Below are 57,532 nucleotides of genomic sequence, written 5' to 3'. Positions count from 1 at the left end.
GCGGAATTCGCGAAGGCGCCGACCGGCACGAAGTCCTTGACGGCTTCGTAGGGCACCTTGTCCATGGCCCAGGGGTTGCTGTAGTGCACCGCGTAGGTGGCCAGCAGCGTGTAGCCATCGGGCGCCGATTTGGCGACGACGTCGGTGCCGATCACGCCGCTCGCGCCGACGCGGTTGTCCACGACGGTGGTGGTGCGCCACAGCGTCTGCAGGCCGTTGGCGAGAAAGCGGACGATGAGGTCGGTGCCGGTGCCGGCGGAGACGGGCACGACGAACTTGATGGGCTTGCTGGGATATTCCTGCGCGAAGCCGAGGGTGGGCAGCGTGGTGGCGGAAACGGAGGCGGCGGCGAGCATCAGCCGGCGGCGGGTCAGCGTGGGGGTTGCAGTTTTCATGTGGGGCGAGCATAGGTTTGGGGCTCGCGATCCACAACCGGGGCGGGGTGGGGATGATCCGCATGGTGGATCGGCGGCCCGTCGCGCCACGGCGTCTGCCGAGGGGCGCGCGAAGGCCGCGCCCCTCGAAAACGATCTACTTCCTGAACTTGCGGACGAGGTCGTCCACGGTCGGCCCGCCGGCCTGTGCGCCGCCCGACACCTTGATGATGCTCAGCGTGCGTTGAGCGCCGGCTTCGAGCGTCGCCTGGTGGATGGCCTGCAGCAGCGGCCAGATTCTTTCGGCCGGGCCTTCGACGACCGTGCCCAGGCCATGGACCTCGTAGCGCAGGCCGGAGGCCTGGATGATGGCGATGGCGGCGTCGACATGCTTGTAGCGGTTGTCGGCGGTGCCCGCGGGTGTCGGGATGACCTGGATTTCCGCGATCGTGTGTCCGGGGGGTGTGGCTGCGGCGCGCGGCGGCTGCGAGGGTTGCTGCGCGAAGCTCGCGCCGCCGGCCAGCAGAGCCAGCGACACCAGCGCGATCCGCAGGCGACGGAAGGATCGGAAAGCGGAGGAACCGGAAGGACCGGAAGACTTGGAGAAATCGCGCAAGCGCGAACTGGACGAATGTTCCGACGAATGTTCCATGTGCAACTCATGCAGGTTGCAGTTCGGCGAACGTTCCGGTGCCTCCGATGCCGGCGCGAGAAGAGAATGCCGGCAGGCTCCGGAACGTGCTTCCCTGCGCGAGGATTACCTCGATCAGGTTCGAAGGGACTCTCTCAGCCGGCGCTTCCTCGCGGACGCGCCAGCACCCCTAGCGTGACCGTGCCGGCAAGCCGATGGCTGCCGGCGCGGCGAGTCGGATTGTAGGGCCGCGCCATTGCGCGGCGGACTTTCGGTGCCGGCGTGCGCGAAGGCCGCCGTCACTTTGCGTAGAAGCGCTTGCAGTTCGGGGCCATCTCGGCCCACGCCACGGCACGGGGCCGGCTCTGCAGCGTGCCGGTGACTTCGGTCCTCGACCCGTCCAGGGTCGTCAGATCGCCCGCCAGCCGTTTCCCCGTGATCTTGCCGGTGAAATTGCGGGTCACGCCATCGGCGTCCTGGATCGCGAATCGAAGCTCGTCCCCGTGCAGCCGCGCGCCGATCAGCGGGCGGCGCGCATCGCCCTGGCGCAGTTCGCCGCCGATCATCTGGAAGTCCTGTGCCAGCTCGAGACGCGCGGTGCCCGTTCCGAAGCCCCGCACCGACCAGGAGCCACCCGCGCGGGCCGGCACGATCCACAGGTGGGCCATGCGATGCTCGACGTGGCTCGTCTCGTCGGGCGTCCACTCGCCCATGTTGAACTGGTGCGCCGTCACGCGCGTGCCGGGACGCATGGCGAGGATGCGGTGCCGCACGCAGAGGTTGAGCTCCGGCAGGAGGTACATGGTGAGGACCGAGGCATGGCTGAAGTCCTCCTTGAAGATGTCGCCCTGGACGATGCGGGTCTTGCCCCGGGCGCCTTCGACCTGCACCAGGCAGTCCGCCAGCTTCGCCATGTCGGCGTTGTATTCGATGCCAACCGCATTGGCGCCCAGCTTGCCGGCCGCGATCGCGATCTTGCCGTCCCCCGCGCCGAGGTCCACCACCGTGTCCTGCGGCGTGACCTTCGCCATCTCGAACATGCGGGTCACCAGGGCGTCGGGCGTGGGCACCCAGATGACGTCCTTGCCGGACTGGCCGACGGAGGGTTTGTAGTTTCGTTCGCAGTCCTCGCGCGAGGCGGGCTGCTGCGCCGCGGCGAGGCCCGCGGAAGACACCAGCAGGAGCTGGAGGCCGAGGCGGGCCAAGGTGCGCCGCCACCCCGGACCCGCGGGCCGGCCGGGAACATGGGCTGCGTGCGATGCGGAGTCTTGCGAGGTCATTCTGTTCATCGGAGTTTCTCGAATGGACGGGGCCGGGGGATTCTGCCGGAAGCGACGCGAATGCGCAGCGACAATTCCCCGATGACACTCGGCCAACCCGGAATCCTCCGCACGCTTGCGAACGGCGCCCGACTTCTTGCAATTCCCATGCCCCACGTCCACAGCGTCAGCGTCGGCGTGTTCCTGCGCGTCGGTTCGCGCGACGAGACGCCCGCCACCAACGGCATCGGCCACGTGCTGGAGCACATGGCGTTCAAGGGAACCGCAACGCGCGACGTGCAGGCCATCAACCTCGACGCGGAGCGCCTGGGCGCGGACGTCAATGCGTTCACGGGCAAGGACTGCACCGGCTATTTCATGAACGGCCTGGGCCGCCATGCGGAGCAGCTACTGCGCATGACGGCGGACATCGTCCTGAACGGGACCTTCCCCGAAGTCGAACTGCAGCGCGAGCTGGAAGTGATCCGGCAGGAAGCCATCGAGTACGAGGAGGACCCGGAGGACGGCTGCGGCGACCTGCTCGATCGCGCCCTGTGGGGCGACGGCCCGATGGGGATGCCGGTGATCGGGACGGTGACCAACATCGAAGGCTTCGGGCGGCAGGACCTGGTGCGCCATGTGCAGCGCCACTACACGGCGGACCGGACCGTCGTGGCCGCCGCGGGCAACTTCGATGCCGATGCCTGGCTCGCGTGCGCGGGCAGGCTTTTCGCGGCGATGCCCGGCTCGCCGGACGGCGCCGCGTCGCACGCGCCGGCCCCGGCGACGTACGCCGCGCGGGCGCTGGCCCGGCGCTACGCGCAGGTGTCGCAGGTCTTCGTGAACCTGGCCTATCCGATCGCCCCCGTGCGGCAGGACGAAATGGCGCAGCAACGCTGGCGGCTCGCCGCCGCGCTGGCTGCGAACGTCTTCGGCGAAGGGATGTCGTCGCCGCTGGTCGACACGGTGCGCGAGCGGCTCGGCCTTGCCTACACGACCTATGCGATGGTGGACGGCGGCGATGCATGGGCGAACTTCGTGGTGCATGCGGTGACGACGCCCGACAAGCTCGACGCGCTGATGGCGGCCACGGGCGACCTGCTGCGCGCCCATGCCGCGGCCATCGATCCGGTGCATCTGGAGCGTGCGAAGAACCAGCTGATCGTGTCGCGCGTGCGCGCCGGGGAGCGGACCTACGCGACCATGGAGCAGGCGGTCGAAGAGCTCTTCGCGAGCGGAACCGTCACGCCCCCGCACGAGGCGATCGCGACCATCGAGAGCATCGGCGCGGAGGAAGTGCGGGGCGTGTTCGAGCGCATGCTGGCGCGCGCGCCGGCGCTGGCGATCACGGGCAAGGGCGCGAGCGCGCGGGCGGCGGGGCGAGTGGCGGATTCGCTGGCCGGCTTGCGCAGTGTGCAGTCCCGCTGATGGGCTCAGCGCCCGGCGAAGGCGGCTTGCACCGCTGAGAACACGGCCTCCAGGTTGCGGCTATCGGCATCCGCATTGCGGCGCACCATGGCGATCTGACGCGCTGGCGCATTGCGTCCGAGCGGCAGCTCGGCCACCCCATGCGCTTCGAGCAACGGCCTGCGTGGCTGCGGGACGATGGACACGCCCAGCCCCGCCGACACCATCGCGACGATCGCGTCGATGGAACGCAGTTCCATCGCAGGGCGCGCCCGCGGGAAGATGCGCCGCACGTACTGATCGGCGATCCTTCCCCCTGTGAGGGTCGTGTCGTAGCGGATCAGGCCAAAGCGCTGCAACATGGCTTGCGGTGTGCCCGCCGCCACGCCCGGTGGCAGCAGCATGACGAACGGCTGGCGCACCACGTTCTGCCAGACCAGCCGCGAGGAACCTCCGGCCTGCGGCCGCACCAGTATGGCGGCGTCGATGCGCCCCGCCTTGAGTTCGGACAGCAGCACGTCGGAGTCATTCAGTGACACGTGGACGCTGAGCGCTGGATGGCGGTCCTGCAAGGTGCGCAGGACTTGCGGCATGGCGTCGGTCTGCACGGTGGCGATCGCGCCCAGCCGCACGCGGCCGGCCACGGCCACGGCCGGCCGCGCTCGCAACGCCTCGAAGCGGGCCGCGAATTCGCGCGCCACCGCCCCCGCTTCCAGTGCGAAATCGGTGGGTTTGACGGTGCGGGCCGACCGGTCGAAGAGCGGCTGGCCGAAATAGACCTCCATCTGCTTGACCTGCAGGCTGACCGCGCTGGGCGTGCAGCCGACCTCTTGCGCCGCCTGCGCGAAGCTGCCCCGGTCGAGGATCGCCACCAAGGTCGACAACATGGCGAGATTCATAAGTAATCCTCAACTCACGTCTGATAAGAAATCGCTTTTTCTGATTCTAGGGGAGGCCTACGATGAGCTCGCTCGAGAGGCTGATCCGCCGCTTTCCTTTTCTCCTCGTCCATGACCACTCACGATTTCAGAAGCGACACCGTCACGCTGCCCACGCCCGCGATGATGGCCGCGATCGCCAGCGCCAGGCTGGGCGACGCCGCGCGCGGCGACGACCCCACCGTCAACGAGCTGGAGGCACTGAGCCGCGAGCTCACAGGCAAGGAGGACGCGCTGTTCGTGCCCTCGGGCGCCATGGCCAACCTGTCCGCCGTCATGGCGCACGGCTGCCGGGGCGGCGAGGTGATCCTCGAGGAGCAGGCCCACATCTACAACTCCGAAGGCGGCGGCCTGTCGGTGCTGGCCGGCGCCATCGCCCGGCCCGTCAAGGGCAGCTACGGCGTGATGAACCCGGAGGACGTGAGAGCGTCCATCCGCGCTTCGAGCGACCTCGCGCTGGCGCCCACACGCCTCATCTGCCTGGAGAACACGCACAACGCCTCGGGCGGATCCGTGGCGCCATTGGAGAACATGGAGGCCATCCACGCAGTGGCCCGCGAGGCCGGGCTGCCGGTGCATCTGGACGGCGCGCGCCTGTTCAACGCGGCCACGTACCTCAACGTGCCGATCAGCCAGATCTGCCGCCATGTGGATTCGGTCTGGTTTGCGGTGTGCAAGGGTCTGGGCTCGCCGGTGGGCGCCGTGCTCGCCGGCCCGCGCGACTTCATGCGCGACGCCCGCCGCGCGGCCAAGATGCTGGGCGGCGGCATGCGCCAGGCCGGCCTGATCGCCGCGCCCGCGATCGTGGCCCTGCAGGACCCTTACACGCAGCACCGCCGCGACCATGAGCTGGCCCGCCAGCTGGCCGTCGGGCTCGCCGCCATCGACGCCAGCCTGGTCGACGTGCCGCGCGTGCAGACCAACATCGTCAATTGCTTTGTCGACCGTTTCGCCGATGACGCCCTGGAGATCAACAAGGCCTTGGCCGCGCGCGGCGTGCTGACCAACGCGAGGCGGACCAAGATCCGCTTCGTCACCCATTCGCAGGTGGACGAGGCCGCCGTGAAGGCGGCCATCGACGCCTTTGCCCGGATCATTTTTTCAATTCCCAGGAAAGGCTGCTTGTCATGAACAAGGCCCAGGCCATGCCGGCCGGCTTCGAAAAACAGGACCCGGTGTTCTACGCCGGCGACGAACTGCACCGCTTCAAGCAGCAGAAGGTCCAGCAGGCGCTGGAAAGGTCGGAGTTCGACGCCTTCATGTTCTTCAAGGCGGAAGCGGTGCGCTACGTCACCGACTTCTACGTGAAGGGCTTCCGGCCTTTCATGGAGCCCGAATACGTGGTCTTGGTGGTCAAGGGCAAGCCGCCGGTGGTGGGCTACATCTCGGGCAGCGACGACCTGCGCATCCGCTTCAAGTCCGACATCGAGGACGCGCGCCGCCTGCCACCGGTGACCAGCTGGCACACCGTCATCGCCGGCATGATCGCCGACTATGGGCTGGCGAACGCCCGTATCGGCACCGACCTCATGCCCTTCATGGTGCACGAGGGTCTGAAGGCCCAATTCCCGGCGCTGCGGATCGGCAACCTGGGCAAGGTCTGGGCTCAGCTCACTGCGGTAAAGCACCCGATCGAAGTGCAGCTGATCCGCAATTCGGTCAGGGTGGCCGACATGGGCGCCGATGCCGCCATCGCCGCCATCAAGCCCGGCGTCAGCGAGCATTCCGTGGTGGCCGAAGCCGTGTACGTGATGCGCAAGCAAGGCTCCGAGTTCGAGCCCTTCATCCCGCTCGTCGCTTCGGGCTACAACACCTCGATGTTCGAGCGCGTGGCCACCGAGAAGATCATGCGCGCCGGCGAAATGGTGATCCTGGACCTGGGCGCCGTGGTCAAAGGGTACACCGCGGATCTGGGGCGCACCGTCATCTGCGGGGGCGATCCCACGCCGGAGCAGAAGGCCATTTACCAAGCCACGCATCTGGCGCTGCACGAAGCCAAGAAGATCATCAAGCCCGGCGTGACTTGCCAGCAGATCGATGCGCGCGCGCGTGAAGTGATCAGGGATGCCGGTTGGGGCGACTACCTCTACACCGGCAACACCGGCCACCAGCTGGGCTACGGCCTGCATGGCGATCCGCTGGTGGACAAGAACATCGACTTCGAAGTGGTCGAGAACATGGTCATGTGCCTGGAGCCGCGCATCGTGCTGCCGGACCGGCCCGACATCGGCGGGGCGCATCTGGAGGACGTCGTGCTGGTGACCAAGGACGGTCACGAGCAGATCAACACCACGCCTTACGACCAGCGCCTGCTGAAGTAAATCCACTTCAAGGAGACATCACGATGAACGCAACTACCGCCAACCTCTGCCGCCGACGTTTCATGGGCTCAGGCGCCGCACTTGCCTTGTCGGGCCGAGCCGCCTGGGGCCAGGGCAGCAGCAAGCCGCTGGAGATCATCGTGGGCTACGGCCCCGGCGGCGGCACCGACCTGCTGGCGCGCCTGATCGGCATCCCGCTGGCGAAAACCGCAGGTCGCCCGGTCGTGGTCAAGAACGTGCCCGGCGCTGGCGGCCAGATCGCCGCCAGCGCCCTGCTGCGCGAAGGGGGCGATGGCCTGTCCGTCATGGCCATGAACCACCCCGACCTGTACATGGCGGTCGAGCGCGGCAACGCGGGATTCAAGATCTCGGACTTTCAGGTGATCATGGTGGACATGGTCGACCCGCGCGTCTTCCTGGTGAAGAACGGCTCCGACATGGCGAGCTTCGCCGACTTCGTGGCCCGGGCCAAGGCCCAGCCGGGCCAGCTCGCCGTGTCGGTGGCGGCCGGCAGCGCGCAGGAGGCGTACGCCAAATGGCTGTTCAGCAGCCTGCTGGGCCTGGACGTGACCGTGGTGGGCTACAAAGGCGGCGCCGAAGCTTCCAACGCGCTGCTGGCCGGCGACGTGGCGGCCACGATCGGCGACGACTTCGCGCGCTTCAACCTGCGCCAGCAGGTGAAGGCTTTGTTCATCGGCGCGGCCAGGAAAAGTCCGCGCTGGCCCGAAGCCCCCACGCTGGCCAGCATCCTCGGGCCCATGCGCGTGAGCATGCCATCGCCGGATTTCATGGCCCGTTACGGCATTTACGTGGTGCCCTCCGCATTCAAGGCCAGGAACCCGGCCGGCTATGCAGCGCTGCAGAAGGCGCTGCTGCAAGCCCGCGCCAGCGCCGAGTTCCAGGACTACTTCAACAAGAACAACCTGCAGGACCTTTCCATCGGCAAGCCCGGCGAGGGGTTCGACGCCGTGTTCGCCGCCGACATGGTGGAGATACGCAAGGTCAAGTAGCGGCTGCGGCCTCAACATTGCGCTGCCCGCGCCAGCTGCTGGCTTGCCCCTCGTCCTTGACGTAGCGGGTGAAGCCTTTGCTGGAGCATCTGACGGATCGGCTGTGGCGGACGCGCGGCCATCGCCGAAGCCATTCGGCTACCCTCCTTCAAAGCGCAAGGAGCGACCGCTTGAACTTCTCACTCTCCCGATTCCTGCTGGCCGCCGCGATTGCGACCGGCGCACTGCAAGCCCACGCGTTGCAGATCGCGAGCCTGACGCCGCAAGGCGAAGTCTCGCGCGTGCGGCAGATCGTCGCCAGGTTCGATGCACCGGCCGTGAACTTCGGCGACGCGAAGGCGGCGGCGCCGCTCGCACTCGCTTGCAGCGATGCGCAGGCAACGCAGGGCACCGGCCGCTGGAACAGCGAACGGGAATGGGTGTTCGTGTTCCAGGCCGACCTGCCGCCGGGCGTGAGCTGCGCGATCCGCTCGCGTGCCGGGTTTCGTTCGCCGAAGGGCGACGCGCTCGCGGCGGTCGATTTCCGGTTCACGACCGGCGGCCCGTTCGTCCAGGACATCCGTCCTTCGGCCGGCAGCCGCATCGACGAGGCGCAGTTCTTCATGCTGCGCCTCAATGGCGCGGCCGCGATGCAGAGCATCGCCGACAACGTGTGGTGCGCCGTCGAAGGGCTGGGCGAGCGCGTCCCCGTGCGGACGCTGGCGCCGCCCGAACGCGCGTCCCTGCTCAAGGCCATGAACGCCGACAAGGCCGCGGCCCGGGACCCGCTGCGCTTCGTCACCCTGGCGTGCAACCGCAGGCTGGCGCCGAATGCCAAGGTGCAGCTCGTGTACGGCAAGGGCGTCGCCACGCCCGGCGGCGTTGCGAACTCGGTCGAGCGGCGCTTCAACTTCAAGGTGCGCGAGCCCTTCGCCGCGACCTTCGGCTGCGAACGCGAGAACGCACAGGCGGCCTGCCTTCCCTTGCGGCCGATCACCCTCGCGTTCAACGCGCCCGTCTCCCGCCAGCTGGCGGCGCAGATCCGGCTGAAGTCCGCGCGGGAAGCGTTGACGCCTTCGATGGAAGGGACGGCCGACGCCGAAGCCGTCGTCGAGGAAATCACCTTCAAGCCGCCGCTGGCCGAAAGCGCGCAGTTCACCCTCGAGCTGCCGAAGGATTTCAAGGACGCATCCGGCCGCGCGCTGCACAACGCGGACCGCTTCCCGTTGAAGGTCGCCACCGCCGCGATGCCCCCGCTCGCGAAATTCCCCGCGGCGTCCTTCGGGATCGTCGAGCGCTTCGCCGAGCCCGGCAGCCCGCCGTTGCTGCCGGTGACGCTGCGCAGCGTGGAGGCGTCGCCGCAGGCGAGCATGCTCGCCCCCGGCAAGGTGAGCGATCTGCAACCGAAGGGCGACGCGGAGATCATCCAGTGGTTTCGCAAGGTTCGGCGCTACAACGACTTCACGGTGACGCGCGAGATGGCGCGCAGGGACGTCAAGGCGCCGCTGCCCAAGGTCGTCGACCCCTCGCACAAGGACACGGTGCAGACGCGCATGGTGTCCCTGCTCGGCGGGCAAGCGGGTGCGAAGACGCTGAACCTTCCCGCGCCCGCCGCGGGAGCCCCGCGACCTTTCGAAGTGGTCGGCATCCCGCTTGCGCCCGGCTTTCACGTGCTGGAGATCGCATCGCAGGTGCTCGGCAAGTCGCTCCTCGACGGGCGTCATGGCGAGCCGCGCACGATGTACGTCCGTACGTCGGCGCTCGTCACCAACCTGGGCGTTCACTTCAAGCTGGGGCGCGAGAACTCGATGGCGTGGGTGACGACGCTGGACAAGGGACAGGTCGTGCCGAATGCGGCCGTGCGCGTGTCGGACTGCGACGGCAGGGAGCTCGCGTCCGGCACGACCGATGCGCAGGGAATCGTGCAGCTCAAGGGCCTGAAGCCGGAGCCGCCCCGCTGTCCCGAGGTCGACGGCTGGCACGAGGCCTACTTCGTCAGCGCGCGTGCCGCGGACGACATGAGCTTCACCTGGAGCGACTGGGCCCAGGGCATCGAGCCGTGGCGCTTCAACGTGCCCACCAGCACGGACACGCAGCCCGACGCGCGCCTCCACACGGTGATGGACCGCACGCTCCTGCGCGCCGGCGAAACGCTGTCGATGAAGCACATCGCGCGCGTGCAGACGCGCACCGGCTTCGGCCTGCCGGAGAACGCGCCGGCCGAGATGGTCATCACCCACCGGGGCAGCGGCCAGCAATTCACGCAGAAGATCGCGTGGCGCAAGACGGCGACCGGCGGGCTGAGCGCGGAGAGTACCTGGCAGGCGCCGCCGGGTGCGAAGCTGGGCCAGTACGAGGTGACGCTGAAGGGGCCCGCGGAGCAGGCCACGGCCTCCGGCTACTTCCGCGTCGAGGAATTCCGCTTGCCGGTGTTCGAAGGCCGGGTGAGCGTGGCGGGCAACGAGCCGCTGGTGAACTCCGGCGCCGTGCCCGCCGAAGTGCAGGTGAACTACGTGTCCGGCGGTCCGGCCGCCCACCTGCCCGTGCGCGTGACGGCGGCGGTGCGGCCGCGCTCGACGAGCTTCCCCGACTACGACGAGTTCAGTTTCAATCCGCCGCGCCCCGTGCAGGCGGGCTCGGGCACGGGTTCCGATGAAGAGGAGGCCGCCGCATCCACCGACCAGCGCGTCATCGCCGACAAGCTGCCGGTCACGCTCGACCGCAACGGCGCCGGCAAGGTCGCCATTCCCAACGTGCCCGTTGCGAAGCGCGCTCAGGACCTCGTGCTGGAGGCGAGCTACGCCGACCCCAACGGCGAAGTACAGACGCTGCGCAGCGTGCAGCCTTTGTGGCCCGCCGCCGTGGTCGCGGCGATCAAGACCGAGGGCTGGGTATCGGCCGCGCAGCGGATGCGGCTGCAGGCGCTGGCGCTTCGACTCGACGGCAAGCCGGCGGCCGGCGTGCCGCTCGACGTGCGGGCCACGGCGCGCATCGTCACCACGAGCCGCAAGCGCATGGTGGGGGGCTTCTACACCTATGACAACAGGACCGAGGTCAAGGACCTCGGGAGCGTGTGCAGCGGCAAGAGCGATGCGCGCGGCATGCTGCTGTGCGAGGTGAAGCTGGAGCAGGCGGGCGAAGTGGAACTCGTGGCGACTGCAAAGGACGCTCGGGGCGCGACGTCGGAAGCGGCAAGCGCGGTGTGGGTGACGAAGCGCGGCGAGGTGTGGTTCGGCGGCGAAAACCACGACCGCATGGACGTGCTGCCCGAGAAGAAGGCCTACCAGCCCGGCGAAACCGCACGGCTGCAGGTCCGCATGCCGTTCCGCTTCGCAACGGCGCTGGTGGCGGTGGAGCGCGAGGGCATCGTCGACACGAAGGTGGTGCAGCTCAACGGTCGCGACCCGACCGTGACGCTGCAGGTGAAGGAAGGCTGGGGACCCAACGTCTACGTCAGCGTGCTCGCGCTTCGCGGCCGATTGCGCGAGGTGCCCTGGTACAGCTTCTTCACCTGGGGCCTGCGCGCGCCGCGCGAATGGTGGACGGCCTTCTGGTTCGAGGGCCGCGAATACACCGCACCGACGGCGCTGGTCGACCTGAGCAAGCCCGCGTTTCGATTGGGCCTTGCGGAACTCCGCGTCGGCACGCGCGCGCACGAACTGGCGGTGGCCGTGAAACCGGACAAGGAGGCCTACCCGGTGCGCGGCAAGGCACGCGTGACGGTCAGCGCGAAGCTGCCCAACGGCCAGCCGGCCGCGAACGCGGAGGTGGCGCTCGCGGCCGTGGACCAGGCGCTGCTGGAGCTGATGCCCAACGACAGCTGGAACCTGCTTTCGGCCATGTTGCAGCGGCGCGCCTGGGGCGTGCAGACATCGACGGCGCAGGGCGAAATCATCGGGCGGCGTCACTATGGCCGCAAGGCGGTGCCCGCGGGCGGCGGCGGCGGCAAGGGCCAGACACGCGAGTTGCTCGACACGCTGCTGCTGTGGAATCCGCGCGTGGTGCTCGACGCGGCCGGGCAGGCGGTCGTCGAGGTGCCGATCAACGACGCGCTGACAACGTTCCGCATCGCGGCGGTGGCCGATTCGGGCACCGGCCTGTTCGGCACGGGGCAGGCGACGATCCGCTCGACACAGGATCTGCAGATCATCAGCGGCCTGCCGCCGCTGGTGCGCGAGGACGACAGCTTCCGCGCGCAGCTGACGCTCAGGAACACGACGGCGAAGGCGATGAAGGTCGAGGTCGCGCCGCGCGCGACGCTGCTCGCGCTGGCGCCGCAGACCATCGACATCCCGCCGAACGAAGCGCGCGAAGTGGCGTGGAACGTGAAGGCGCCGCCCCAGCTCGCGGCGACGCGCGCGGAGGCATTGCTGTGGGAGATCGAGGCGAAGGACACGCTGGGCGGCGCGCGCGACGCGCTGAAGGCGCGCCAGCGGCTGCTGCCTGCCGTGCCCCTCACGGTGCAGCAGGCCACGCTGGTGCAGCTCGACCCCGCGCTGTCGCTCGACGTGCAGCCGCCCGCCGATGCGATCGCAGGCCGGGGCGGCCTGAAGGTGAATCTGGTGCCGAAGCTGGCGGACGGCTTGCCGGGTGTGCGCGACTGGTTCGTCGACTACCCCTTCACCTGCCTGGAGCAGAAGGCCAGCAAGTCCATCGGGCTGCGCGATCCGAAGCTTTGGCAGGGCGTCGTCGCGCAATTGCCGACATATCTCGACCGCGATGGCCTCGCGAGCTATTTCCCCCCGCGCGACGGCGAGACAAACCGCGGCAGCGACGTGCTCACCGCCTACCTGCTCGCGACCGCGCACGAGGCGTCCGGCATCGACGGTGCCTACGCGCTGCCGGACGACGTGCGCGCACCGATGGAGCGCGGCCTCATCGCCTTCGTCGAGGGTCGCATCCAGCGCGAGTCGTGGAACGGCAAGGACCTGGACGTGCGCAAGCTCGCCGCGCTCGAGGCGCTTTCGCGCCACGGGAAGGCGCAGGGCCGCATGGTGGGCAGCATCGCCATTGCGCCGAACCAGTGGCCCACGCACGCGGTGATCGACTGGGTGGGCATCCTGCGCCGCGTGGGCGACGTGCCGCAACGCGAGCAGCGGCTGGCGCAGGCGATGCAGGTGCTCAAGGCCCGCCTGTCCTTCCAGGGGACCAAGGCCACCTTCAGCACCGAGCGCGAGGACTACTGGTGGTGGCTCATGCAGAACGGCGACGTGAACACCGCGCGCCTGCTGCTCACGGTGATGGATGATCCCGCGTGGAAGGACGACATGGGCCGCCTGGCGGCGGGATTCATCGCCCGCCAGCAACGCGGCGCGTGGCTCACGACCACGGCCAATGTATGGGGTGGGCTCGCGCTCGAGAAGTTCTCGGCGAAGTTCGAATCCGCGCCGGTGGGCGGCAGCACGCGCGCCAGCACGGCGTCCGCGACCGCATCCGCCGACTGGCGCCAGCCCCGGCCCGCGATGTTCATTCCGTGGGCGCCGCGGATGGGCAAGGAGACGCTGGCCGTCACGCACCAGGGCACCGGCAAGCCGTGGCTCACGTTGCAGTCCGTCGCTGCCGTGGACCTGAAGGCGCCGTTCGACGCGGGCTATTCGGTGAAGAAGACCATCACCCCGGTGGAGCAGGCGGTGCCCGGAAAGTATTCGCGCGGCGACGTGCTGCGCGTGGCCATCGAGATCGCCGCGTCGGCCGACATGGCGTGGGTGGTGGTGACGGACCCGATCCCCGGCGGCTCGACGCTGCTCGGCGGCGGACTGGCCCGCGATTCGCAGGTGGCGACTTCGGCGGAGAAGCGAGCGGCTGGCGTGTGGCCCGCGTACGAGGAACGCAGCTTCGAATCATGGCGCGGCTATTACGAACGCGTGCCCAAGGGCACGTTCACCGTCCAGTACACGCTGCGCCTGAACAACGTGGGCGAGTTCGCCCTGCCGCCGACGCGCGCGGAGGCGATGTACGCGCCGGAGATGTTCGGCGAAGCGCCGAATGCGCGCATGAAAGTGGAGCCGGGGCGGTGACCGAGTTGCGCTGGTTTGCGTCTTTGCTCTTCTGCGCCTGCGTGGCGGGGCCGGCCGCCGCGCTGCCGTCGTTCGAGGAAGTGAAGCGCGCGCACCGATCGTCGGAGAGTGTGCTGCTGGACCGCCAGGGCGAAGTGCTCCACCGGCTGCGCACCGATGCGAGCGTGCGACGCGGTGCGTGGGTGACGCTGGACGCCGTCTCGCCCGCGCTGCGCACGGCGATCCTGCTGTCGGAAGACAAGCGCTTCTACGAGCACAGCGGCGTCGACTGGCGCGCCGTGTCGTCCGCGGCGTGGGGCAATTTGTGGAACACGCGAACGCGCGGCGCATCCACCCTCACGATGCAGCTGGCGGGCCTGCTCGACGACGACCTGAAGCAGGAGGCTGGCGGTCGCGGCGTCGTCCAGAAGGTGGGGCAGGCCATTGCGGCGCAGGTGCTGGACCGTCGCTGGCGCAAGGACCAGATTTTGGAGGCCTATCTCAACCTCGTGCCGTTCCGCGGCGAGCTCGCGGGTGTCGATGCGCTGTCGCGCACGCTGTTCGGCAAGGCCGCGCACGGACTCGACGATCAGGAGTCGGCCGTGGCAGCTGCGCTCGTGCGCGCGCCGAACGCGCGGCCGCCGCAGATCGCGGCCCGGGCGTGCGGTGTGCTCAAGGCGATGCAGCCGGGCGCCTCGTGCCTCATGCTGGACGCATTCACTCACGCGGCGCTGCAGCACAAGGGACTCCCCGCGGACGAAGGCATCGCCCCGCATCTCGCGCGGCGTCTGCTGCCCGCGGGCGCGCCGCCGCGGGTGAGCTCGACGCTGCGCGCGCCGGTGCAGCGCGTCGCCGTCCAGGCCTTGCACCGCCAGCTGGCCGAACTTCGCGGCCGCAACGTCCACGACGGCGCGGTCGTCGTTCTGGACAACGCGAGCGGCGAAGTGCTGGCCTGGGTGGGCTCCTCGGGCGTCTTCAGCGATGCAGCCGAAGTGGACGGGGTCACCGCGCCGCGGCAGCCGGGCTCGACGCTCAAGCCTTTCCTGTATGCCCAGGCGATTTCGCAGAGGCGGCTCACCGCGGCATCGTTGCTCGAGGATTCGCCGACGCACATCCCCACCGCGTCGGGGCTCTACATCCCGCAGAACTACGACCGCGGATTCAAGGGCTGGGTGACGGTGCGCACCGCACTGGCGGCGTCGTTGAACGTGCCTGCCGTGCGCACGCTGGTCATGGTGTCGCCGGAAGACTTCGCGCGGCAATTGCGGGCAGTCGGCCTGCCGTTGAAGGAAGGCGGGGACTACTACGGCTACAGCCTCGCGCTGGGCAGTGCGGAGGTGTCGCTGCTGAATCTGACGAATGCCTATCGCACGCTGGCGAACGGGGGGAAGTTCGGGGAGGTGGCATATTCGCTTTCTCCCTCGCTCTCGCCTTCGCGCCCGCGCGCGGGGATGCGAGTCTCGCCCCAGGCCATCGATTCAGGTGCGGCTTTCATCGTGGGCGACATCCTGTCCGACCCGAATGCGCGGTCCCGGACGTTCGGGACCGACAGCCTGCTGGGCACCCGGTTCTGGACGGCCGTGAAGACCGGCACGAGCAAGGACATGCGGGACAACTGGGCCGTGGGCTGGTCGCAGCGCTACACGGTGGGCGTGTGGGTCGGCAACGCGGACGGCGCGGCGATGCACGACGTGAGCGGCACGAGCGGCGCGGCGCCCGTCTGGGCCGATGTGATGCGGCATCTGCACCGCGACGAACCCCGCCGGGCGCCGGTGCCGCCGACTTCGGTGGTTTCGACGAGCGTCGTCTTCGGCGATGCGCTGGAAGCGCCGCGCTCGGAATGGTTCCTTCCAGGCACGCAGCAGCCGCTGTTCGCCGTAGCGCGCGATGCCGCGAGTTCACGCGCGACGGACGGCGCGGCGTTCATCCGGCAGCCAGCCGCGGGCGCGATCATCGCGCTGGACCCCGACATTCCGCCGGATCGGCAGCGCCTGCACTTCGCGGCGGGCGGCGTCGGCCCTCGCAGTGCCTTGCGGTGGCGCATCGATGGAAAGGAATTCGCGCGCGGCAACGCCGCGGCGTGGTTGCCGTGGCCGGGGCGGCATCGCGTGCAGCTTGTCGACGCCGCGGGTGCCGTGCTCGACGAGGTCAGGATCGAGGTCCGGGGGGCGGGGGTTCGGTAGGGTTCGAGTCGCACGTCAAGCAGTTGACGCCCATACGAAGTGTATATACAATTTGCGCATGGAGTTCACATGGTCCGAGGCCAAGCGCGCCGCGAACCTCAACAGCCACGACCTCGACTTTGTTGATGCTCCACTGGTCTTTGAGGGCGTGACGTTCACGTTCGAAGACGCCAGGTTCGCCTATGGCGAGCAGCGCTTCGTGACGCTTGGCCTCTTGGCCGGCATTCCCGTTTCAGTAGTTCACACGGAGAGTGACCATGAAATCCGCATCATCTCGTTCCGCAAAGCCACAAAGCGCGAAGCGCAAATCTACTTCGATGAAATCCAGAACTGATTGGGCGCGTCTGAAGGAGGACAAGGGCGCTTCTTCGGACGACCACCCGGAAGCCGACATCAGGCACATCGTTCGTGGAGTCGTTCGGCGTGGACTGCAGCAGCTCCCATCCAAGGCGAGCATTTCGCTGAGAGTCGACCAGGATGTGCTCGAGTGGTTCAAGGCGCAAGGACCGGGCTACCAGACTCGCATCAACAGCGTGCTGCGCGCGTTCCGGGACGCGTCGGTCTAGGAGTTCACGCGAAGCAGGTGCGCCGTCGGCAGGCTCCGCGGCTCCTGCGACCTTTCAACTCGGATCGATTGCTCTTACATTCGTAGCTTTCCGGCGTGCGCGCCGGGGGCACGGATCAGGAGCAGTCATGGATCCCCAGGAAAAGCAGCAATACCAGTCCATCGTCCACAAGATGCTCGGCGCCATGGTGCAGGCGAAGGGGTCGGACCTGTTCCTCACCGCCGGCTTCCCGGCCTCGATCAAGTTGAACGGGAAGCTCACCAAGCTGAACGAACAACCGCTGACGGCGGAGCACACGAGCAAGATGGCGCGCGCCATCGCTTCCGAGAAGCAGTGGCAAAGCTACATCGACACCAAGGGCCAGAACTTCGCGATCTCGCTCGAGGGCATCGGCCGGTTTCGCATCAACATCTTCACGCAGCAGCAGCGAACCGGCATGGTGATCCGCGTCATCACCACCGAGATCCCCGATTTCGACAAGATGAACCTGCCGCCGATCCTGAAGTCGGTCGTGCAGGAAAAGCGCGGGCTCGTGCTGCTGGTGGGCGGCACCGGATCGGGCAAGTCGACGACGCTCGCCGCCATGCTCGGCGTGCGCAACCGGGAGACGCACGGCCACATCATCACCATCGAGGACCCGGTGGAGTACGTGCATCCGCACGGCAACTGCATCGTCACGCACCGCGAAGTCGGTATCGACACGGTGGGCTGGTTCGACGCGCTGAAGGACACGCTGCGCCAGGCGCCCGACGTGATCCTGATCGGCGAGATCCGCGATCACGAGACGATGGAGTACGCGCTCAATTTCGCCGAGACCGGCCACCTGTGCATGGCCACACTGCACGCGAACAGCGCCAACCAGGCCATCGACCGCATCGTCAACTTCTTCCCGATCGAGAAGCACGAGCAGGTGCGCAACGACATCGCGCTGAACATGCGCGCCATCATTTCGCAGCGCTTGGTGCGCAAGATCTCCGGCGGTCGCGCCGCGGCCATCGAGATTCTGCTCAGCACGTCCACCTCGCGCGACGCCATCGCCAAAGGCGAGATCGGCCAGCTCAAGGAGATCATGAAGAAGTCGGTCGAGCTCGGCATGAAGACCTTCGACCAGTGCCTGTACGAGCTTTACGACGCGGGCGACATCTCGCTGCAGGAGCTGCAGGTGAATTCGGATTCGAAGAGCGAGCTGATGCTGCGGCTGAAGTTGAACAGCAAGCGCTTCATCCGCGAGGAATTGCCCACCGGGGAGGCGGCAACCGGCGGGCTGTCGCTGCAGAAGGAGCCGGAGCCCGAGGAGGATGACGACACCCCGAAGCCGGGTCAGCTCGTGGTGAAGATCAGGAAGCCGGAGCCTGCGCAGGCCGCTGCCGCGCCGCCGCCAGCCGCGGCAACGCCAGCGGCGCCCACCACGAAACCGGCGGCGCTGGAGCTGTCCCTGGAGGAGAAGCCAGCGCCTCCGGCGCCCCCGTCCAAGGTCTGAATTTCGAGGAGAACACATGGACGAATTCGACAGCATCGACGACCAATTCGCCCGTCATGCGAGGCAGCTGACGGAGGACCCGTCGGCCCGCCTCGATGCGTTGCGAAAGTGCTCGTTCTTCCAGCCGGTTTCCGACGAGTGGCTGCAGCGCCTCTCTGCGATGGCGGAAATCAGGACCTTCCGCTCCGACGTGAGCATCATGTCGCAGGGCGAGGACCTGAAGGCCTTCTACGTCATCCTGTACGGCGCGGCGGAGGCCTATCGCAACGGCAAGGTGGTCGGCACCATCGAGACCGGCGACTGTTTCGGGGAGGCGATCTTCTTCGGCGACGGCACCATGACCGCATCCGCCACCGTCATCGCCGACGACAAGATCGTCGCGGCCGAGTTCAGCAAGACCGCGATCGAGGCGCTGCAGGCCGATCCGCACGCGATGGTCAGCATGGACAAGGCGCTGCTGCTCGCGCTGTTCAAGAAGCTCAATGGGGCGAACCGGAAGATCGAACGCCTGATGATGGGGTAGGGGCGGAAGGCGTGCGTTACAGAGGGGCTGCGGGCGCATCGGTCATGTTGTCCGGGTCGCCGACGGACGTCCGCCCTAGAATGCGCCCCTCATGTTCAAGAACGCCTGCTACTTCCGCATCGCGGACGGCTTCGAGCTGCCGCCGCTTCCCGCCTTGGAAAAGGCGCTGCAAAAGACCCGCTTCGTGCCCTGCGGCCCGACCCAGCCCGAGTCGAGCGGCTGGGTGCCGCCGCGCGGCGCCAGGCACACCCAGCTCGCGGAACTCGTGGGCGGCCAGCTGATCCTGAAGCTCTGCACGGAAAAGCGTGCCGTGCCCGCGTCGGCCATCAAGGCGGGGGTCGAGGAAAAGATCGAAAGGTACAAGAAGGAAACGGGACAGGAGCGCATCGGCGCCAAGGCGAAGAAGGAGTTCAAGGAGGAGGTGCTCCTGGACCTGCTGCCGCGCGCCTTCACCAAGCGGAGCCACACATTGCTCTGGCTCGCACCGGAGCAGCAAATGCTGGTGATCGACAGCGGCACGCTGGCGGGTGCGGACCGGATCGTGTCGGCCCTGCTCGCGGCGCTGATCGACATCCCGGGTGCCGGACCGGCGCTGGATCTGCAGCTCACGCAGACAGAGCTGTCGCCCTCCGCGGCCATGGCGCACTGGCTCGTCACGCGCGAGGCGCCGTTCAACTTCACGATCGACCGCGACTGCGAACTGAAGACGCCGGACGATCAGAAATCGAGCGTGCGCTACTCACGCCACACGCTCGACATCGACGAGGTCGCGCAGCACATCTCGGCCGGCAAGGTGCCGACCCAGCTGGCAATGACATGGAACGAGCGGGTGTCCTTCGTCCTGAGCGACACGGGGCTGGTGCGCCGCATGAAGATGCTGGACGTGGTGATGGAGGGCGTGGACAAGCCGGGCAAGGACGAGGACGGATTCGATGCGGACGCGGCCATCCTCACGGGCGAGCTGGCCGGGCTTCTGCCCGACCTGCTCGACGCCCTGGGCAGCGAAACCCGGGCGCCGAGCGAGACCTGACGGAGCGCACCGGGGGTGCGCTCGTCATTCGCGATCAGCGATAGCGCGGATCGTTCGGGTAGCGGTCGTACCGGTTGGACACGCCGTCGCGGTCGTTGTCGTACGAAGGTGCCACGGCGTAGGTGCCGGGGGCGCTGCCGTAGGGGACCACCTGCCCATACTGGTCGACGTAGCCGGGCTGCGTGATCACGGTGTGCCGGCCGGCGGCATCGACCTGCACTTGGCGACCGTAGGCATCGGTGTAGACATGCGTGATGGTGCCGGAGGGCCGCGCATCGTACGGCACGCCGAAGATGCTGGACAGCGTGGTTCCCACGCTGTCGATCAGATCGGCCCGCGCCGCGCCGCCGAATGCACACGCAGCCACCGCGGCCGCCGTCAAGATGTACTTCTTCATGAGTTGCTCCTTTGCGGTCAATCCGCTTTGTGTCATTGGAGCGCGATGGGCGGCGCAGAGGGAGCGGCGCGGAGGCCGTGAGGATGTGGGGGGAGTCCTGCGCGGCTGTAGGTTGGGGTAGCTGAACGGTGCTGCACCGGGATTCGAGACGGGAGAGTTTGGAACGATCCCGACCGACACGGGCTCAGCTCGTATCCGACGAGCCAGCGCCAGCCAACGCCCGCCCCAGTCGGATCGGCCCCCGCAACGGTTGATCGGGGTCGAGGGTGAGCCCACCTTGCCGGATCTCGACCGCCCCCGATTTCGCGAGTGCGATCGCCGCTGCGCGGACCTCCGGCATCAGAGGGCGCCATCGTTGCGGATCGATCGCACGTGCCACTTCCGAGGGGCAGATCGTCGCCGACAGAGCGCGGCTGCACAGCAATTCTTCGATGACATCCCGAATACGATCTTCGCTCGCATGCACGTCGGAATGGTGACACGAATTGCGAGACACTGGGGCAACGCAAGTGCGCTCGCTTCGACGCGAAGGGACGGGGTGACGGATTTTTCTCGCCTTCGGTGAGGCAAGCGCGCCCTGCGTGGGTCTTTCTGGACGGGTTGGGTATGCTTTGGCTCTTGGGAGAAACGGTCCATGGCACGCAGGCGAAATAGCGGGGCGGAAGCGCTTCTGAACTTGGTGGCCATGCTACCGTGGTGGGTGGGGCTCTTGTTGGCCATCGCGAGTTACTTCGTCCTCGAGCGACTTTCTCGCCTGACTTCTGGTGTTCCCGTGCAGGGCCAATTGGCTGCGTCCATCCAGGTCACGATGTTGGCGGCTTTTGGTTCCATAGGGAAGGTGGTCGTTCCCGCGCTCTGCGTCGTCGCAGCGGCGGTTTCGTTCGCCAGACGTCGAAGGCGCGCCCAGCTCATGGTCGACGCCACCGGTGGCGGTACGCATGCGATTTCGACAATGTCATGGCGGGAATTCGAAGCTTTCGTCAGCGAAGTCTTTCGAGAGCGCGGTTATTCGGTCGCCGAGAATTTCGATGGCGGCGCCGATGGCGGCTACGACCTGAAAATGCGCAAGAACGGCGAACTTGCGCTCGTACAGTGCAAGCAGTGGAAGGCGTTCAAGGTCGGCGTGACGGTCGTGCGCGAGCTTTACGGCGTGATGGCTGCGAGCGGCGCCAGCGAGGGCTACGTTGTGACCTCGGGCGCATTCACGTCGGATGCCGTTGCCTTCGCGGAAGGACGGAACATCCAGCTATGGGACGGAAAGACCCTGTCGGGGCTACTTTCCCAGCAGCCTGAGGCGCCTATGTCGCCGCCGCCGACGGTCAGTGTTTCGCCGATGTGCCCGAAGTGCGGATCGGGGATGAAGAAGCGCGCTGCCAAGGCGGGCGCGAATGCAGGGAAGATGTTCTGGGGGTGTTCACGTTTTCCTGCTTGCAGGGGGACTCGGGAGGGTTAGCTTCGCAGCATCACGAAGCCGCAGATGTCGACAAGTTGCAGCAATCGACGCATTGCCTCATCGGCGTGTTCGATCAGTTCGTCCAGGGCTACGCGCAGCATGTGGCGAGTCTGCAATCGCGGCAGAGAGATTTGTACCTATCAACTTTCCCGCTGTTCGGGAGGGCGGGCTCTGGTAGACATCCAGCGAGCCTCCCCTCAACCCCAGAGCCACTTCACTCTCGGCTCGGGAATCCCCCGAACGTCCAGATCCAGCGAGAAAATTCCACCGGCGAGACGTTCCGCTGCCGCTTCCTTCGAGCCGCGATCATGGGCCGCCGTCGTGACGAACAGAGTCCGGTAGTCGTGCCCTCCGAACGTGATCATGGTCGGCTGCAGTGTCGGCGCCTCGAGGATTCGATCCAGTTCCCCGGCGGGACTGAATCGCAGGATCTTGCCGGCATCCATCAACGCGATCCAGTAGAAGCCCTCGCTGTCGACCACGGCACCATCCGGAATCTCGCCGACGTTCAGGCCGGCGAATCGTCGTCGGTTGCTCGGCACCCCGCTTGCCGGGTCGTAGTCGAATGCGAGCATCTGCCAGTTCGGCCGATCGGCAAGATACATCGTTCGTCCATCCGGACTCCAGGCGATGCCGTTCGCGATCGTGACGCCCTCGATCAGCCTGACCGGCCCTTGTGCGTCCAGTCGATAGAACGAAGCGCCACCGTCCGGCTGCGTCGAGTCCCGCAGTCGCGCGGTGCCCACCCAGAACCGGCCTTGACGGTCGCACCGCCCGTCGTTGAACCGGTAGTTGGCGACGTCGTACGGTGCAGCGAAGAGCATGGATGAAGCGCCGGTGCGCAGATCCAGCTTGAAATATCCCTCCTGCAATGCCACCAGGGCGAATGCTTCGTCGGCATCCAGCGCGTAGCTCCCGATGGGCGACGTGAAACGCCACGTCTGCGTTGCACCGGTCAGCGGATCGGTCCGATTCAGCGACGGGGCATAGATATCGATCCAGTAGAGGCGCTGGGACCGCGCAGACCAGATCGGCACTTCGCCGACGTTCGCCTTCGCATCGAGCACGCATGACCACTCGGGCGTGATTGCTATCGGCATCGCTCTCGATCCCATGTTCGTTTCTCCGGCCGGGTCCCTGTCGGCACGACCCTCACCGCCGCCGGGCCACCTCCGCCATCGACGGCGTCTCGCAAGCCGCCACATACTCGTCGCGCAATCGATCCACCAGCGCCGCAACGGTGGGAATGTCGCGGATCAATCCGACCCCCTGCCCGGCACTCCACACGTTCTGCCAGGGCTTCATGCCCTCGGGCAGATGCGCGGTCCCCTTCGACGCCGGCACGGCCGCCGTCTTCGGATCGAACCCGTGCGACTGCAGCGAGGGCATCAGCCAGTTCGCCGGCACGCCATTGACCGTGGGCGTGTAGCAAAGGTCCGTGATCTCCGCTTCCGCGATCATCTGCTTGTACGCATCCGGCGCATCCGCCTCCTGCGTCGCGATGAAACGCGTGCCGAGGTAGGCGAGGTCGGCGCCGAGGACTTCCGCCGCACGGATCGCGGCGCCGTTCGACACCGCGCCGGCCATCACGATCGTGCCATCGAACATCGCGCGGATCTGCGGTATCAGCGTGAGGTGCGTGACCGTCCCCGAGTGGCCGCCGCCGCCGGCTCCGATCGCGATGATCCCGTCGGCCCCCGCGCGGATCGCCTTCTCCGCGAACCGGATCGACGTCGCGTCGTGCCACACCACGCCGCCGCTCTCGTGGACCTGCTCGATCAGGCTCGTCGGGTCGCCCGAGACCGAGACGATGATGTCCACGCGCGCGGCCTTGCAGATGCGGATGTGGTTTTCCACCTCCTCGCGGCTCGAGCGCAGGTTGATGTTCGTGGCCAGCGGCCCGATGCGCGCGCCGGGGTTCGCGGCCTGGTACTCGTCGAGCTCGCGGCGAATGGCGAGCATGTCCGCCTCGTAGGACTTCACGTCGCGCCAGTTCGCGGGATTGGTGCCGCAGATGATGCCGGCCTTGCATGCGGCGACGAGCAGGCGCGGGCCGCTCACGAGGAACATGGGCGCGCAGAATGCGGGCAGGACAAGGCGGTCGCGCAGGCGGGCGTCGAGGGTCATCCTGCGAGGATGGCGTGTAACGCAGCGCCCGCCCAGCACCTGTAGCGAAATCGATCCACGATGCGGAACGCCGTCGATAGCGCCTTCACCGGGACCGCGCCTTGACGCAAGGCGCCTGCTGCCGATGATGGCCTGGCGCAGGGTCCGACGGTCGAGCCGACATCGCAGAAACTTCGTTCAGAGCATGGTGCGTCGCAGGTCGGACAGATGGGCGCCGAGCGCAGTAAGAAAGCGTGCAGCCGCGGCCCCATCGATCACGCGATGATCCCATGACAAAGACAGCGGCAGCATCAACCTTGCCTGGACCTGCTTGCCGTCCCACACCGCCTGCATCCTGCTTCTGCCCACACCCAGGATGGCAACCTCCGGCGCGTTGATGATGGGCGTGAAGTAAGTCCCACCGATGCCGCCCAAAGATGAGATCGTGAAGCAGGCTCCAGTCATGGCCTCTGCGCCGAGCTTGCCATCCCGCGCCTTCTCGGCCAGTTCGACCATCTCTTTGCCGATCTGAAAAAGCCCCTTTCTGTCGGCATCCCTGACCACGGGCACGATCAGACCATTCGGCGTATCCGCGGCGAAGCCGATATGGAAATACTGCTTGAGCACCAGCTGTTCTTCGTCCAGCGAACTGTTGAACTCCGGCAGCGTCTTCAGCGCAGCAACGCTGGCCATGACGAGGAACGGCAGGATCGAGATCTTCACGCTGGACTTCTCGAATTCCTTGTTTAACCGAACGCGGAACGCCTCGAGCTCCGTGATGTCGGCATCGTCATGACTGGTGACGTGCGGAATCGTCATCCAGTTGCGATGGAGATTTGCGCCACTGATCTTCTTGATGCGCGAGAGTTCTCTGCGCTGCACAGGGCCGAACTTGGCGAATTCCACCTTCGGCCGGTCTGGCGGGCCGGGTACGTCGCTATCGACCGGCGCCCGGGGTTCCCGATCTGGCAGCGCGGGCGGCGCGGGTGGCATCGGGAGAGCCGCAGCCGGCAACGCGACATTTGCGCTGCCGCCGATTTCTAAGATCGCGAGCACGTCACCAACGTTCACTTTGTCGCCCTTGCGGACTTTGAGCTCCCTGAGCACGCCAGCCAACGATGACGGGATCTCGATGGATGCCTTCTCGGACTCTACGATGACCAACGCCTGTCCTACCGAGACGCTGTCGCCCGGTTGAGCGAGGATCTCGATAACGGCAACGTCCTGCACGTCCCCTATGTCGGGTACTCTCACCTCTGTCAAAACATGTGCCTTGTCTTGGGAATTGGAAGTTCTCGCCGCTTCTGCGTTTCGCGGAAGATCGGAAGATGGCCGGTTAGAAGGCGTTCCAGTCGAGTACGGAAGGCATCTTCTGGATCCGTGTGAGCGACCAGACGAGACCGATCACGGATTGCATTTCGGTGGGGTTGGCTCCCTTGCGGTACCCCGCCAGGCAGGTCGCCTTTTGCTCGAGTTCGGCGCGACTGAGCGTGTTGCCGGGATCTCCTTTCGGCACGTCGACGCGCCCGGAGAATCGACGTCCATCGTGTGTCGTGATCACGACCTTGCCGATCCACCGGCCTGGATATGCGCGATCGACTTCTTCGTCCAGCTCCATTTCTACCTTCGCGCTGAAATCGACGACCGCGTCGTCCTTGTAGTGTTCGTCGAATTCCGGGAGGCCAGCTCGGCCATGCACGGCGACCAGACCCAGGACGGTTCCCATCGAGAATTTGGATTGATGCACGGTCTGCGGCGCGGTGACGGCACCCAGCACATCGATCGCGGCTTGATGAACCCTGGCAGTGACGGCCTTGACGTCGCGTGGCGTCAAGTCGTGTTCAATAAGTGTCTGTTGCAGGGCGTCCGCCGCTGGATGCGTGTGGCGACATGACGCATGGAACTTGAACGAGGTCTCCGACAACGCCCATCGCTCGCCGAGCCGATCGGCAAGCCGGGAGATGTCGGAGTCCTTCGACATCCCGGCTGCCATGCCCTGAGCGCCGGACAGTATTCGCCTGGCACCCGTGAACCCCTCTTTGGCCAGAAATGCCGCCATGATGCCGGCGCCAGCCGCATGGGCCGTGTGGAGTTGCTTCGAGTCGGCCGCGTCCCGCAGGAATTCCCACAAGCCGGAAGCTTGCGTACCCGCGGACCCCATGGCGTGGAGCATTTCTTCCGGATCGAGGCAAAGCAGCCGCCCTGCGGTGACTGCGGCGGCGATTGCCCCGGCGGTTCCCGTCGTATGGAAGATCCTGTAGTGGGATCGCCCGAGAAACTCACCGACACGTATCCCGACCTCGTAGCCCGCCACCGCTGCAACGAGCATGTCCGCACCGCTCGCGCCGTTCGCCTGTGCGACCGCGAGAGCCACGGGAAACACCACCGCGGCCGGGTGGAAGACCGACCCATTGTGCACGTCGTCCTGTTCGGCGAAGTGCGAAGCGGCGGCGTTCACCATGGCCGCCAGCAACGGACTGGAGCGACTGCGATCGATCAGTATTTCGCTGGGGCCATCGCCCGGGCCCATCGCCTTCGCGAAGCGCCGGATGGTCTCGACCGGACGGGCGCCCTTGCCGGCGAGCGCGGAGCCGATCCAGTCGAGCAGCAGGTCCTCGCCGCGGCGCTGCACGGCCGCTGGAATGTCCGCCATGTCCAGCGTCGCCGCGAAGCGGGCGAGTACGGATTCCGGTGCCTGTCCGTCGCTCATGGATTCAGCGCGCCGTCTCTTGCACTCGAATTTTTCGACTGCGAACCAGATGCCCCCACGTCGCACTATCCTTCAACATCATCGCGTTCAGTTCGGCGGCGGTGCCTCCGGTTTTCTCATATCCCATGGGCCGGAATGTCGGCGCGGCGTCCGGCGCCTGAAGCAGGGCGTTGATCTCGGTCTCGATGAATTGCCTTGTCTTCGGTGGCGACCCCGTAGGCAGGTAGAACCCCAGCCACTGCTGCCAGTTGTATTCGGGAAAGCCCTGTTCCGCGATGGTGGGGTACTGAGGGAAGAGTGCCGACCGCCTGCCAGAGGTGATGCCGAGAATCTTGATCTTGCCGCTCTTCTGGAGCAGGTCGGCCTGGAACAAGGGCAGGATGAGCAAGTCGATCTGATTTGCAAGGAGCGCCGCGACGGACGGAGATCCTCCGTTGTACGGCACATGCAGAAGCTCGATCCCTGCCATCTGCTCGAGCAGCACGAATCCCAGTTGCCCGCTGGTTCCGGTACCTTGCGATCCGAAAGTCAGCTTGCCGGGGTCGGCCTTGGCCATCCTGACCGCGTCGGCAATCGTGTTTCCCTGAAACCCGGAGCGCGCTGCCACGGCCATGGGATAGCTGCCCAGCGGAGCGACGGGTTCGAAACTTTTCTCCGGGTCGTACTTGACGGAAAGGACGTGGGGATTGATCGAGAACGCGTCGATGTTGCCGACCATGATCGTGTAGCCATCCGGCGCCGAACGTGCGCCGTATTCGGTGCCGATGACTCCACTCGCACCGGGTCTGTTCTCGACAACCACGGGTTGGCCGATCCGCTTCGCGAGTCCCTGCGCAACGGCACGGGTGCCGGAGTCGATGCCGCCCCCCGCAGGCCAGGCGACGATCATCCGCAAGGGTTTCGAGGGGAATTTATCGTCGGCCTGCGCCCATGCAGGCGAGTGGGGTGCGCCGCAGACAATCAAGACCGAAAAAAGGACACTGAGCAATCGCCGGTTCATTGGGATCTCCATGGGTTGACACATCAATTCGAAAGGCCGGGTTGGGTTGGCCACGTTGCCAACCTTCTTACTGCCTGCACGACGGCTCCGCTGTCGGGTACGACCGCGGACTGAAGGGCAGGGGAAGACGGGACTCTCACGTCGGGCATGCCAACGCGGACGATGGGCGCCTTGAGTTCGGCGAAACACAGGTTGGAAATGCGGGCGGCAATCTCCCCGCCAAAACCTCCCGTGACGTTCGCTTCGTGGACGACGACCATCTTCCCCAGTTGCCTGACCAGAGCCACGATGGACTCCTCGTCCAAGGGGCAGAGCCAGCGCAGGTCCAGTACGGCGGCGCTGATTCCTTCGTCCGCCAACTGTTGCGCGGCCGACAACGCGACCTCGACCATCCGGCCCCAGGTGACGACCAAGACCTGCGAGCCCCGGCGCCTCAAGCGACTACCGCCTACGCTCTCGGTCGCGCGTTCGACATCGACGGGTGCGCTCATCTGGTAGAGGGCGCGGGATTCGATGAGAATGACCGGATCGGGATCGGCGACCGCCGCACGCAGCATGGCGTATGCGTCGTGCGGATTGGAGGGCAACCCTACCTTGATGCCCGGTATGTGGGCAAGCACGGCTTCCAGGCACTGGGAGTGCTGGGCACAGGATCCGGGCGTGGCGCCCTGCTGCATGCGTACGACGAGGGGGGCATTGACCGCGCCTCGGGAAAGATAGCGGACATTCGCCATCTGGTTCGCGACTTGATCCAGCGCCACGAGCAGGAAATCCGTCCACATGATCTCCACCACCGGGGTCAGGCCCTCCAGGCTCGCTCCCAATGCAGCGCCCAGGATGGCGGACTCGGAAATGGGCGTATCGAAGATCCTTTCGCCGAAGTCCCTGCGAAGGTCCCTGGTGACACCGAACGTGCCCCCCGGTACGCCGATGTCTTCGCCGAACGAGACGAGTCCTGGACGCACCTCGAATTCCTTGCGCAGCGCCCGGTTGAGTGCCTGGCTGTAAGTGAGGCTGGCGCCTTCCGCGGGCAGCGGCGCGATCGCCATCTGCGGCGAAACCGCCGCGACATGGCGGGTCGCGGTAAGAGGATCGGGTTGACGCGCCTCGATCGCCTCCGCCGTGAGCGCACCCACGTCATCCGCCACCGACTGCTGCAAGCCGGCCCAGTCCCGTTCGCTCAGCGCGCCCTCCGAGAGCAGCGCATGGGACAACAGGGCGAGCGGGTCCCGACCCAGGTGTTCGGAGCGATCCGCAGCCGTGCGATAGTGCTGGATGTCCGAGTTGTAATGGCCCAGGATGCGGGGAACATCCACCTCGACGAAAGCCGGTCCGCCGCCGGCGCGGACCTTTTGCACGACTTCGGACAGCGCCGCCTGCAGCCCTCTGACGTCCGAGCCGTTGAGCGGCAGAGCCGGCAATCCATATGCTGCGGCGCGCGCCGAAAGCGTCGTTTTCGGAACCGTATTGGAGATCGGCGTCATCTCCGACCACCGGTTGTTCTCGCAAACGAAAATGACGGGCAACTGCCTGGCGATCGCGAAGACGATGGCCTCGTGAACGGCGCCTTGATTGGTCGCTCCGTCGCCCATCGAGACGACCGAAACGCCGCCGCGCCCCTCGGCCAGCAGTCCCATTGCTATGCCATTGGCGATCGGTGCGCTTGCGCCCACGATACTGTTCTCTCCGATGAACCCGTGCTCCGGGGCGCTTAGATAGGCCGATCCCGCGCGGCCCCCGTTCGTTCCGGTCTCGCGGCCCAGAATCTCCGCCAGCACGGCTGCAGGCGGGGCGCCGCATGCGAGCGCCCAACCGTGTCCGCGATACGTGGAAAGCACCCGATCACGCGAGTCGAGATTGGCGAGCATCGCCACGGGCACCGACTCCTGACCCACGCACAGGTGGACGGACCCGCTGAAATGGTTCTCGCGTCGAAGCCGCAAGACCGCCTCCTCGAATCGGCGGGTAAAGAGGATCTGATGAAGCATCTCGACCGGGTCGGCCGATCTGGACTCGAATCGAGGGGCGACACTGCATTTCACTTGATCTCTCCTTCGTGTGCTGTGCAGCCCGTGGGATGCGCTCGCGTCGATGTCGGGCGGCGGCTCGGTGGGTGGGCAACCCGGCTGCTGAGATTCGTCAGACGGTCGATCGCTGCCTTCGAGATGTTGGCCTTCGACGTGGTGACCGTCCCGACGTCGGGAATTCCACGGATGGCGGGCAACACCCGGCTGTAGAAAGTTGCCGCGGCTGCCGGACAACTCTCGCAGGCACCGAGGAACTCGAGGTGGATGTCGCCGTTCGCCGCGATCCTTCCAACTCTCACGGCGCCGCCGTGGGAGTCCAGGAACCTGGCGACGGAATCGTCGAGGGTTCGCTGAACCTCGAGCCTCAAAGCGTCGGTATCGACCGGAGGGGTCGATACCGCAGTGACGGCTTCAGTCGTGGCGAGTGTCATGTCCGTACTTCTTCTCGAGAAACGCGGCAACATCCACGCCCATCAGCCGCGCGAAGTTTTCGCCGAAGATCTTCCGCTTCGTTTCGCGCGTGATCGCCGGGAATCCGTAGCCATCCATCAGGTCCTCGGGCATCTCCAATTCCGCGAACAGATCGATGTACCCTTGTACGGCGGGCCATACGAATGCTTCGCTGCCATACAGCAACCGGTCGGGTCCTACATACATCAACGCCTTGCCCAGTCGCATCAGGGCCTCGCGCGGCATGATCGGGTAGACGTTGATCCAGGCCGAAAGCGACAGCCAGACGTTCGGCGTCCTCGCCGCGATGCTGATCGTCTCGTCGATGTACGGGTCGCCAAGGTGATGGATGACGAAGTTGAGTTCCGGAAAGTCGTTGGCGGCTTGCTGGATGTCGTTCGGCCGCATCGCCTCCATGCACTCGCTGCCGAACGGAACACCCTTGTGGAACTGCACGGTCTTGACGCCGAGGCTCAGTGCGCGTTCCCACATCGGGTAGGCGATCGCCCGGTCGTCGACTCGCCAATTCAGAGAATTGGCGTGCGCCTGGTAGAACTTGAAGCTGACTGCGCCCCATTCTTCGGCCTGCCGCGTCATCTCGTTGCAGGCGCCCTCGACGCCCTGGAACAAGGGGTCGACGCCTCCGCAGAACAGCACCTTGTCCGGGTAGGCCTTCTTGAGGTCGTACTGCCGGCGCGCAGGCGAAAATCCGTCCTTCCACCAACCGAACAGCGGCACGGTCTGTGCCATCGCCATGTCGGTGTCGGAGTCGACGAAGAGGATCCGATGCGCCTCCTCGACGCTGATCTCCGAGCCGAGGAAGTCCGGATTTGCAGGGAGCTTCGGACTCGAGAAGATCTTTGCCATCCCGAGGATGTTCTGGGCGATCTGTACTCCGGTCGGTGTCGTGTTCTTCATGGTGTTGTCGAACATGTGCACCACGTTGTCGAAGACGAACATTCCATCTTTCATTTTCGATCCTTTCCGGGCGTTCCGCCTCAGGCCGGGAGGGACGTGGAATCCACTCCCCCCACGATCAGCATGGGCTGGTTCGCCCAGCCTTTCAGTAGTTCGAACGCAGCGAGATACGTAACCTTGACGTGCGAGATCTTCCAGCCTTCGCGCTCCTTTCGATACTTGCATTCGTAGACGCCGTACTGCCAGGCGGAGACCGGTTGTCCCGGAACCCTTTCCAGGGTGCAGGGATTCATCCAGTTCCAGCGGCCGGTGGCGTGTGTTCCATCGACCTCGATGACGGGGCTCACCGTGACGTGGAACGTGGAGGTGAGCAGCGGGTGTACCCCTTTCACTCCTCGCGCGAATTCCGAGATCTCGCTGCGCTTGTTGAAGCTCTTCGTGAATGGCGAGTACTCGCCGACGCAGTCTTCGGTGAAGCAGGCGACGAAGTCGTCGATGCGGTCCTCGTCGAACGCGTACCCGTATTCGTACATGAGGTTCTTGATCTTCTCGAGGTCTTCGACTGCCTCCACTTTCCGCTCGAGACGGATCAGCCTTTGCTCTAGTTCATCTGACACTGATTACTCCAGTCGTGGGTGAGAAACGAAATGCGTTGCGCAATGGGATGTGCAAAGCGTAATTCCGCTACGCTCCCAACGGCTTCACATTTCATTAAGGCCGTGTTTTGCGCCGGACCGGACCAGCGGCTTCGGCGAGACGCTCGCGATGTACAGTCGCTCGGCAACGTGTAGGAGAACCCCATGCACTTCGATCTGATCGATCTGCGCTTGATGGTGAACATCGCCATGACGAGCAGCATGACGAAGGGAGCCGATCTCTCGAACATTTCGCTGCCGGCCGCCAGCGTGCGGGTACGAAGTCTGGAGGAGGCGGTGGGTTCGAAGCTGCTGTATCGCACCAGTCACGGCGTGACCCTGACGCCTGCGGGTCAGGCGCTAGTGCATCACGGCAAGATCGTTCAAGGGCAGGTGGATCTGCTGAAGGGCGATTTGCAGGAGTACGCGCGAGGTGCGAAGGGGCACCTGCGGGTCGCGGCAAATACCACCGCACTCGGCGAATTCCTGCCCGCTGTTCTGCGCACGTACCTGCAGACCCACCGCGATGTCAATATCGACCTGCGCGAGCGTTCCTCCTTCGACATCGTCAAATCGGTGGAAGACGGGCACATGGATATCGGAATCGTGGCGGGTGAAGTCAGCACGGGATCTCTGCAAGCCCTCCCGTATCGGACCGACCGGCTCGTTCTCGTCGTGCCGCAGGACCATGAACTTGCCGCAACGGAGGTGATCGAGTTCAAGCAAAGCCTGCCGTACGACCAGGTGGGTCTCCACGAAGGGACGGTCTTTCACGCTTTCTTGCGAGGCATTTGCGACCAACTCCACATGCAGTGGCGGCTGCGGATCCAGGTGAGCAATTTCGACACTGCGTGCCGCATGACGGAGGCCGGAGTCGGAATCAGCGTCGTTCCCGGAGCCGCCGCGCGACGGCATGCGCGTAGCCTCAGCGTTTCGCTCCTGCGGCTGTCCGACGCCTGGGCCATCCGAGTGATGCAGATTTGTGTACGCGACCTGCAGGCGCTCCCCGCATTTGCACGCGACTTCGTCGAATTGCTGGCGGAAGATGCCGATACCGCAGAGGAGTAAGGGATCGAGGTGACCCTTGCCGAAGCCACGTTGTGGGACCGTATCGTGGCGCGCGGATGATGACTGTGTCACAATCGATCCACCATGCGGAACACCGTCGATACCGCTTCCACCGAGGCCGCGCGCACGGGCACCCAGAGCATCGAACGCGCCGTGCTCCTGCTGCGCGAGATCGCCTCGCGCGGCCGCACGGGCTGGGGCTTGCGCGACCTCGCGCAGCACACCGGCATGGGGCCGGGCACCGTCCACCGCATCCTGAAGTGCCTCGTGGACCAGCGCCTCGTCCACCGGCGCAGCACCGACAGCCGCTACCTCATCGGCCCGCTGAACTTCGAACTGGGCCTGAGCGTTCCCAGCCGCATGGAACTGCTCGAAAACGTGCATGCGGTGCTGAGAAAGCTCTCACGGGCGATGCCCCGGATCAACGCCGTGTGCTTCCTGCGCAGCGGCGACGACTGCGTGTGCTTCGCGCGCGAGGGCCTCACCGCCTACACGAGCGCCGCGACGGCGACCAAGACCGGCCAGCGCATGCCGCTGATCGGCGTGACCTCCGGCGTGGCGATGATCGCGGCCATGCCGGCGGCGGAAGGCAGGGCCGTGTACGAGCGCAACCGCCAGCGCGAAGCGCACCTCGGCGAGGCGCACCTCAAGCGCGTCGACGACCTGCTCAAGGGCTGCCAGCGCGACGGCTACGGGCTGAGCGAAGGCGATTTGTGGCACGGCGTGAACTCCATCGCGCTCGCCTTCGGCCCGCACCACGACCCCATCGGCGCGGTGGCCGTGTCCGCCTGGTCCGGCAACCATGCGGCGAGCAAGCTGCGGGCGGTGCTGCCCGAGCTGCGCGAGGCGGCGCAGGCGCTGGCGGACGCGGTCGACGAGCCCTGAACGTCATTCCCGCGAAGGCGGGAATCCAGGGCTCCCCCCAAGCGGCGCCGCACCCCCACCTCTCCCCGGCTGTACCACAGTGTGGATCGGCTGCTCCCCGCCCCGATTGCGCCCGCGGGGGGCAGCGCCTATTCTGGCCCCGCCATGCCGCTCAAACCCGACGTCCTCCAAGCCCTCGACTTCCCCGAAGTCGTCCAGTCCTATTCGGCCGACGATTCGATTCGCTATGCCCTGTCCATCGGCATCGGCCTCGACCCGGTCGACCCGGCGCAGTTGCGCTATGTATACGAGAAGGACTTGAAGGCCTTCCCGACGATGGCGGCGGTGCTCGGCTGCACGCCGCGGCCGTGGTCGACGATGCCCGAGACCGGCGTGACGCGCACCAAGCTCGTCCACGGCGAGCAGCGCATCGTGTTCCACGCGCCCTTCCCGCCCGAGGGCGAGGTGCGCTCCAAGGACCGCATCGCCGGCGTCTACGACAAGGGCGCCGAGAAGGGCGCCATCGTCGCGACCGAGCGGCAGGTGTTCGATGCGAAGACGGGCACGCTGCTCGCCACCCTGCAGGCCAAGATCTTCTGCCGCGCCGACGGCGGTTTCGGCGGCGGCAACGTGCCGGCCGAGCCGGTGCGCGCCTTCCCCGACACGCCGCCCACGCACGTGATCGAGCTGCCCACCTTCATCCAGCAGGCGCTGCTGTACCGCCTCAACTACGACCGCAACCCGCTGCACGTGGACCCCGAGGTCGCGAAGATCGGCGGCTTCCCGCGGCCCATCCTGCACGGCCTCGCGACCTGGGCCGTGGCCGCCTACGGCATCGTGCGCGACGTGCTGGGCGGCGACGCCGACCGCCTGCGCGAATTCGAAGTGCGCTTCTCGCAGCCGGTGCTGCCCGGCGAAACCGTCACGCTCGAAGCGTGGGTGCAGGGCGAGGACGTGCTGTTCCGCGGCTTCGTGCGCGAACGCGATGCGAAGGTGCTGGACCGCGGCTACGCGCGCATTGCCGCCTGAACGAAATCAACGGAAGCAAGACATGACCTACGAATGGATCCGCTTCGAGATCGTCGACAAGATCGCGACGCTCACCTTCAACAACCCCACCGCGAAGAACGCGCTGAGCACGCCGATGCGGCTGGAAGTCGCGGACGCGATCCGGCGCCTGCGAGCCGGCGAGGACACCAAGGACCTCGACGTGCGCGCGCTCATCCTGCAGGGCGCGGGCGACGCGTTCTGCGCGGGCGGCGACGTCAAGGCGATGACCAAGATCCGCTCGGCCGCCGAGATCCGCAACCGCATCATCGACGCGCACACCTGGTATGACGACCTGCTGAACCTCGAGATGCCGGTGATCGCCGCCGTGCGCGGCCCCGCGTTCGGCGCCGGCCTGAGCATGGCGCTCGCGGCCGACCTGATCGTGGCGACGCCCAAGGCCAGTTTCTGCTCGGTGTTCCCGCGCATGGGCCTCATCCCCGACCTCGGGCTGCTGCACGTGCTGCCGCGCCTGATCGGCCTGCAGCGCGCCAAGGAGATGATGTTCTCGGCGCGCGCGGTGGGCGGCGAAGAGGCGAAGGCCATCGGCCTCATCTACGAAGTGGTGGAAGAGGACCAGCTCGACGTGTCCGTGCAGGCGCTCGCGAAGCAGTTCACGAATGCGTCGATGACCGCCATCGGCATCACCAAGGCGCTGCTCAATCGCTCGTTCGAGACCGACCTGAAGACCATGAACGAGCTCGAGGCCATGGGCCAGGGCGCGGCCGCGAACACGCAGGCGCACCATGGCGCGGTCGAGCAGTTCCTCTCCAAGAAGCCGCTGTCGTATGGCGGCTTCAAGAAGTCGGACTGGGTGAATGGCGGCAAGAAGGGGGCGGCCACTTGAGCAAGCGAACCCCCGTCATCGTCGGCATTGCCGACGTTCCGCTCGCCGCCGGCAAGTTCGCGCAGGGCGAGACCGTGCTGCAGGCGCAGGCCAAGGCCGTGCATGGCGCGCTGGCCGATGCGGGCCTGTCGCTGAACGACGTCGATGGCCTGCTCACGGCCGGCGCCTGGGGCTATCCCGGCCCCGGCATGCTGATGCCGCTGGCCGTCGCGGAGTACCTGTCGATCTCGCCGCGCTATCTCGACGGCACCAACATCGGCGGCAGCGTGTTCGAGGCGCACGTCGCCCACGCGGCGATGGCGCTGCAGGCCGGCTATTGCGAGGTCGCGGTCATCGTGTACGGCAGCGCGCAGCGTTCCGCGCGCAGCCGCTCCGCCGGGGGCCGGCCCACCGAGTTCATGAACCAGTACGAAGTGCCCTTCGGCCACATGGTGCCGGTGGGCAGCTACGCGATGGCGGCGCACCGCTACATGCACGAGTACAAGCGCGGCCCGGAGGACCTGGCCGAAGTGGCGGTGGCCGCGCGCAAGTGGGCGCAGCTCAACCCCGCCGCCTTCGCGCGCGATCCGCTGAGCGTCGAGGACGTGTTCGCGAGCCCGCTGCTGTGCGATCCGCTGCACGTTCGCGACTGCTGCCTCGTCACCGACGGCGCGGGCGCCATCGTGATGACGACGGCCGAGCGTGCGCGCGATTCGAAGAGCCGCCCCATCAGCCTGCTGGGCTATGGCGAAGCCGCCGGCAACCTGCAGATTTCCGAGATGGAAGACCTGGCGTGGCTCAAGCCCGCCGCGATGGCCGGCGGCCGCGCGCTCGACATGGCCGGCCTGAAGCATGGCGACATCGACGTGCTGCAGGTCTACGATTCGTTCACCATCACCGTGCTGCTCACGCTCGAAGCCCTGGGCTTCTGCGAACGCGGCCAGGCGGGCGAGTTCATCCGCGCCGGCCACACGGGCAAGGGCGGCAAGCTGCCCATGAACACGAGCGGGGGCGGCCTGTCGTGCATGCATCCCGGCATGTACGGCATGTTCCTGCTGATCGAGGCCGTGCGCCAGTTGCGCGGGGAATGCGGCGAGCGCCAGGTGGCGGATGCCGAAGTCGCGCTCGTGCATGGCACGGGCGGTTATCTGTCGAGCGGGGCCACCTGCATCCTGGGGAGAGGCTGATGGCCGAAGCGACACCCGCAATGAACACCAAGCCCGTGCCGCGCGAAGACGCGGAGTCCGCGCCCTTCTGGCGTGCCGTGCATGAAGGCAGGTTCGTGCTGCCGACCTGCGGCGACTGCGGCAAGCGGCATTTCTACCCGCGCGCGCTGTGCCCGCACTGCCGCTCGCTCAACGTGAAGTTCGCGCCGGCCGCGGGGCAGGGCACGATCTACTCGTACACCGTGAACCGCCAGCCGGCGGGCGCGGAGTTCGCGGCGGACGTTCCCTACGTCGTCGCGCTGGTCACGCTCGACGAAGGGCCGCGCATGCTGACACGCATCGTCAACACGACGCCCGAGTGGGTGAAGATCGGCCAGCGCGTGTCCTTCGTGCCGGTGCGCATCTCCGACGACGTATCGCTGCCCTGCTTCGAGATCCAGGCATGAGCGAAGCGCTGCAGCGGATGTTCAATCCGCGCTCGATCGCGGTGATCGGCGCGTCGAACGATCCCAACCGCATCGGCGGCCAGCCCATCGAGCTGCTCAAGAAGTATTTCAAGGGCGCGATCTACGCTGTGAACCCGACGCGCGACACCGTGCAGGGGCTCAAGACCTATCCTTCGATCGGCGCGGTCGACGGGCCGGTCGATCTCGTCATCGTCGCGCTGCCCGCGAAGTCGGTGCAGGGCGCGGTGGAGGAATGCATCGCCAAGGGCATCGACGCCTGCGTCGTGTTTTCCTCCGGCTTCGCCGAGGAAGGCCCCGACGGCGTGGCGATGCAGGAGAAACTCGTCGCGACCGCCCGGGCCGCGGGCATGCGCCTCATGGGCCCGAACTGCCTGGGCATCGGCAACAACCGGCTCGGCTCGTGGGCCACCTTCGCGGGCGGCGCGGCGCAACTGCCGCCGGTGGGCGGCCTGAGCATCGTGGCGCAAAGCGGCGGCTTCGCGTCGTATGCGCTCATGCTGATGAAGAAGCGCCAGCTGGGCCTGGCCCACTGGATCGTGCTGGGCAACCAGGCCGAGGCCGACTTCGCCGATTGCATCGACTACCTCGCCGACGACCCGGACACGAAGGTGATCCTGGGCTATCTCGAAGGCATCGCCGACGGACCCAAGCTCGTCGAGGCGCTGAAGAAGGCGCGGCGCAACCGCAAGCCGGTCGTCGTGGTGAAGGTGGGCAGCTCGGAGGCGGGCGGCATCGCGACCGCTTCGCACACGGCCACGCTCGCGGGCGAGGACGCGGTGTACGACGCCGCACTGCGCCAGTACGGCGCGTACCGCGCCGAGACCGTGCATGAGGCGTTCAACGTCGCCTACGCCTGCATGCGTTCGCCCGGCCTGCCGAAGTCGAACCGCACGGGGATCATCACGGTGTCCGGCGGCTTCGGCGTGCTGATGGCCGACACGGCCGAGCGCGCCGGACTCACGGTGCCGGCGCTGCCGGACGACACGCAGCAGCGGCTCAAGCAGATCCTGCCGTTCTCCAACGTGCGCAACCCGGTCGACATCACCGCGCAGATCCGCAACGACTTCTCGCTCTTCACGCGCACCGTCGACGAGGTCTTCGAGCAGGACGCGTGCGACATGGCCGTGATCTACCAGATGGGCGTGGACTACACGCACATGCGCCCGCTGGTGGTGGAGTCGCTGACCAACTTCCGCAAGCGCAAGCCCGACTCGGTGCTCGCGCTGATCCTCATCGCGACGGACGAGATCCGCCGCGGCTACGAGGACCTGGGCTTCATGGTGTTCGAGGAGCCGTCGGAATCCTTCAGGCCGCTGGCTGCGCTGCGCTGGTTCGCGCAGTCGTTCGAGAAGGCGGCGAAGGAAGAGGCCGCAGTCACTTCGGTGAAGCTTCCGCCGCTGCCGGCCTTGCCCGCGGGCGCCGCGACGCTCGACGAGAAGGAGTCGAAGGCGCTGTTCGCCGCCGCCGGCTTGCCGGTGCCCGCCGAACATTCGGCGCGCACGGAAGACGAGGCCATCGCGGCCGCGGAATCCATCGGCTATCCGGTCGTGCTGAAAGTGCTCAGCCGCGACCTCGTCCACAAGTCCGACGTCGGCGGCGTCGAGCTCGACATCCGCAATGCGGACCAGTTGCGCACGGCGTTCCGCCGGATGCACGACAACGTGAGCACCAAGGCGCCCGGCGCGCGGATCGACGGCGTGCTGGTCGCGCCGATGATCTCCGGCGGCCTCGAGTTCTCGCTGGGCGTGCAGAACGATCCGGTGTTCGGACCGACCGTCATGGTCGGCCTCGGCGGCATCTTCATCGAAGTGCTCGAGGACGTGGCGTTCCGCCATGCGCCGGTGAGCCGCGACGAAGCGCGCGGCATGCTGCGCGAGTTGCGCGGCGCGAAGATGCTCGACGGCGTGCGCGGCAAGCCCGCGGCCGACGTCGACGCGCTCGTCGATGCGATCGTGAAGCTCTCCGCGCTCGCGGCCAGCGGCGCGGACCGCATCGCGAGCATCGACATCAATCCTCTCATCGTGCTGCCCGCCGGGCGGGGCGCTTTCGCGGTGGACGGCGTCGTCCAGCTGCGCGAGACCGCCTGACGCACGCATTCGTTCCACCATCCAATTCAACCAGGAGTCACACATGGGCAAACTCGACGGCAAGCTCTGCATCGTCACCGGCGCGGCACAGGGCATCGGCAAGGGCATCGCGACCGAAATGGCGAAGCAGGGCGGCAAGATCGTCCTGTGGGACATGAAGGAGGACGCGGTCATGAAGGCCGCCGCCGAACTCAAGGAAACCGGCGCGACCGTGTGGCCCATCGCGGGCGACGTGTCCGATCCGAAGTTCGTGGAGGACACGTTCCAGAAGATCGAGTCCGAATACGGCCCCATCGACGTGCTGGTCAACAACGCCGGCATCACGCGCACCGCGATGCTGCTGAAGATGACCGACGAGCAGTGGCACGACGTGATCCGCGTCAACCTCACCGCGCTGTTCTACACGACGCGCGCCGCCGCGCGGCTGATGAAGGAGCGCAAGAGCGGCTCCATCGTCAACGTGAGCTCGGGCGCGGGCCAGAAGGGCACGATCGGGCAGGTGAACTACGCCTCCGCCAAGGCCGGCGTGATCGGCATGACCAAGGCCACCGCGCTCGAAATGGCGCGCTACAACGTGCGTTGCAACTGCGTGGCGCCCGGCGTGATCGAGACCGAGATGACCACCAAGATCCTCACCGACCCGAAGCTCGCGCCGCAGTACCTCGCGAGCATTCCGCTCGGCCGCGTGGGCAAGCCCTACGACATCGGCGCCGCCATCGCCTTCCTCGCCTCCGACGAGTCGAACTTCATGACGGGCCAGGTGCTCGGCGTGAACGGCGGCGCGATCATGATGTGAGCCCGGCATGAGCATCAAGAACAAAGCCTACATCGTCGGGGCCTTCGAGCACCCGACCCGCTTCGCGCCCGACAAGTCGCTGGCGCAACTCCACGTCGAAGTCGCCATGGGCGCGATCGCCGATGCCGGCCTGTCCAAGGACGACATCGACGGCGTCTTCTGCGACAGCGACGCGCCCGGCAACGGCGCGCTCATGCTGATCGAATACCTCGGCATCAAGCCGCGCCACATGGACACGACGGAGACCGGCGGCTCGGCGCCGCTGGTCCACGTGTCGCATGCCGCGCAGGCCATCGCCGCGGGCAAGTGCAAGGTGGCGCTGATCACGCTCGCCGGCCGTCCCAAGGCGGAAGGCATGTCGACGGGCACGGCCTCGCGCCCGTTCGACGCGAACGATCCGTCGGCGGAATTCGAGAGCCCCTACCGCCCCGCGATCGCCAACCTGTATGCGATGGCCGCGCGCCGCCACATGCACGAGTTCGGCACCACGAGCGAGCAGCTCGCGTGGATCAAGGTCGCCGCTTCGCAGCATGCGCAGCACAACCCCAACGCCGTGCTGAAGAAGCCGGTGACGGTGGAAGACGTCGTCAATTCGCCGATGGTGGCGAACCCGCTGCACAAGCTCGACTGCTGCGTCATCAGCGACGGCGGCGGCGCGCTCATCGTGGCGAGTCCCGAGATCGCGAAGCAGCTGAAGGTGCCGCGCGTCGCGGTGCTCGGCGCGGGCGAATACTCGTGCAACACCTACGGCGGCAAGGTCGACCTCACGTACTCCGGCGCCCGCATGACCGGCGCGACCGCGTTCAAGGAATCGGGCCTCACGCCGAAGCAGATCCAGTACGCCTCGATCTACGACAGCTTCACCATCAGCGTGCTGCTCGCGCTGGAGGACCTGGGCTTCTGCGAAAAGGGCCAGGGCGGCAAGTTCGTCGAGGACGGCGGCCTCATCTCCGGCCGCGGCCACCTGCCGTTCAACACGGACGGCGGCGGGCTGTGCAACAACCACCCCGCGAACCGCGGCGGCATCACCAAGGTGATCGAAGCCGTGCGGCAGTTGCGCGGCACGGCGCACCCGATGGTGCAGGTCAAGGATTGCCAGTTCGCGCTGGCGCACGGAACGGGCGGACGCATCGGCACGCGGCACGGCAGCGCCACGCTGGTGCTCGGGAGGGAATGAGCATGGCAGAGCAACAAACCACCACCATCCCCGGGCCGAAGCGCGCGCCCGGCACCGAGCGCTTCTGGCAGGCCGCGATGGACGGCAAGCTCCTGCTGCGCCGCTGCACGAAGTGCAACGAGTTCCACTACTACCCGCGGCCGCAGTGCCCCTTCTGCTGGGGCGACACCGAGTGGGTGGAAGCCAAGGGCACGGGCGAGATCTACACGTACAGCGAGATGGCCCGTGCGGAGCCCGCCTACGTCATCGCCTACGTGAAGCTCGACGAGGGCGTGTCGATGATGACGCACATCGTCGACTGCGACCCGAAGGCGCTGAAGGTCGGCCAGAAGGTGCGCGTGGTGTTCCGCGCCGCGCAGGACGGCACGATCGCGCCGATGTTCACGCCGCAATGATTTTGAAGGAAGAAAAGAAATGACTCAGGACATGGCAGGCAAGGTGGTCGTGGTCACCGGCGCCGGTGGCGGCATCGGCCGTGAGATCGCGCTGGCGATGGCGAAGGCGGGCGGCAAGGTCGTGGTCAACGACCTCGGCGTGTCGATCACGGGCGAGGTGAACGCGCCCGGCGCGGCGCAGCAGGTGGTCAACGAGATCAAGGCCGCGGGCGGCGAGGCCGTGGCCGACACGCACAGCGTGGCGGAGTGGGACAGCGCGCATGCGATCGTGCAGACGGCGCTCGACACGTTCGGCCGCATCGACTGCGTCGTGAACAACGCGGGCATCCTGCGCGACCGCATGTTCTTCCGCATGAACGCGGAGGAATGGAAGTCGGTGATCGACGTCCACCTCAACGGCGCGTTCTACGTGTCCCGCGCGGCCGCGACGCATTTCAAGGAGCAGGGCTCGGGTTCGTACGTCCACATGTCGTCGAGCGCGGGCCTCGTGGGCAACCTCGGCCAGACGAACTACGGCGCGGCCAAGATCGGCATCGCCGGCCTGTCGAAGAACATCGCCGTGGACATGGCGAAGTTCAACGTGCGCTCCAACTGCATCTGCCCGTTCGCGTTCACGCGCATGGTCGGCTCCATTCCCACCGACACGCCCGAGAAGGCGGAGAAGGTGCGCAAGGTCGCCGCGGCCATGACGGCGGCGCAGATCGCGCCGATGGCCGTGTACCTCGGCAGCGATCTCGCCGCGGAAGTCAATGCGCAGGTCTTCGCGGTGCGCGGCAACGAGATCATCCTCATGAGCCAGCCGCGTCCGCTGCGTTCGGTCCACCGCTCGGGCGGCTGGACGCCCAAGGACATCAACGAGCACGCGATGGTCGCGCTCAAGCCCGACTTCTACGGCCTCGAGAAGTCGTCGGACGTCTTCAACTGGGAACCCGTCTGAACGCGAGCGTGCGATGAAGTACGAGACGATCAAGAACTGGCGCTTCCCGGAGGTCGAGCAGACCTACACCGAGCTCGACACGATCCTGTACGCGCTCGGCGTCGGCTACGGCAGCGACCCGATGGACGAAGGGCAGTTGCGCTTCGTGATCGAGGACGGACTGCGCGCGGCGCCCACCATGCCCGTCGTGCTCGCGCACATGGGCTTCTGGCAGCAGAACCCCGAGACGGGCATCGACTGGCGCAAGATCGTCGCGGGCGAGACCGCGCTCGAGTTGCACAAGCCGCTGCCGGTCGCCGGGACGGTGGTGAGCCGTGCGCGCGTGACGGGCATCGCCGACAAGGGCGCGGCCAAGGGCGCGGTCGTCTACCTTGCGCGCGAGATCTCGGACAAGGCCACCGGCGAGTTGCTCGCGACGATCCGCACGGGCACGTTCTGCCGCGGCGACGGCGGGCTGGAGCAGAGCGACCCCGCGCCGCCGCCGCCGCCGGAGATGCCCGCGGGCGCGCCGGACCTCGCATGCGAGTTGCGCACCGTGCCGCAGCAGGCGCTGATCTATCGTCTCTCGGGCGATCGCAATCCGCTGCACTCGACCCCTTCGGCCGCGAAGGGCGTGGGCTTCGAGCGGCCGATCCTGCACGGGCTGGCGACCTACGGCCTGCTCGGGCATGCGGTCGTCCGCACGCTGTGCGACTACGATCCGTCGCGCCTCGCGTCGATCTCGGCGCGCTTCTCGTCGCCCGTCTTCCCCGGCGACACGATCCGCACCGACATGTGGAAGCGCGGCGACGAGGTGTTCTGCCGGGCGACCGCTGTGGAGCGCAATGTCGTGGTGCTGAACAACGGCGTCGTGCGCGTGAAGGCCGCATGAGCTCGCCCGGGACACACGCGGGGATGACGGCGCGACACGCATGAACTTCGATCTGTCCGACGAGCAGCGCATGCTCGGCGAGGCCGTCGCCGGCTTCCTCGAGAAGCGCTCGATCCCCCAAGGCGATGCGCGCGCGCAGTGGCGGCAGCTGTGCGAGCTGGGGCTCGTCGCGCTGCCGTTCGATGCGGAACACGGCGGCATCGAGGGTGGACCGGTCGAGCACATGATCGTGCTGCAGGCGCTCGGCGGCGCGCTGGCCCTCGACCCTTACCTGTCCTGCGCGGTGATGGCGGGGAGCGCGCTGCATCGCCTGGCCGACGAGACACTGAAGCGCGAGCTGCTGCCGCGGTTCGCGAGCGGCGACGCCATCGTCGCCTGGTCGCACGAGGATTCGGGCGCGCTCCGCGCGTCGCGCACCGCGAACGGCTGGACGCTGCACGGCGAGCGCCCGCTCGTTCTCGGCGGCGGGCTCGCCGATCGGGTGCTCGTGAGCGCAGCGGTCGATGGCGGCGACGGCTGGGGCGTGTTCCTCGTCGATCCTGCGCAGGCGGGCGTGGTGCGCAAGGCGTACCGCATGCCCGATGGCCACGACGCCGCCGACCTGAAATTCGACAACGTCCAGGCGCAGCACGCCGTCGGCACGCCCGGCCAGATGCGCCCGCATATCGACTGGGTGCAATCGCGTGGCCTCGCGGCGCTTAGCGCCGAAGCCGTCGGCGCGATGTCCGCATGCCTGCGCACCACCGTCGATTACCTCAATGTCCGCCAGCAGTTCGGCGTGCCGCTGTCCACGATGCAGTCGCTGCAGCACAAGGTGGCCGACATGCAGGTGGAACTCGAACTCTCGCGCAGCATGATGATGCTGGCTGCGGCGTCCTGCGACATGGACGACGCCGCGCAGAGAAACAAGACACTGAGCGCCGCCAAGGCGCGCATCGGCCGCGCCGCGCGCCACGTCGGCCAGGAAGCCGTGCAACTGCACGGCGGCATGGGCATGACGGAGGACTGCAAGGCGGGCCATTACCTGCGCCGCCTCGTCGTCATCGACATCCTTTTCGGCGACGCCGACGAACACCTGCAGCGGCTCGCCGATGCCGGCGGGCTGATCGAGCCCGCGCCCTTCTGACCCCACCATCGCCATGAGCAACAAACCTCTTTCGGGCATCCGTGTCCTCGACCTCACCCGCGTGCTCGCGGGCCCCTTCGCCGCGCAGACCCTCGGCGACCTCGGCGCCGAGGTCATCAAGGTCGAACGCCCCGTCACCGGCGACGAGTGCCGCGCCTACGGCCCCGCCTTCGTGAAGGATGCGGACGGGAAGAACACGCCCGAGTCCGCGTTCTTCCTGAGCGCGAACCGCAACAAGAAGTCCGTCACCGTCAACATCGCGAAGCCCGAGGGCCAGGCCCTCATCCGCAAGCTCGCGGCGGAGTCGGACGTCGTGATCGAGAACTACATCGCCGGCACGCTCGCGCGCTACGGCCTCGACTACGCGTCGCTGAAGGCGGTGAATCCGCGCCTGGTGTACTGCTCGCTCACCGGCTACGGCCAGGACGGGCCGGACATGTACCGCCCCGGCTACGACGCGGTGTTCCAGGCGGCCGGCGGCATGATGGGCATGACCGGCCTGCCCGACGACCAGCCCTGCGGCGGGCCGATGAAGGTCGGTCCCAGCATCGTCGACATGGTCGCGTCGTATCACGTCACGATCGCGGTGCTGGCGGCGCTGCGCGCGCGCGACAACGGATCGGGCGAAGGCCAGCACATCGACATCGCGCTGCTCGAATGCTGCGTCGCGTCGCTCAGCCACTTCGCCGAGGAATATCTCGTCTCGGGCATCGTGCCCACGCGCCGCGGCACCGAAGGCAACGGCGGCATGCCTTCGCAGGCGCTGAAGTGCCTCGACGGCTCGGTCCAGATCACGGCGCCCGGCGACATCAAGTTCCGCGCCCTGTGCGAAGTGCTGGGCTGCATGGAGCTGCTGGAGGACGAGCGCTTCGACACGATCGCTAAGCGCTCGCTCAACCGCACCGCGTTGACCGCGCGGATCGCGGGGCTCGCGGCGCAGTGGAAGCGCGACGATCTCTACGCCGCGCTCGACGCCGCGAACATCCCGGCAGGCCCGGTGCGCAACATGGCCGAGGTGTTCGAGGACAAGCAGCTGCAGCATCGCGGCATCGTGGTGAAGACGCAGCATCCGGTGGGCGGCGAGATTCCGCTGGTGCGCAACCCCATCCGCTTCTCCCGCACGCCGATCGACGAGTACAAGGCGCCGCCGACCATGGGGCAGCACAACGACGAAGTGTTCGGGCAACTGCTCGGCATCGGTCGGGAGGCGCTCGACGCGCTGGCGAAGAAGGGCATCCTGTGAGCAGCCGGGCCGCCCCGTGGCTCACGGTCGCGCAGTGCGCAGCGCGGAGGGACGTCGAATGAGCACGCTCAAGTGGCTGAAGTCGACGGAGTTCATCCGCTTCGACGTGACCGACCGGGTGGCGCGCATCACGCTGAACCGCCCCGAGAAGCGCAATGCGCTGAGCGAGGCGCTGCTGATCGAGCTCGACCAGGCGCTGCACGAGGCGGACGACCGCCTCGATGTGCGCTGCGTGATCCTCGAAGGCGCGGGGAAGGATTTCTCGGGCGGCTACGACCTCTCGACCGCCTCGGCCTACACCGGCGCCGGGCCGGAGAGCGTGGGCGGCGTGCAGTATCGCGGCATCGCCAAGCTCGACGACGACACGTGGAGCCTGGAGCGCATGCAGGACCTGCGCATGTACCTCTTCGACATGCACAAGCCGGTGATTGCGCGCGTGCATGGCAACTGCGTAGCGGGCGGCACCGATCTCGCGCTGCTGTGCGACTTCGTGATCTGCGCGAACGAAGCGCGCTTTGGTTTTCCGCCGACGCGCATGCAGGGCTCGCCGCCGAACCACATGTGGCTCTACCACGTCGGCCCGCAGTGGACCAAGCGCATCCTGATGACGGGTGACCTGCTGCGCGGCCGCGATGCGGCCCGCATCGGGCTCGCGCTGAAGTCGGTGCCGATGGCGCGGCTCGACGAGGAAGTGAACAAGCTGGCCAGGCGCCTCGCGAACGTCGACGCCGACCTGCTGGCGGCGCAGAAGCGGATCACGAACGCCGGGCTGGAACTGATGGGCGCGCGTACGCTGCAGCGCATGGCGGCCGAGACGGATGCGAGGGCACACCGCGCGGACGCGCGCCTGCAGTTCCGCGATGCGTTCGCCTCGGGCGGACTGAAGGCGGCGTTGAAGGTGCGCGACGAGCCGTTCGGCGACGGGTTGATCGACCTGGACGACGCGTCGGGCGACGCGAATTAGACCGCGGCCATGGACGTCACATTCAGCCCCGAGGAGGACCGCTTCCGCGCCGAAGTGCGCGAGTTCTTCGAGTCGCGCATTCCCGCGTCGCTGCGCCGCAAGGCCGCCGAGGGCCGCGCGTTCGAGAAGGCGGACACGCAGGCGGCGATGCGCATCGTCCACGCGAAGGGCTGGGCCGTGCCCGCCTGGTCGCGCGAATGGGGCGGCACGGACTGGACGCCGGTGCAGTCGTACATCTTCCGCGAGGAGATGTACCGCGCGGGCGTGCCCGAGCCGCATTCCATCAATGTGAGCATGATCGGCCCCGTGCTCATCGCCTTCGGCACCGATGCGCAGAAGCAGCGCCTGCTGCCCAGGATCGCGTCGCACGACGAGTGGTGGTGCCAGGGCTTCTCGGAGCCGGGCGCGGGCTCCGACCTCGCTTCGCTGCGAACGGCGGCGAAGCGAGACGGCGATCATTACGTCGTCAACGGTCAGAAGATCTGGACCTCGCAGTCGTACCAGGCGGACTGGATGTTCTGCCTCGTGCGCACCGACCCCGAGGCGAAGAAGCAGCGCGGCATCACGATGCTGCTGATCGACATGCGCACGCCCGGCCTGACGGTGCGGCGCATTCCCAGCATCGACGGCGGCGCGCATCTCACGGAGGTGTTCTTCGACGACGTGCGTGTTCCCGTCGACATGCGCGTCGGCGAGGAGAACCGCGGCTGGGACTACGCGCGCTTCCTGCTCGGGCACGAGCGCACGCACATCGCTCGCGTCGGGCTGGCGAAGGCGCGGCTCGGACAGGTCAAGGCCATCGCGGCGCGCAGGCTCGCGAGCGGCGATCGTTCGCTCGAGGCGCCCGTGTTCAAGCTGCGCCTCGCTTGGCTCGAAGCCGAACTGATCGCGCTCGAGATGACGCAGTTGCGCGTGATCACCACCGGCGGCACGCACCACGGCGACAAGGCCGATCCGGTGACCTCGGTCCTCAAGCTGAAGGGCAGCGAGCTGAACCAGGCCGCGCAGTCGCTGCTGCTCGCCGCCGCGGGCCGCGACGCGCTGCGCGACCCGCACCCTGCCCTGGAAAGCGACGACACCGATCCCGCGTGGGAGTCGCGTGCCCTCTCCAACTACGCGTTCACGCGCGCCATGACGATCTTCGGCGGCACGAGCGAAGTGCAGCGCAACATCATCGCGCGCATGGTGTTCGGCGCGACCCCTTGAAAGTACAACGATGACATCCACAGCATTCGGCCGCGCCGACGACGACGTCGTGCGCCAGGTCCGCGATTCGGCCGCGGACTATCTCGAAGGACGCGGCGGCCTCGCCGTGCCGCGCAAGCAGCGCACGTGGCCGGCGAGCGCGCCGCGCGTCGCCGAGTTCTCGCGCGACGAATGGCGCAGGATGGCGGAGCTGGGGTGGACCGGCATCCTCGTCGATGAATCGCATGGCGGCACGGCACTCGGCCTCGCGGCCGCTGCGGCCGTCGCCGCGGAAATCGGCCGCTGGGTCGCGCCCGAGCCGTTCACTGCAGTAGCCGGCATCGCGGCCACGCTGCTGGCCGGCTCGGACGTGCCGCTTGCAGCCGATTTGCGCAAGCGCATCGCGGGCGGCGAGGCCATCGTCGGCATCGCGCTCGGCGAACACGCGCGCGATGTGTACGAGCCCCAGTGCAAGCTCGCGCGCAGCGGCGCGCTCTCGGGTGAGAAGAAGTTCTGCACGCCCGTCGATCCGGTCGACGGCTGGATTGCGACGGTACGCGACGAGGACGGCCGCGTCGCGCTCGTGTATCTGGACGCTGCGGATGTTGCCGGGCGGATGCACAGGCAACCGGCCGCGGATGGCCGGCAACTCGGCACCTTGAAGCTCGACGGCCTGAAGGTCGGCGACGGTGCGGTCCTCCTGCGCGGTGCGGAGGCGGAGTCCGCGCTGCGACGCGCGGTCGCGGCCGGTCACCTGCTCCACGCCGCCGAACTCGGCGGCGCCGCGCAGCGCGTCCACGAGCTGACGCTCGACCACATCCGCACGCGCACGCAGTTCGGCAAGCCGCTCGGCGCGTTCCAGGTGCTGCAGCATCGCTGCGTGGACGTTCGCATCCAGCTCGAACTCGCGCAGGCCTCGCTGGCGCGCGCGGTGCGCGAAGGCGACGCGCTCGGCGACGGGGCGGCCGATGCGGCCCGCTTCGAGTCGTGCGCCACGCGCGCCCGCATGCGTGCCGCGAAGTGCGCCATGGCGGCCTCGCAGACCGCGGTGCAACTCTACGGCGCGATGGGCTACACCGACGAATGCGACGTGGGCCTGTTCTTCAAGCGCACCGTCACGCTGATGGGCCGGCTCGGCTCGCACGGCGAACTGCGCAAGCGCTGGACGGCGCTCGAAGCGCAGGGCGAAGCGCGGCCCGAGACCGCCGCGAAGTGGCAGGGCGAGTTCCCGCGCAATGCGGACTGGACGGCGATGCCCGAGGCGGAGTTCCGCGCGATGGCGCGCGCCTTCCTCGAGGCCCATTACCCCGCGCGGCTGCGCCACCTCGCGCACCGTCCCGGATGGCACGAGGTGAAGGAGTGGTTCCACATCCTGTCGAAGCAGGGCTGGATCGCGCCCCTGTGGCCGCCCGCGCACGGCGGCATGGGCCTGCCGCCGGACAAGATGCTGGCGTGGGTCGAGGAGCTGGAGGAATACGGCGCGGCCCCCCTGCCCAACCAGAGCCTCATCATGCTCGGCCCGCTGCTGCTGAAGCACGGCACCGACGCGCAGCGCGAGAAGTACCTGCCGAAGATCCTGAAGGGCGAGCACGTCTGGTGCCAGGGCTATTCGGAACCCAACGCGGGTTCGGACCTCGCGAGCCTGCGCACGCAGGCCGTGGTCGACGGCGGTCACTTCGTCGTGAACGGCCAGAAGATCTGGACGACGAACGCGCACGAGGCCACGCACATCTTCATGCTCGTGCGCACGAACAAGAACGTGAAGCCGCAGGCCGGCATCAGCTTCCTGCTGTGCGAGCTGGACACCCCCGGCGTGACCGTGCGCCCGATCCGCAACCTCGCGGGCATGGAGGAGTTCTGCGAGGTCTTCTTCGACAACGTGCGCGTCCCGGTCGAGAACATCGTCGGCGGCCTCGACAAGGGCTGGGAAGTGGCGAAGGCGCTGCTGGGCCACGAGCGCATCAACCAGGGCAGCCCCAAATTCCCGCAGGCCGCGCTGAACCACTACCGCAAGATGGCCGATGGCCTCGGTCTGTCGGGCGACGCCGAATTCGAAGGCCTGCATGCCGACTTCGCCATCGACCTCGCGGACCTGGGCGACCTGTACAGCCACTACGCGGAGTTCGTGAAGCGCGGCGAGCAACTGCCCGCCTCGGTGTCCATCCTCAAGGTGTGGGGAACGGAGACCTTCCAGCGGATCGGCGCGGCCATCGCGCAGCATGCGGGCGAGTACGCGGGCCTCGAAGGCGAGGTGGACGTCGGCGGCGAGCCGCTCTCCGTGCTCATGCCCTTGTGGAACGCCGTGCCGGCGTCCCTGTACGGCGGCACGAGCGAGGTGCATCGCAACATCCTCGCGAAGGCCGTGCTCGAACTGCCTTCGTAATGTGAAACAAGGCGCGTGCCGGAGTACGGAACGCGTGCAAATCCCGAGTTGATTCCGTGCCGTGCGCGTCCGAGACTGGCCGGATGAATCAAGATCAAGTCTTCGACGCCATCGTCATCGGCGCCGGCTTCTCGGGCATGTATGCGCTGCACAAGCTGCGCGGCCTCGGCCTGAAGGTCCAGGTGATCGAGGCCGGCGGCAGCGTCGGCGGCACCTGGTACTGGAACCGCTACCCCGGTGCGCGCTGCGACGTCGAGAGTCTCGAATACTCCTATTCGTTCTCCGAGGACCTGCAGCAGGAATGGAAGTGGCCGGAGAAGTATTCGACGCAGCCCGAGATCCTGCGCTATGCGGAGCACGTGGCGGAGCGCTTCGACCTGAAGCGCGACATGCGCTTCAACACGCGCGTGAAGTCCGCGCACTTCGACGAGAACACCTCGCTGTGGTCGGTCACCACCGACAAGGGCGAGGTACTCACCGCGCGCTGGTGCGTCATGGCCAGCGGCAACCTCTCGCTGCCGCGCGTGCCGGATTTCAAGGGCCTCGCCGACTTCAAGGGCAAGTGGTACCACACCGGCAAGTGGCCGCACGAGACGGTCGACTTCACCGGCCTGCGCGTCGGCGTGATCGGCACGGGCTCGTCGGGCATGCAGGCGATCCCGGTGATCGCGAAGCAGGCGAAGCATCTCACGGTGTTCCAGCGCACGGCGAACTTCAGCGTGCCGGCCGTCAACGGCCCGATCACCGCCGAGGAAGACAACGCGCGCAAGGCGATCTATCCGCAGTGGCGCGCAAACCAGCTGGCTTCGCCCTTCGGCATGGCCGGCCACCCGCCGCCGCCCAAGGGCGCGCTGGACGACACGCCCGAGGAGCGAGCGAAGAACTATGAAGTGCGCTGGAACATCGGCGGCAACATCGCCTTCCTTTGCGCGTACAACGACCTGCTGCGCAACAAGGATGCGAACGAGACGGCGAGCGAGTTCGTGCGGCAGAAGATCCGCTCCATCGTCAAGGACCCCGCCACCGCGGAAAAGCTCGCACCGAAGGACCACTACATCGGCACGAAGCGGCTCGTGGTGGACAGCGGCTACTTCGAGACCTTCAACCGCCCGAACGTGTCGCTCGTCGACGTGCGCAATTCGCCCATCGAGCGCATCACCGAAACCGGCATCCAGACGAAGGACGCGCACTACGAGCTCGATGCCATCGTGTTCGCGACGGGCTACGACGCGATGACCGGCGCGCTCTTCGACATCGACATCCGCGGCAAGGGCGGCGTGTCGCTGAAGGACAAGTGGAAGGACGGGCCGCGCACCTACCTGGGCCTCATGTCCGCGGGCTTCCCCAACATGTTCTTCATCACCGGGCCGGGCAGTCCGTCCGTGAAGACCAACATGATCTGCCACCTCGAGCAGCACGTGAACTGGATCGGCGATTGCGTGGGCTGGCTGAAGTCGTCGGGCCGCACCCGGATCGATGCGGACACCGAGCGCGAGAATCAATGGGTGGACCACGTCAACGAGGTCGCGAACAGCACCCTGTATCCGCTCGCGAGCTCGTGGTACACCGGCGCGAACATTCCCGGCAAGCCGCGCATCTTCATGCCCTACGTCGGCGGCCTCGACAAGTACAAGGCGGTGTGCGACGAGGTGGCCGCGAACGGCTACCGCAACTTCGTCGTCGCGTGAGCGCGGGCGAAGCGTCGCAGTCGCGGCCGTCCGCGCTGTTCTCTCCGCTGAAGCTGCGGGACGTCACGTTCCGCAATCGCCTCGTGGTGTCCCCGATGCAGGTGTATCGCGCGGGCCAGGACGGCATGGCGACGGACTGGCATTTCCAGCATCTCGCGAAGTTCGCGGTGGGCGGCTTCGCCGCCGTCGCCACCGAGGGATTGATCGTCGAGGCGCGCGGGCGCTGCACGTATGCGGATTGCGGCATCTGGAGCGACGAGCAGGTCGCGCCGCTGAAGCGGATCACCGCGTTCCTGCGCGAACACGGCACCGTCTCGATCGCGCAGATCCATCATGCCGGTCCGAAGTCCGCGCGGCGTCGCCCCTGGGACGGATTCAGCGCGCTCGATGCCGACGATGCGGCGCGCGGCGAGCCTGCATGGCAGCCGGTCGCTTCGTCCGACGGCTGCTACGTGACCGGCTGCCACGAGGCACGCGGCCTGCGCACCGAAGAGGTCGGCGAGATGCTCGCCACCTATGCCGCCGCGACACGGCGCGTCGATGCGGCCGGCTTCGATGCGATCGAGGTGCATGCGGCGCATGGCTACCTGATCCACTCGTTCCTTTCGCCGCTGACGAATTTCCGCACCGACGCGTATGGCGGCGACCTCGCCGGCCGCATGCGTTTCGCGCTCGAAGTGGCCGAGACGATTCGTGCGAACTGGCCGGCCGGCAAGCCGCTCTTCTTCCGCATCAGCGCCGTCGACGGCACGCCCGACGGCTCGGGATGGACGCTCGCCGACAGCTGCGCGCTGGCGCGCGAACTGAAGGCGCGCGGCGTGGACGCGATCGATTGTTCGTCGGGCGGCATCCGCACCGCGAGCTCGCTGCTCGCGAAGGGCGGCGTGCCGATGAAGCTGAAGCGCGGCTACCAGGTGCCGTATGCCCGCACGATCCGCGCGGAAGCCGACATCGCCACGATGGCCGTCGGCGTCATCGTCGATGCGCAGCAGGCCGAGCAGATCGTGGCCGATGGCAGTGCGGATCTCGTCGCTTTGGCGCGCGAGGCGCTTGCGAATCCGCACTTCGCCGTCCAGGCCGCGCACACACTCGGCGTGGATCGGGATTGGAGCCTCATGCCCGAGTCCTACGGCTGGTGGCTGGCGCAGCGGGAGCGGGCGGGCGTCGAGTAGCGCCTCTCGCGCTTCAGGGAATCCCCGCGCCTGCAAGCGCCACACGGCAACGGCGCAGCCTGCCGTCGCGCCGGGGATTCGCCTTGTCCGTTTCGTCCATGTGCGCGGTGCCCATCACCAGTTCGCGCCGGTCTTCTCCGGCGAGCACGCAGGAAATCGCGCGCTCGCCGTCGAGCACGATCTCCTCGCGGGCTAGCCCCGATGGATCGATGTATCGGAACTTGCCGTCCCAGAGCAGCGCCACCCACAGGCCCCCTTCGCTGTCGAGGCACAGGCCATCCGGGCGCGCCGCAAGCCGTGCGTGCGTCGCTCGACCGACGACCGTGCCGTCCGGCGACAACTGCAGCGCGGTGACGCATTCGCCGAAAGTCTCCGCGAGAAACAGGCTGCGGTGATCCGGGCTCATCGCGAGACCGTTGGGGAAGCGCACCGACTCGACCGCCACGCGCGCCTCTACGCCGGGACGCCAGGAGATGAGGCGCCCCGGCGCTTCCGGCTCGCCCTTCAGCAGGTCGAAGCCGGTGTCGCCCACCCAGGCCCGGCCCTGCCCATCCACGATCATGTCGTTCAGCAGGCCGCGCGCGAGCGGGCTCAAGTCGGCGGCGAGGGTGAGCCCGCCATCCGGACCGACCCACCAGAGCTTTCGATCCAGTGCGCCGGCGACGAGCAGCCGCCCGTCCGGCATGAAGCCGAGGCCCGCAGGGCGACCCGGCACGTGCGCCACATTCGCCACGGTCCCGTCCGGCGCAAGACGCACGACGCGGAAATGGTGAACGTCGGAGAACCAGAGACTGCCGTCGTGCACGCGCGGAGACTCGGGCCAGGCGAGTCCGCCGTGCAGCAGCACCTCGGTGCCGATCACAGGGCGCCCGCCGCGGCCTTTGCGGGCGATGGCGGCTCGGACGCTTCCAGGTCGAGGGCCTTCAGGAGGATTTCGCTCGTGCGGTTGAAGTGCGCGGCCAGCATATCGCAGGCCTTCTGCGCGTCGCGCGCGATCACCGCTTCCATCATCCGCAGGTGCTCCTCGTTCGTGTCGCGCCGGCTCTGCTGCAGCGGCACCGATAGCCGGCGATAGCGCTCGGCCTGCGCGAACAACTGCGCGCGCAGGCGCAGCAGCCAGGGGCTGTCGCAACTCGCGATGAGGGCCGCGTGAAAGCGCGAATGCACCGAGGACCACGATTCGGTCATGCGCGCGCTGGCGGGCTGCGTCTCGTCGGCGAAAGCCTTCTCGGGTGTGCGCGACAATTCGTGCCAGGCCGCCAGGAGTTCCGACTCCCAGCGCAGGTCGCCGAGTTCGATGGCGCGCCGCAGACACAGGCTCTCGATCTCGATCCTCACGCGCGTGAGGTCCTTCAGTTCCGCGGCCGAGATCGGGCACGCGCGGAAGCCTTTCTGCGGCTCCGACACCACGAGCCCCTCGGACGCGAGACGCGAGAGCGCCTCGCGCACCGCGCCCTGGTTGGCGCCCAGGCGCTCGATCAGCTCATGGATCTTCAGCTTCTGCCCGGGACGCACGGCGCCGGAGAGCACGTCGTCGCGCAACTGTTCATACGCTGCGTGGGTGAGGCTGCTTCCGCCGGTGATCTTTTTCAATTCCATGGTTTTCCCTCGGATGCCCGGCATCGTATCAAAAAAAGTTGACTTTGGAAAGAAAGTAGATATTCTACGGAAAGTCGATATTGCTCCTTGAGCTCAACGGAAGGATTTGAATGCGGTTCGTTTCAATTCAACAGGGCGTGCGGCGCGCCGTGGCGCTCGCGGATGCCGAAGGCGCGCTGAGGGGCTACTGGCAGGGCGAGCCGGGGTATCCGGGGTCTCTCGACGCGTACGTCGCCCGAGGCGCAGGCGGCCTTCGCGATCTCGCGGGACTGCTCGCCGCCGGCACGCGCATCGATGCTGCCGGGGCCACCTACCTTCCCGTGCTCTCGGGCGAGGGCCGCAAGATCATCTGCGTGGGCCTCAACTACAAGGACCACGCCGCCGAGAGCGGCTACAAGTCGCCCGACCATCCGACGCTCTTCGTCCGTTTCGCGTCCAGCCTCGTCGGACACGGCGCGCCCATCGTGCGTCCGTCCGATTCGACGCAGCTGGACTTCGAGGGCGAGCTCGTCGCCGTCATCGGCAAAGGCGGCCGCCGCATCCCGCGCGAACGCGCGCTCGACCATGTCTGCGCGTACTCCATCTTCAACGACGGCTCGGTGCGCGACGTGCAGCACCGCACGCCGCAATGGACGCTCGGGAAGAATTACGACGGCACCGGCGCGTTCGGACCGCAGCTCGTGACCGCCGACGAGCTTCCGCCCGGCGGCGCGGGCCTGCGCATCCGCACGCGCCTGAACGGCCAGGTCGTCCAGGACGCCTCGACCAGCGACCTCGTCTTCGACGTCGCGACGCTGGTTCGCGACATCAGCGCCGCCGTCACGCTCGAACCTGGCGACATCCTCGTCACCGGCACGCCTTCGGGCGTGGGCGCTGCGCGCAAACCGCCGCTGTGGATGAAACCCGGCGACGTCTGCGAAGTCGAGATCGAAGGCCTCGGCATCCTGCGCAACCCCATCGTCGACGAAGCATCCGCAGCGTCCTGAATCCTCGAACCCAACGAAGCCCAACGGAGACAAGCACCATGAGCACTCGCACCTTCCTCAAGGCCATTGCGGTCACGCTACTCGCCGGCAGCGCGCTGCTGGCGCAGCAGCCGGCTTTCGCCCAGGCCCCCGCGCCGAAGCGCGTCGCGCTCCTCGTCGGGCCGACGCAGGACAAGTACATCGGCGCGTGGTCGAAGGCCTTCACGGAGGCCGCCGCACCCAAGGGCATCACGACAACGGTGTTCTCGAGTCCCTTCGATCCCGCGCTGCAGGCGCAGCAGGTCGACGACGCGCTCGCGCAGAAGTTCGACATGCTCGTGGTGCAGACGATCAGCCAGAAGGCCATCGTGCCGGCGCTGACGCGCGCGAAGGCTGCCAAGGTCCCGGTCGTCCTGATCATCTCGGAGTTCCCCGGCAACGAATCGGCCGACCTGTACCAGAGCTACATCGGCACGAACTCCGGCCGTCTCGGCGAACTCGCGGGCGAAGCGATCGGCAAGGCCATGACCGCGAGCGGCCGGCCCAATGCGCGCATCGCCGCCATCACGGGCAGCATGGCCGAAGGCATTGCGCCCATGCGCATGGACGGCATGAAGCGCGCGCTGGCCCGTTACCCCGGCATCCAGATCGTGGCGGTGGAAGACGTGAAGTGGAACCCCGCGCAGGCCGAACGCACTGCGGGGCAGGTGCTGGCGCGATTCGGCGCGCAAGGCGGACTCGACGGCATCTACGGCATGAACGACAGCCTGGCCAATGGCGCGATTCAGGCGGCGCTGGCCGCGGGCGTGAAGCTCGGCGCCGAGAAGGGCGCGCTCACCGTGGTCGGCGGCAATTGCCAGGCGCCGGGCGTGAAGAACCTGCAAGAGGGCCGGATGGCCGCTTCCGTGCGGATGATCCCCGCCGAAGAAGCGCGCCTGGCCGCCGCGCGTATCCGCGACTTCTTCGACGGCAAGACGCTCGAGAAGCGCCACTACATCGAGCACGAGATCATCACGCAGGCCAATCTCGTGAAGACCGCGGCCGACTGTTCCTACTGAGCCGGCCGTGACGCAGGCGATGCAAGCGCAGCCCGTGCTGACCGCGCGGGGCTTGAGCAAGCGGTTCGGCGCGGTGCAGGCGCTCGACGGCGTCGACTTCACCTTGCATGCCGGCGAGATCCGCGCGGTGTGCGGCGAGAACGGCGCCGGCAAGAGCACTTTCATCAAGCTGCTCACCGGCGTGTACCAGCCCGATGCGGGCGCGGTGCGCGTCGGCGCGCGCGAGGGCATGCGCTCGCCGCGCGAAGCGCAGGCGGCGGGCATTGCGCTGGTAGCGCAGGAGCTGAGCGTCTGTCCCGACCTGAGCGTCGAGGACAACATGTGGCTCGGCACGATCGGCGTGCCCCTGTTCCATCGCCGCGCAGCGCTGCGGCAGAGGGCGCGTCAGGTGCTGGACCTGCTCGGCATGCAGACGCTCCCGCTCGACACGCCCCTCACGCGGCTGAGCCTGGGCGAGCGGCAGATGGTCGAAATCGCACGCGCCCTCAGCCGCGACGCGGAGGTGCTGCTGCTCGACGAGCCGACGGCCACCCTGTCGGACACCGAGATCGCGAAGGTGCTCGACGCGCTGCGCGCCTTGCGGCGCGAGGGCCGCGCGATCCTCTACATCACGCATCGCATGGGCGAAGTGTTCGACCTGTGCGACTCGGTCACGGTGCTGCGCAACGGCAAGCACGTGGCGACCCGTCCCGTCGCGGGGCTGAACCGGCGCCAGCTCGTCGAGTTGATGCTCGGTCATGCGCCCGCCGCGCCCGCTGCGCGCGCACTCGCCACCGGCGCGGCCCCGCAGCTCGAGGTGGCGGGCCTTTCGGTGCCGGGGCGCGTGCACGAAGCGAGCTTCGGCGTGCCGGCGGGCGCCGTCGCCTGCATCGTCGGCCAGGTGGGCTCGGGCGCCGAGGACGTCGTCCGCGCGATCGCGGGGCTCGAATACACCGCGATGGGCTCGGTCGCCGTGCGCGGGCGCGAACTGACGCTCGGTTCGCCGGCAGCGGCGGCCCGCAAGGACGTGCTGTACGTCTCGGGCGATCGCGCGGGGGACGGGCTGTTCCAGGAAC

Annotated in this window: 49 protein-coding genes, 2 pseudogenes and 1 riboswitch (2 of these 52 only partly in view); of the genes and pseudogenes, 34 read left to right on the top strand and 17 right to left on the bottom strand. The window is 67.4% G+C overall.

The features are described 5' to 3' along the window. The 3 genes from AB7E83_RS01075 to AB7E83_RS01065 all read right to left on the bottom strand — a co-directional run. Positions 1–395, bottom strand: the 5' end (the start) of a protein-coding gene (locus AB7E83_RS01075; RefSeq protein WP_428564263.1) for a Bug family tripartite tricarboxylate transporter substrate binding protein. 598 nt of this gene lie to the left of the window's left edge; only the first 395 of its 993 coding nucleotides appear in the window; the start codon lies at positions 393–395; its stop codon lies beyond the left edge, outside the window. A 136-nt stretch (positions 396–531) separates the two neighbouring features. Beyond that, the gene (locus AB7E83_RS01070; RefSeq protein ID WP_428564260.1) at positions 532–912 is read right to left on the bottom strand and encodes a thiamine-binding protein; all 381 of its coding nucleotides are present in this window, start codon (positions 910–912) and stop codon (positions 532–534) included. Positions 913–1,100: 188 nt separating this feature from the next. Beyond that, positions 1,101–1,207, bottom strand: a riboswitch (TPP riboswitch). Positions 1,208–1,304: 97 nt separating this feature from the next. Continuing rightward, on the bottom strand, positions 1,305–2,294 hold the full coding sequence (locus tag AB7E83_RS01065) for a class I SAM-dependent methyltransferase (RefSeq protein ID WP_428564257.1): 990 nt from the start codon (positions 2,292–2,294) through the stop codon (positions 1,305–1,307). A gap of 72 nt (positions 2,295–2,366) precedes the next feature. On the opposite strand from AB7E83_RS01065, the gene AB7E83_RS01060 reads away from it, so the two are divergent. Next, on the top strand, positions 2,367–3,692 hold the full coding sequence (locus tag AB7E83_RS01060) for a M16 family metallopeptidase (RefSeq protein WP_428564254.1): 1,326 nt from the start codon (positions 2,367–2,369) through the stop codon (positions 3,690–3,692). Between the two features lie 5 nt (positions 3,693–3,697). Here AB7E83_RS01060 and AB7E83_RS01055 read toward each other — a convergent pair whose 3' ends face one another. Further along, on the bottom strand, positions 3,698–4,570 hold the full coding sequence (locus tag AB7E83_RS01055; RefSeq protein WP_428564251.1) for a LysR family transcriptional regulator: 873 nt from the start codon (positions 4,568–4,570) through the stop codon (positions 3,698–3,700). 111 nt (positions 4,571–4,681) lie between these two features. On the opposite strand from AB7E83_RS01055, the gene AB7E83_RS01050 reads away from it, so the two are divergent. From AB7E83_RS01050 to AB7E83_RS01005, 10 genes and pseudogenes are all read left to right on the top strand, one after another. Continuing rightward, positions 4,682–5,740 carry a threonine aldolase family protein gene (locus AB7E83_RS01050; protein ID WP_428564248.1) on the top strand — a complete coding sequence of 353 codons (1,059 nt, stop codon included), beginning with the start codon at positions 4,682–4,684 and terminating at the stop codon, positions 5,738–5,740. Next, the gene (locus tag AB7E83_RS01045) at positions 5,737–6,930 is read left to right on the top strand and encodes a M24 family metallopeptidase (RefSeq protein WP_428564245.1); all 1,194 of its coding nucleotides are present in this window, start codon (positions 5,737–5,739) and stop codon (positions 6,928–6,930) included. Before AB7E83_RS01050 ends, AB7E83_RS01045 begins: the two co-directional genes overlap by 4 nt. 23 nt (positions 6,931–6,953) lie before the next feature. Then, entirely contained in the window at positions 6,954–7,940 is a 987-nt protein-coding gene (locus AB7E83_RS01040; RefSeq protein WP_428564241.1) for a Bug family tripartite tricarboxylate transporter substrate binding protein, read from the top strand. Between the two features lie 170 nt (positions 7,941–8,110). Next, complete coding sequence (locus AB7E83_RS01035; RefSeq protein WP_428564238.1) at positions 8,111–13,936, top strand: alpha-2-macroglobulin family protein; 5,826 nt, start codon at positions 8,111–8,113, stop codon at positions 13,934–13,936. Positions 13,937–13,941: 5 nt separating this feature from the next. Next, positions 13,942–16,098: a penicillin-binding protein 1C gene (pbpC, locus tag AB7E83_RS01030; protein ID WP_428564725.1), complete on the top strand. Its 2,157-nt coding sequence runs from the start codon at positions 13,942–13,944 to the stop codon at positions 16,096–16,098. Between the two features lie 58 nt (positions 16,099–16,156). Continuing rightward, entirely contained in the window at positions 16,157–16,432 is a 276-nt protein-coding gene (locus tag AB7E83_RS01025; RefSeq protein ID WP_428564235.1) for a BrnT family toxin, read from the top strand. Beyond that, positions 16,416–16,664 (top strand): BrnA antitoxin family protein, encoded by a 249-nt coding sequence (locus AB7E83_RS01020; protein WP_428564232.1) that lies wholly within the window; start codon positions 16,416–16,418, stop codon positions 16,662–16,664. Before AB7E83_RS01025 ends, AB7E83_RS01020 begins: the two co-directional genes overlap by 17 nt. Positions 16,665–16,791: 127 nt before the next feature. Beyond that, positions 16,792–17,910, top strand: a pseudogene (locus AB7E83_RS01015) (PilT/PilU family type 4a pilus ATPase); the annotation flags it as partial. 250 nt (positions 17,911–18,160) lie between these two features. Continuing rightward, complete coding sequence (locus AB7E83_RS01010) at positions 18,161–18,667, top strand: cyclic nucleotide-binding domain-containing protein (protein WP_428564229.1); 507 nt, start codon at positions 18,161–18,163, stop codon at positions 18,665–18,667. Positions 18,668–18,758: 91 nt separating this feature from the next. Further along, a complete protein-coding gene (locus tag AB7E83_RS01005; RefSeq protein WP_428564226.1) occupies positions 18,759–19,697 on the top strand; it encodes a recombination-associated protein RdgC in 939 nt (312 codons plus the stop codon). Between the two features lie 34 nt (positions 19,698–19,731). On the opposite strand, the gene AB7E83_RS01000 is transcribed toward AB7E83_RS01005, so the two are convergent. Both AB7E83_RS01000 and AB7E83_RS00995 read right to left on the bottom strand, forming a co-directional pair. Further along, positions 19,732–20,094 (bottom strand): hypothetical protein, encoded by a 363-nt coding sequence (locus tag AB7E83_RS01000; protein WP_428564223.1) that lies wholly within the window; start codon positions 20,092–20,094, stop codon positions 19,732–19,734. Between the two features lie 184 nt (positions 20,095–20,278). Beyond that, complete coding sequence (locus tag AB7E83_RS00995) at positions 20,279–20,560, bottom strand: DUF3253 domain-containing protein (RefSeq protein WP_428564220.1); 282 nt, start codon at positions 20,558–20,560, stop codon at positions 20,279–20,281. A gap of 168 nt (positions 20,561–20,728) precedes the next feature. On the opposite strand from AB7E83_RS00995, the gene AB7E83_RS00990 reads away from it, so the two are divergent. Next, positions 20,729–21,547 carry a restriction endonuclease gene (locus AB7E83_RS00990; RefSeq protein ID WP_428564217.1) on the top strand — a complete coding sequence of 273 codons (819 nt, stop codon included), beginning with the start codon at positions 20,729–20,731 and terminating at the stop codon, positions 21,545–21,547. Positions 21,548–21,744: 197 nt separating this feature from the next. Here the strand turns inward: AB7E83_RS00990 and AB7E83_RS00985 are convergent, their stop codons facing one another. The 9 genes and pseudogenes from AB7E83_RS00985 to AB7E83_RS00945 all read right to left on the bottom strand — a co-directional run bounded on the left by AB7E83_RS00985 (position 21,745) and on the right by AB7E83_RS00945 (position 31,330). Next, positions 21,745–22,647, bottom strand: coding sequence for an SMP-30/gluconolactonase/LRE family protein (locus AB7E83_RS00985; protein ID WP_428564214.1), 903 nt, complete (start codon positions 22,645–22,647; stop codon positions 21,745–21,747). A gap of 52 nt (positions 22,648–22,699) precedes the next feature. Further along, positions 22,700–23,674, bottom strand: coding sequence for an NAD(P)H-dependent flavin oxidoreductase (locus AB7E83_RS00980; protein ID WP_428564211.1), 975 nt, complete (start codon positions 23,672–23,674; stop codon positions 22,700–22,702). Between the two features lie 177 nt (positions 23,675–23,851). Further along, positions 23,852–24,910, bottom strand: a pseudogene (locus AB7E83_RS00975) (2-oxo acid dehydrogenase subunit E2); the annotation flags it as partial. Between the two features lie 79 nt (positions 24,911–24,989). Further along, on the bottom strand, positions 24,990–26,363 hold the full coding sequence (locus AB7E83_RS00970; RefSeq protein WP_428564208.1) for an MmgE/PrpD family protein: 1,374 nt from the start codon (positions 26,361–26,363) through the stop codon (positions 24,990–24,992). A gap of 4 nt (positions 26,364–26,367) precedes the next feature. Further along, complete coding sequence (locus AB7E83_RS00965; protein WP_428564205.1) at positions 26,368–27,363, bottom strand: Bug family tripartite tricarboxylate transporter substrate binding protein; 996 nt, start codon at positions 27,361–27,363, stop codon at positions 26,368–26,370. Between the two features lie 23 nt (positions 27,364–27,386). Further along, positions 27,387–29,405: an alpha-ketoacid dehydrogenase subunit alpha/beta gene (locus tag AB7E83_RS00960; protein ID WP_428564202.1), complete on the bottom strand. Its 2,019-nt coding sequence runs from the start codon at positions 29,403–29,405 to the stop codon at positions 27,387–27,389. Beyond that, a complete protein-coding gene (locus tag AB7E83_RS00955) occupies positions 29,402–29,821 on the bottom strand; it encodes a NifU family protein (protein ID WP_428564199.1) in 420 nt (139 codons plus the stop codon). Before AB7E83_RS00955 ends, AB7E83_RS00960 begins: the two co-directional genes overlap by 4 nt. Then, positions 29,802–30,812, bottom strand: coding sequence for an amidohydrolase family protein (locus AB7E83_RS00950; RefSeq protein WP_428564196.1), 1,011 nt, complete (start codon positions 30,810–30,812; stop codon positions 29,802–29,804). Before AB7E83_RS00950 ends, AB7E83_RS00955 begins: the two co-directional genes overlap by 20 nt. 26 nt (positions 30,813–30,838) lie before the next feature. After that, the gene (locus AB7E83_RS00945) at positions 30,839–31,330 is read right to left on the bottom strand and encodes a nuclear transport factor 2 family protein (protein ID WP_428564193.1); all 492 of its coding nucleotides are present in this window, start codon (positions 31,328–31,330) and stop codon (positions 30,839–30,841) included. Between the two features lie 228 nt (positions 31,331–31,558). Here AB7E83_RS00945 and AB7E83_RS00940 point away from each other — a divergent pair, with 228 nt between their 5' ends. From AB7E83_RS00940 to AB7E83_RS00850, 19 genes are all read left to right on the top strand, one after another. Then, positions 31,559–32,461 carry a LysR substrate-binding domain-containing protein gene (locus tag AB7E83_RS00940; protein WP_428564190.1) on the top strand — a complete coding sequence of 301 codons (903 nt, stop codon included), beginning with the start codon at positions 31,559–31,561 and terminating at the stop codon, positions 32,459–32,461. 84 nt (positions 32,462–32,545) lie between these two features. After that, positions 32,546–33,346, top strand: coding sequence for an IclR family transcriptional regulator (locus tag AB7E83_RS00935; RefSeq protein WP_428564187.1), 801 nt, complete (start codon positions 32,546–32,548; stop codon positions 33,344–33,346). A gap of 144 nt (positions 33,347–33,490) precedes the next feature. Further along, complete coding sequence (locus tag AB7E83_RS00930; protein WP_428564184.1) at positions 33,491–34,354, top strand: MaoC/PaaZ C-terminal domain-containing protein; 864 nt, start codon at positions 33,491–33,493, stop codon at positions 34,352–34,354. A 22-nt stretch (positions 34,355–34,376) separates the two neighbouring features. Beyond that, the gene (locus AB7E83_RS00925; protein ID WP_428564181.1) at positions 34,377–35,219 is read left to right on the top strand and encodes an enoyl-CoA hydratase/isomerase family protein; all 843 of its coding nucleotides are present in this window, start codon (positions 34,377–34,379) and stop codon (positions 35,217–35,219) included. Further along, positions 35,216–36,385 carry an acetyl-CoA acetyltransferase gene (locus AB7E83_RS00920; protein ID WP_428564178.1) on the top strand — a complete coding sequence of 390 codons (1,170 nt, stop codon included), beginning with the start codon at positions 35,216–35,218 and terminating at the stop codon, positions 36,383–36,385. Before AB7E83_RS00925 ends, AB7E83_RS00920 begins: the two co-directional genes overlap by 4 nt. Further along, positions 36,385–36,810 (top strand): Zn-ribbon domain-containing OB-fold protein, encoded by a 426-nt coding sequence (locus tag AB7E83_RS00915; protein WP_428564175.1) that lies wholly within the window; start codon positions 36,385–36,387, stop codon positions 36,808–36,810. The genes AB7E83_RS00920 and AB7E83_RS00915 overlap by 1 nt, the downstream gene beginning before the upstream one ends. Then, entirely contained in the window at positions 36,807–38,918 is a 2,112-nt protein-coding gene (locus tag AB7E83_RS00910; RefSeq protein ID WP_428564172.1) for an acetate--CoA ligase family protein, read from the top strand. Before AB7E83_RS00915 ends, AB7E83_RS00910 begins: the two co-directional genes overlap by 4 nt. A 43-nt stretch (positions 38,919–38,961) precedes the next feature. Then, positions 38,962–39,714: a glucose 1-dehydrogenase gene (locus AB7E83_RS00905; protein ID WP_428564169.1), complete on the top strand. Its 753-nt coding sequence runs from the start codon at positions 38,962–38,964 to the stop codon at positions 39,712–39,714. Between the two features lie 7 nt (positions 39,715–39,721). After that, positions 39,722–40,891 (top strand): thiolase domain-containing protein, encoded by a 1,170-nt coding sequence (locus AB7E83_RS00900; protein WP_428564166.1) that lies wholly within the window; start codon positions 39,722–39,724, stop codon positions 40,889–40,891. A 2-nt stretch (positions 40,892–40,893) separates the two neighbouring features. Then, the gene (locus AB7E83_RS00895; protein WP_428564163.1) at positions 40,894–41,286 is read left to right on the top strand and encodes a Zn-ribbon domain-containing OB-fold protein; all 393 of its coding nucleotides are present in this window, start codon (positions 40,894–40,896) and stop codon (positions 41,284–41,286) included. 19 nt (positions 41,287–41,305) lie between these two features. After that, positions 41,306–42,223, top strand: a complete 918-nt coding sequence (locus tag AB7E83_RS00890) for an SDR family NAD(P)-dependent oxidoreductase (RefSeq protein ID WP_428564160.1) — start codon at positions 41,306–41,308, stop codon at positions 42,221–42,223. A 13-nt stretch (positions 42,224–42,236) separates the two neighbouring features. Further along, positions 42,237–43,094 carry a MaoC/PaaZ C-terminal domain-containing protein gene (locus AB7E83_RS00885; protein WP_428564157.1) on the top strand — a complete coding sequence of 286 codons (858 nt, stop codon included), beginning with the start codon at positions 42,237–42,239 and terminating at the stop codon, positions 43,092–43,094. Between the two features lie 40 nt (positions 43,095–43,134). Next, positions 43,135–44,220, top strand: coding sequence for an acyl-CoA dehydrogenase family protein (locus tag AB7E83_RS00880; protein WP_428564154.1), 1,086 nt, complete (start codon positions 43,135–43,137; stop codon positions 44,218–44,220). Between the two features lie 13 nt (positions 44,221–44,233). Further along, positions 44,234–45,463, top strand: a complete 1,230-nt coding sequence (locus tag AB7E83_RS00875) for a CaiB/BaiF CoA transferase family protein (RefSeq protein WP_428564151.1) — start codon at positions 44,234–44,236, stop codon at positions 45,461–45,463. 58 nt (positions 45,464–45,521) lie between these two features. Next, complete coding sequence (locus AB7E83_RS00870) at positions 45,522–46,427, top strand: crotonase/enoyl-CoA hydratase family protein (protein WP_428564148.1); 906 nt, start codon at positions 45,522–45,524, stop codon at positions 46,425–46,427. A gap of 9 nt (positions 46,428–46,436) precedes the next feature. Further along, positions 46,437–47,633 carry an acyl-CoA dehydrogenase family protein gene (locus AB7E83_RS00865; RefSeq protein WP_428564145.1) on the top strand — a complete coding sequence of 399 codons (1,197 nt, stop codon included), beginning with the start codon at positions 46,437–46,439 and terminating at the stop codon, positions 47,631–47,633. A 10-nt stretch (positions 47,634–47,643) separates the two neighbouring features. Continuing rightward, positions 47,644–49,995 carry an acyl-CoA dehydrogenase gene (locus AB7E83_RS00860; protein WP_428564142.1) on the top strand — a complete coding sequence of 784 codons (2,352 nt, stop codon included), beginning with the start codon at positions 47,644–47,646 and terminating at the stop codon, positions 49,993–49,995. 83 nt (positions 49,996–50,078) lie between these two features. Beyond that, positions 50,079–51,683 carry a flavin-containing monooxygenase gene (locus AB7E83_RS00855; protein ID WP_428564139.1) on the top strand — a complete coding sequence of 535 codons (1,605 nt, stop codon included), beginning with the start codon at positions 50,079–50,081 and terminating at the stop codon, positions 51,681–51,683. Further along, the gene (locus AB7E83_RS00850; protein ID WP_428564136.1) at positions 51,680–52,855 is read left to right on the top strand and encodes an NADH:flavin oxidoreductase/NADH oxidase; all 1,176 of its coding nucleotides are present in this window, start codon (positions 51,680–51,682) and stop codon (positions 52,853–52,855) included. Before AB7E83_RS00855 ends, AB7E83_RS00850 begins: the two co-directional genes overlap by 4 nt. A 13-nt stretch (positions 52,856–52,868) precedes the next feature. Here AB7E83_RS00850 and AB7E83_RS00845 read toward each other — a convergent pair whose 3' ends face one another. Both AB7E83_RS00845 and AB7E83_RS00840 read right to left on the bottom strand, forming a co-directional pair. Next, positions 52,869–53,717 carry an SMP-30/gluconolactonase/LRE family protein gene (locus AB7E83_RS00845; RefSeq protein WP_428564133.1) on the bottom strand — a complete coding sequence of 283 codons (849 nt, stop codon included), beginning with the start codon at positions 53,715–53,717 and terminating at the stop codon, positions 52,869–52,871. Further along, entirely contained in the window at positions 53,714–54,454 is a 741-nt protein-coding gene (locus AB7E83_RS00840; RefSeq protein WP_428564130.1) for a GntR family transcriptional regulator, read from the bottom strand. The genes AB7E83_RS00845 and AB7E83_RS00840 overlap by 4 nt, the downstream gene beginning before the upstream one ends. Positions 54,455–54,564: 110 nt before the next feature. On the opposite strand from AB7E83_RS00840, the gene AB7E83_RS00835 reads away from it, so the two are divergent. The 3 genes in view from AB7E83_RS00835 to AB7E83_RS00825 are tightly spaced (at most 38 nt apart) and all read left to right on the top strand, a layout consistent with a single transcriptional unit that may run on beyond the window. Continuing rightward, positions 54,565–55,440 carry a fumarylacetoacetate hydrolase family protein gene (locus tag AB7E83_RS00835; RefSeq protein WP_428564127.1) on the top strand — a complete coding sequence of 292 codons (876 nt, stop codon included), beginning with the start codon at positions 54,565–54,567 and terminating at the stop codon, positions 55,438–55,440. A gap of 38 nt (positions 55,441–55,478) precedes the next feature. Then, positions 55,479–56,477: a sugar ABC transporter substrate-binding protein gene (locus tag AB7E83_RS00830; protein WP_428564124.1), complete on the top strand. Its 999-nt coding sequence runs from the start codon at positions 55,479–55,481 to the stop codon at positions 56,475–56,477. Positions 56,478–56,484: 7 nt separating this feature from the next. Next, positions 56,485–57,532 carry the 5' portion of a sugar ABC transporter ATP-binding protein gene (locus tag AB7E83_RS00825; protein ID WP_428564121.1) on the top strand. It continues 467 nt past the right edge of the window, so only the first 1,048 of its 1,515 coding nucleotides appear in the window; it begins with the start codon at positions 56,485–56,487; the stop codon falls past the right edge of the window.

Source organism: Ramlibacter sp. (assembly GCF_050250995.1).
Taxonomy (GTDB): domain Bacteria; phylum Pseudomonadota; class Gammaproteobacteria; order Burkholderiales; family Burkholderiaceae_C; genus Ramlibacter.
Note: the sequence above shows the minus strand (reverse complement) of the source record. Positions and strands in the feature narration are given on the sequence as shown.

What these genes read in the sequence shown, in the direction of transcription:
- AB7E83_RS00900 (WP_428564166.1), top strand. Translation starts at nt 39,722, where the DNA reads ATGAGCATCAAGAACAAAGCCTACATCGTCGGGGCCTTCGAGCACCCG.
- AB7E83_RS00855 (WP_428564139.1), top strand. Translation starts at nt 50,079, where the DNA reads ATGAATCAAGATCAAGTCTTCGACGCCATCGTCATCGGCGCCGGCTTC.
- AB7E83_RS00875 (WP_428564151.1), top strand. Translation starts at nt 44,234, where the DNA reads ATGAGCAACAAACCTCTTTCGGGCATCCGTGTCCTCGACCTCACCCGC.
- AB7E83_RS00925 (WP_428564181.1), top strand. Translation starts at nt 34,377, where the DNA reads ATGACCTACGAATGGATCCGCTTCGAGATCGTCGACAAGATCGCGACG.
- AB7E83_RS00940 (WP_428564190.1), top strand. Translation starts at nt 31,559, where the DNA reads ATGCACTTCGATCTGATCGATCTGCGCTTGATGGTGAACATCGCCATG.
- AB7E83_RS00980 (WP_428564211.1), bottom strand. Translation starts at nt 23,674, where the DNA reads ATGACCCTCGACGCCCGCCTGCGCGACCGCCTTGTCCTGCCCGCATTC.
- AB7E83_RS00890 (WP_428564160.1), top strand. Translation starts at nt 41,306, where the DNA reads ATGACTCAGGACATGGCAGGCAAGGTGGTCGTGGTCACCGGCGCCGGT.
- AB7E83_RS01050 (WP_428564248.1), top strand. Translation starts at nt 4,682, where the DNA reads ATGACCACTCACGATTTCAGAAGCGACACCGTCACGCTGCCCACGCCC.
- AB7E83_RS00835 (WP_428564127.1), top strand. Translation starts at nt 54,565, where the DNA reads ATGCGGTTCGTTTCAATTCAACAGGGCGTGCGGCGCGCCGTGGCGCTC.
- AB7E83_RS00915 (WP_428564175.1), top strand. Translation starts at nt 36,385, where the DNA reads ATGGCCGAAGCGACACCCGCAATGAACACCAAGCCCGTGCCGCGCGAA.
- AB7E83_RS01060 (WP_428564254.1), top strand. Translation starts at nt 2,367, where the DNA reads ATGACACTCGGCCAACCCGGAATCCTCCGCACGCTTGCGAACGGCGCC.
- AB7E83_RS01065 (WP_428564257.1), bottom strand. Translation starts at nt 2,294, where the DNA reads ATGAACAGAATGACCTCGCAAGACTCCGCATCGCACGCAGCCCATGTT.
- AB7E83_RS00870 (WP_428564148.1), top strand. Translation starts at nt 45,522, where the DNA reads ATGAGCACGCTCAAGTGGCTGAAGTCGACGGAGTTCATCCGCTTCGAC.
- AB7E83_RS00895 (WP_428564163.1), top strand. Translation starts at nt 40,894, where the DNA reads ATGGCAGAGCAACAAACCACCACCATCCCCGGGCCGAAGCGCGCGCCC.
- AB7E83_RS00950 (WP_428564196.1), bottom strand. Translation starts at nt 30,812, where the DNA reads ATGAAAGATGGAATGTTCGTCTTCGACAACGTGGTGCACATGTTCGAC.
- AB7E83_RS00905 (WP_428564169.1), top strand. Translation starts at nt 38,962, where the DNA reads ATGGGCAAACTCGACGGCAAGCTCTGCATCGTCACCGGCGCGGCACAG.
- AB7E83_RS00865 (WP_428564145.1), top strand. Translation starts at nt 46,437, where the DNA reads ATGGACGTCACATTCAGCCCCGAGGAGGACCGCTTCCGCGCCGAAGTG.
- AB7E83_RS01040 (WP_428564241.1), top strand. Translation starts at nt 6,954, where the DNA reads ATGAACGCAACTACCGCCAACCTCTGCCGCCGACGTTTCATGGGCTCA.
- AB7E83_RS01005 (WP_428564226.1), top strand. Translation starts at nt 18,759, where the DNA reads ATGTTCAAGAACGCCTGCTACTTCCGCATCGCGGACGGCTTCGAGCTG.
- AB7E83_RS00880 (WP_428564154.1), top strand. Translation starts at nt 43,135, where the DNA reads ATGAACTTCGATCTGTCCGACGAGCAGCGCATGCTCGGCGAGGCCGTC.
- AB7E83_RS00955 (WP_428564199.1), bottom strand. Translation starts at nt 29,821, where the DNA reads ATGACACTCGCCACGACTGAAGCCGTCACTGCGGTATCGACCCCTCCG.
- AB7E83_RS01020 (WP_428564232.1), top strand. Translation starts at nt 16,416, where the DNA reads ATGAAATCCAGAACTGATTGGGCGCGTCTGAAGGAGGACAAGGGCGCT.
- AB7E83_RS00830 (WP_428564124.1), top strand. Translation starts at nt 55,479, where the DNA reads ATGAGCACTCGCACCTTCCTCAAGGCCATTGCGGTCACGCTACTCGCC.
- AB7E83_RS01000 (WP_428564223.1), bottom strand. Translation starts at nt 20,094, where the DNA reads ATGAAGAAGTACATCTTGACGGCGGCCGCGGTGGCTGCGTGTGCATTC.
- AB7E83_RS01010 (WP_428564229.1), top strand. Translation starts at nt 18,161, where the DNA reads ATGGACGAATTCGACAGCATCGACGACCAATTCGCCCGTCATGCGAGG.
- AB7E83_RS00985 (WP_428564214.1), bottom strand. Translation starts at nt 22,647, where the DNA reads ATGCCGATAGCAATCACGCCCGAGTGGTCATGCGTGCTCGATGCGAAG.
- AB7E83_RS00965 (WP_428564205.1), bottom strand. Translation starts at nt 27,363, where the DNA reads ATGAACCGGCGATTGCTCAGTGTCCTTTTTTCGGTCTTGATTGTCTGC.
- AB7E83_RS00910 (WP_428564172.1), top strand. Translation starts at nt 36,807, where the DNA reads ATGAGCGAAGCGCTGCAGCGGATGTTCAATCCGCGCTCGATCGCGGTG.
- AB7E83_RS00990 (WP_428564217.1), top strand. Translation starts at nt 20,729, where the DNA reads ATGGCACGCAGGCGAAATAGCGGGGCGGAAGCGCTTCTGAACTTGGTG.
- AB7E83_RS01055 (WP_428564251.1), bottom strand. Translation starts at nt 4,570, where the DNA reads ATGAATCTCGCCATGTTGTCGACCTTGGTGGCGATCCTCGACCGGGGC.
- AB7E83_RS01045 (WP_428564245.1), top strand. Translation starts at nt 5,737, where the DNA reads ATGAACAAGGCCCAGGCCATGCCGGCCGGCTTCGAAAAACAGGACCCG.
- AB7E83_RS00885 (WP_428564157.1), top strand. Translation starts at nt 42,237, where the DNA reads ATGAAGTACGAGACGATCAAGAACTGGCGCTTCCCGGAGGTCGAGCAG.
- AB7E83_RS00930 (WP_428564184.1), top strand. Translation starts at nt 33,491, where the DNA reads ATGCCGCTCAAACCCGACGTCCTCCAAGCCCTCGACTTCCCCGAAGTC.
- AB7E83_RS00935 (WP_428564187.1), top strand. Translation starts at nt 32,546, where the DNA reads ATGCGGAACACCGTCGATACCGCTTCCACCGAGGCCGCGCGCACGGGC.
- AB7E83_RS01025 (WP_428564235.1), top strand. Translation starts at nt 16,157, where the DNA reads ATGGAGTTCACATGGTCCGAGGCCAAGCGCGCCGCGAACCTCAACAGC.
- AB7E83_RS00840 (WP_428564130.1), bottom strand. Translation starts at nt 54,454, where the DNA reads ATGGAATTGAAAAAGATCACCGGCGGAAGCAGCCTCACCCACGCAGCG.
- AB7E83_RS00970 (WP_428564208.1), bottom strand. Translation starts at nt 26,363, where the DNA reads ATGAGCGACGGACAGGCACCGGAATCCGTACTCGCCCGCTTCGCGGCG.
- AB7E83_RS00860 (WP_428564142.1), top strand. Translation starts at nt 47,644, where the DNA reads ATGACATCCACAGCATTCGGCCGCGCCGACGACGACGTCGTGCGCCAG.